The sequence below is a fragment of the Streptomyces sp. H27-H5 genome (genome assembly GCF_026627505.1).
GTDB lineage: Bacteria > Actinomycetota > Actinomycetes > Streptomycetales > Streptomycetaceae > Streptomyces.
The window spans coordinates 1-55602 of record NZ_JAPNLK010000053.1 but is presented as its reverse complement, the minus strand read 5'-3'; the positions used below and the strand labels follow the sequence as shown (position 1 = coordinate 55602).

Here is a 55602-nt window from a genome sequence, read left to right as displayed (position 1 = left end):
AGTTCGGTGAGGAGGCGGGAGGGCTGGTCGCCGTCCTCGGCGGGGGCCTTGACGGCGGTGACGACGAGGCGTTCGCGGGCGCGGGTCGCGGCCACGTAGAACAGCCGTCGTTCCTCGGCGAGGAGGGCGCCGGGGGTGAGCGGTTCGGCGAGGCCGTCGCGGCCGATCCGGTCGGCTTCCAGGAGGGAGCCGCGCCGGCGCAGGTCGGGCCAGAGCCCCTCCTGGACGCCGGCGACGACGACGAGACCCCATTCGAGGCCCTTCGACCGGTGGGCGGTCATCAGTCGGACGGCGTCGCGGCGGGTCGCGCGGGTGGTGAGGGTGTCGGCGGCGATGTCCTCGGCTTCGAGCTGTTCGAGGAAGTTGAGGGCGCCGCGGCCACCGGTGCGGTCCTCGGCGCGGGCGGCGGTGTCGAAGAGCGCGCAGACGGCGTCGAGGTCCCGGTCGGCGTTGCGGCCGCCGGCGCCGCCGCGACGGGCGCCGCGCTCCAGGCGCTGCGGCCAGGGGGTGCCGTCCCACAGGGTCCACAGGGCCTCTTCGGCGGTGCCGCCGCCCTGGAGCAGTTCGCGCGTCTTGCGCAGGAGCAGGCCGAGGCGCTGCGCGCCGCGGGCGTGGGCGGGGTCGTGGGCGACGAGCCGCTCGGGTTCGGCGAGGGCGCGGGCCAGCAGGACGTCGGAGGGCGCGGGCACCTTGACGCCCGCGGCCCGTTCCTCGTCGCGCAGGGCGCGGCCGAGGCGGCGCAGGTCTGCGGCGTCCATCCCGCCGAGCGGGGAGCCGAGCAGGGCGATGGCGGCCTCGACCCCGACCCATCCGTGGTCGGCGGTGTCGGCCTCGTCCCGGGCCCGGTCCCCGGGGGGCGCGGAGGTGGGGTCGCCCGGCGCGGGGTGGTCCGGCGCGGGGTGGTCCGTGTCGGCGTCGGCGCCAGCGTCCGCTTCGGCTCGGGCTTCGGCGTCGGCGCCGGCGTCGGCCTCGGACGGTTCCTCGGGGCGCTCGGCGTCGGGGCCCGCACCGTCCGGGTCGGCGGGGTCCGCGTCCGCCGGCGGGCGGGCGGCGGCCGTGGCGGTGATGCGCAGGGCCGTGAGCAGGGGGGCGACGGCGGGTTCGTGGCGCAGGGGGGTGTCCGTGCCGTCCGTCTCGGCGGGCACGCCGGCCGAGACGAGGGCGCGGCGCATCGCGGGGAGGGTACGGCCGCCCGCGCGGACCAGCACCGCCATGTCCTGCCACGGCACGCCGTCCTCCAGGTGGGCCCGGCGCAGGATGTCCGCGATGTTGTCCAGTTCCGCCCCGGCGGTGGGGTACGTGTACACCTCCACCCGGCCGCCCTCCCGCGTGGCGCGCAGGTCGCGGTGGGCGCGTACCGCCGCCGAGGGCAGCCGCGGGACGGGCATCCGGGTGGTGAGGAGGCGGGTCGCGGCGAGCAGCGCCGAGGAGGAGCGCCGGCCGACCGTGAGGGCCCGGACCCGTGCGCCGGGGAAGGAGGTCTCGAAGTCCAGGATGTTGTTGATGTCGGCGCCGCGGAACGCGTAGATCGACTGGTCCGGGTCGCCGAAGGCGATCAGTGTGCCGCCGGGTCCGGACAGGGCGCGCAGCAGTCGCAGCTGGGAGGCGTCCGTGTCCTGGTACTCGTCGACGAGGATCACGTCGTGGGACGAGGCCAGGGACGGGGTGCGTTCGGCCAGCAGGACGGCGCGGTGGAGCAGTTCCGCGTAGTCGAGGGTGCCCTGCATGTCGAGGACGTCCAGGTACTCGGAGAGGAACGCGGCGGCCGCCTTCCAGTCCGGGCGGCCGATGCGGTCGGCGAAGTCGGACAGGGCCCCGGGGCCCAGGCCCAGTTCGCGGGCGCGGGCCAGGACGGCGCGGACCTCGTCGGCGAACCCGCGCGTGGTCAGGGCGGCGCGCAGGTCGTCGGGCCAGCGGATGGAGCGGATCCGGCGCTGGCCCTCCAGCAGGGTGCGGACCATGACGTCCTGCTCCGGCCCGGACAGCAGCCGCAGCGGGTCGGCGAACAGGTCGGTGTCCTGGTGGGCGCGGACCAGGCCGTAGCAGTAGGAGTGGAAGGTGGTGGCCTGCGGAGCCCGCGCGCCGCCCAGGCGCAGGGCGGCCCGGTCGCGGAGTTCGACGGCGGCCTTGCGGCTGAAGGTGAGGATCAGGATGCGGGAGGGGTCCGTGCCGGCCTCGACCCGGGCGGCGGCCGCCTCGATCAGGGTGGTGGTCTTCCCGGTGCCGGGTCCGGCCAGGACCAGCAGTGGTCCGGTGGTGTGGTCAACCACCGCCCGTTGCGCTGCGTCCAAGACAGGGGGAGCCACCCGTTCCGGCCCGGTGCGCACCAGGCGGTACGCGTCAGGAGTCCGCGTACGCCGCTCCGAGCGGTCGGAAGGAGAGGTGATCACGTGGTGTGCCGGTCCTGGTGGGTCTTCCGTCACTGCGGTTGCTGCGACGACTGCGGTTGCCTCGGTGGCCTCGCCGACCGCGTTCCCGACCGTCGTGCCGGGCGTCGCTTCGGTGGCGACTGCGGCGAGGGCGGCGGCGACGGCCGAAGGGGCCACGCTACGCCACCCGCGCCGGCTCCCGCAGTCTCCCCGGGCGGCTCCCGGCGTCGCCTCGGGGGGTCCTCGTGTCGTCCCCCGTACGAGCCTTCGACCGCCCGCCCCGGCTCCGCATGCCCGAAGCTGTCAGATGTGACCCTCGTCGCCTTCGCCCGGCCCCTGCCGCCCGTCCCAGCGTGCCCGGCGCATCGCCAGCCGGGGCTCGCCGCCGGCCGTGTCGCGCAGGGGAGTGCCCTCGGCGCGGTAGTGCTCCAGGGCTCGGTGCTCGCTCCCGGGCAGGGGTCGGCCGTCGGCCCTGACCACGCGCCACCAGGGCACGGCTCCCCCGTACAGGGCCATGACACGCCCGACTTGGCGTGGTCCGCCCGTGCCGATCCACTCCGCGACGTCGCCGTACGTCATCACCCGGCCGGGCGGAATCCGCTCGGCCGCCTCCAGCACCCGCTCCGCGTACTCGGGAAGCTCTTCGCTCATTCGGAACATGGTGCCGCACGTCACCGACACCACGACGGAAGGTTTCCTTCCGCACCGGCGCGCACCCTGCTGCCCCGCACGGCAGCCGGTCCGTGCCACCATCTTGCGGGCGGTGACTGGTGATACGTGATCAAGAAGAGACGGATGTGACGGCGAAGGAGCAGGGTGTGAGCCCTCCGGACGGCGCGACGGCGGATGACGGCGCGCGCCCAGACGCGCACCCGGACGCGCCCCGCGAAATGCCCGACGACAGGTCCGACGTGCCGAACGAGAAGTCCGGCGGCAAGGCCGACGACCGGCCCGCCGACGGTCCCGGGGATCCCTCCCGCGACCCTGCGGACGACCACTCGGACGAGGGTCCCCGCGACGAGCGGGACGCGCGCCGTCGTGGCGCCCGTCACGGCCTCGACCCCGACCACGGGCGGGTGGACGACTTCGACCACCCGGAGCGGCCGCACGGTCACGCCCCCACCGCCGCCGACCATGTCGAGGTGGACGAACCGCTGCTCGCGGCCCGCGTGCACCGCCCGTCCGACCTGGTGCGCCTGCTGGTCGGCATCCTCGGCATCGCCGTGGTCCTCGCCATCGCCGCCTTCGCCCACGGCACCACCGCGGGCCTCGAAGAGGACATCAGCAACGGCACCGGCCAGGCACCCGACCTGTTGATCAAGGTCGCGGGTCTGGTGTCGAGCATCGCGGTGCTCCTGGTGCCCGTCGCCTTCGCGATCGAGCGGCTCATCAAACGCGACGGCCTGCGCATCGCCGACGGCGTCCTCGCGGCCGTCCTCGCGCACGGCGTCACGCTCGCCACCGACCTGTGGGTCTCCCAGGCCGCCTCCGCCACCATCCAGGACTCCCTGACCCTGCCGACGGGTACCGCCGGCGCCCTGACCGACCCGGTGCACGGCTACCTCGCGCCGGTCATCGCCTACATGACGGCCGTCGGCATGACGCGCCGGCCGCGCTGGCGGGTCGCCCTGTGGGTGGTGCTGCTGCTCGACGCCTTCGCCATGCTGGTCAGCGGGTACACCACTCCCCTCTCGATCATCCTGACCGTCCTCATCGGCTGGACCGTCGCCTACGGGACCCTGTACGCCGTCGGTTCCCCGAACGTCCGCCCCACCGGGCAGAACCTCCTCGCCGGTCTGCGCCGGGTCGGCTTCCAGCCGGTGAGCGCGATGCGCGCCGAGGCGCCGGACGGTCCGGAGGCCTCCGAGGTGAGCGACCGGGGCCGTCGGTACCACGTGACGCTGGAGAAGGGGCCGCCCCTCGACGTCACGGTCGTCGACCGCGAGCAGCAGGCGCAGGGCTTCTTCTATCGGGTCTGGCGCCGGCTCACGCTGCGCGGCATCACCACCCGGCGCAGCCTCCAGTCGCTGCGTCAGGCACTGGAGCAGGAGGCCCTCCTCGCGTACGCCGCCATCGCGGCCGGGGCGAACGCGCCCAAGTTGATCGCGACCTCCGAGCTGGGTCCGGACGCCGTGATGCTCGTGTACGAGCACCTGGGCGGCCGCACGCTCGACTCCCTGGACGACGGGGAGATCACCGACGAGCTGACGCGCAACGCGTGGGAGCAGGTCAGGGCCCTCCAGTCGCGGCGCATCGCGCACCGGCGGCTCACCGGTGACGCCCTCGTGGTGGATCGTTCCGGCAAGGTCATCCTCACGGACCTGCGCGGCGGCGAGATCGCGGCCGGTGACCTGGTGCTGCGCATGGACGTCGCCCAGCTGCTGACCACCCTCGGCCTGCGGGTCGGCGCGGAGCGGTCGGTGGCCTCGGCGGTGTCCGTGCTCGGTCCCGACGTGGTCGCGGACTGTCTGCCGCTGCTCCAGCCGATCGCGCTGAGCCGCTCCACCCGGGCGACGCTGCGCAAGCTCGCCCGCGAGCGGGCCGACCGGGAACGGGAGGCCGTACTGGAGTCCTCGCGGGCCGCGAAGGCGGCGCGCGAGGCGAACGCCTCGGCTCCCGCCGAGGCCACGGCCGCCGACCGCAAGGCCGAGAAGCGGGCCCTGGACGACGCGCTCGACGAGGCCCGCGAGGAGGATCTGCTGAGCCAGATCCGCCGACAGGTGCTGCTGCTGCGCCCCCAGGCCCCGGTGGAGCCGGCCCGCCTGGAGCGCATCAGGCCGCGCACCCTCGTGTCGTTCATCGCGGGTGCCTTCGGCGCGTACTTCCTGCTGACGCAGCTGGCCCACGTGGACTTCGGGACGATCATCGCGGAGGCCCAGTGGGGCTGGGTGGGGGCGGCGCTGGCCTTCTCCGCCCTGAGTTACCTCGCGGCGGCGATGAGCCTGTTGGGCTTCGTGCCGGAGCGGGTCTCCTTCCTGCGGACGGTGCTGGCGCAGGTCGCCGGGTCCTTCGTGAAGCTCGTCGCCCCGGCGGCGGTGGGCGGTGTCGCCCTGAACACGCGGTTCCTCCAGCGGTCGGGCATCCGGCCGGGACTCGCGGTGGCGAGCGTGGGCGCGTCCCAACTGTTCGGGCTCGCGAGCCACGTCCTGCTGCTGCTGTCCTTCGGCTATCTGACCGGGACCGAGAAGACCACGGAGATGACCCCGTCCCGGACGGTCATCGCGGGTCTGCTGACGGTGGCGGTGCTGGTGCTGGTGGTGACGGCGGTCCCGTTCATGCGGAAGTTCGTGGCGACCCGGCTGCGGGCGCTGTTCGCGGGCGTGGTGCCGCGCATGCTGGACGTGCTCCAGCGGCCGAAGAAGCTGGTGACGGGCATCGGCGGCATGCTGCTGCTGACGGGCTGCTTCGTGATGTGTCTGGACGCCTCGATCCGGGCGTTCGGCGGCGGCCAGGCCATCAGCTACGCCAGCATCGCGGTCGTGTTCCTCGCGGGCAACGCGCTCGGTTCGGCGGCGCCGACCCCGGGCGGCATCGGGGCGGTGGAGACCACCCTGACGCTGGGTCTGATCGCGGCGGGGCTGGATCGCGAGATCGCCTTCTCGTCGGTGCTGCTGTTCCGGCTGATGACGTTCTGGCTGCCGGTGCTGCCGGGGTGGATCTCGTTCAACTTCCTGACCCGCAAGGAAGCGATCTAGCCGCGCGGGGTCCCCGGGGGCCGGTAGGGCTCAGAAGACGAGCAGCAGCGTGAGCAGCAGGGCCGCGGAGCCGGCGATCTCGACGGCGCCGACCACCGGGACCTTCACGCCGCGCCCCGGCAGCGCGACGGCGCGGGCCAGGTAGCCCGCGAAGGGCAGGGCCAACCAGGGTGACAACAAGGTCGCCGCGACGAGGGCCACCGCGTGGTGGGCGGCCGACGCGCGGCGGTACCCGGCGGAGCGGCGCTCCCGGATCATCGTCTTGACGTAGGGGACCGTGCCCCAGAAGTAGAGCAGGCAGGCAGCCGCGGGCGCCCACGGCAGCCCGGCCCCGCCGGGACCACCGCCGCCAGGCCGTTGGGGAGCGCCCGCTCCCGGTTCACGCGGGCGTACAGGGTGTTCACCGCGACGAAAGGGCCGCAGGCCGCGGCCGCGAGCAGCAGCCAGGGGTGCCGGACCGCGAGCGGGATCCCGAGGACCAGGAACACCGCGGCGAAGACCAGCCCCGGGCGGACGTGGCGTCGGGCCGCCGCCGGTCGGCGCGAGGCGCGCCGCAGCCGGAGCCACTGCTGGCCGTGGCAGAGCGCGACGTACCCGGCCGACGTCACGGACGACGGCGTGCTGACGATGGAGGCGGACGCCGTGGTGCTCGCGCTCCCCGCCTTCGCGGCGGCGGAACTGCTGCGCCCGCACTCGCCCTTGGCCGAGGCGGAACTCGCGGCCGTCCCGTACGCCTCGACGGCCGTCATCACCATGGCGTTCTCCCGCGCCCGGGCGAACCTGTTGCCCGAGGGCAACGGTTTCCTGGTCCCGCCGACGGACGGCCACACCCTGAAGGCCGTCTCGTTCCTCTCCAACAAGTGGTCCTGGCTGCGCGAGGCCTCCCCCGAGGCGAGGGCGTGGGCGTCGCGGCCTGCGTGGCCACGGGTCGCGCGGCGGCGAAGCGGCTCCTGAGCGGCGCCTGACCTGCGTCCGAGCGGCCCGGACGCACCGCCGGCCGGCACCCCCGGCGGCCGGGAACGGCGGCGCTCGGGCGCCCCACCCGGATGGCTCATCGCACGCGCGGACCGGCCCGTTCACCCACAGGATGGGTGCATGCCGAGAAACGCCCTGCGGGTCACCGCTGCCGCCGCCCTCGCCGCCGCGCTGGTCAGCACCAGCGCCTGTTCCGACGACGGGAGCAAGGACAAGAAGACCGGGGGCGGCAGTGCCTCGGGCGCCACGTCCCTGAAGTGGGGTGACTGCGATCCCCCCACCGCCGCCGAGGGCGGCGGGCAGGCTCCGGGCAAGGACTGGCAGTGCGCCACGCTCGACGTGCCCCTCGACTACGCCAAGCCTGAAGGAGAAACGATTCCTCTGGCGCTGATCCGGGCCAAGGCCCGCGATCAGGACAAGCGGATCGGTTCCCTCGTCTTCAACTTCGGCGGTCCCGGCGGATCGGGCATCACCACCCTCCCCGGCGCCGCCAAGGAGTACGACGGCCTGCGGCAGCGGTACGACCTGGTCAGCTTCGACCCCCGCGGGGTGGGCCGCAGCGCGCCCGTCCGATGCGAGAACGACAAGCAGCTGGACGCGTACTACGCCTCCGACTCCAGCCCGACCACGCCGGAGCAGCAGAAGGTCTTCCTCGACAACATCAAGAAGTACCAGCAGGCCTGCTCGACCAAGTCCGGCAAGCTGCTCCCCCACGTCGGCACCGAGAACGCCGCCCGCGACCTCGACCGCGTCCGCCAGGCCCTCGGCGACGAGAAGCTGAACTACTTCGGCATCTCCTACGGCACCGAACTCGGCGGGGTCTACGCCCACCTCTTCCCGAAGAACGTAGGCCGGGCCGTCTTCGACGCCGTGGTCGACCCGACCAAGACCTCCGAGGAAGGCTCCCTGGGCCAGGCGAAGGGCTTCCAACTCGCCCTCGACAACTGGGCCCAGGACTGCGTGGATCGCGGCGACGCCTGCCGGCTCCAGGGCAACAGCGTCAAGGAGATCGAGGACAACATCGTCAAACTGCAGAAGCAGTTGGCGGCCAAACCCATCCCCGGCATCGGCGACCGCGAACTCACCGAGTCCGCCGCGACCAACGGCATCGCCCAGTCCCTGTACTCGACGGAACTGTGGCCGCTGCTCGAACAGGGCCTGGACGAGGCCGAGGGCGGCCAGGGGCAACTGCTGATGGCGCTGTCCGACGCGCTCAACGGCCGGGACCAGCAGGGCCGGTACAGCAACATCGGCGCCGCGAACACGGCGATCAACTGCGCCGACTCCAAGGAGCGTTACTCGCTCGCGCAGACCAAGGCCAAGCTCGGGGAGTTCCGCGCGGCCTCGCCCGTCTTCGGGGACTTCCTCGGCTGGGCCCTGATGAGCTGCACCGGCTGGCCGGTGGCCGGCGCCTGGGACACCCCGGACGTCTCCGCTCCGGGGGCCGCCCCGATCGTGGTGATCGGCAACACCGGTGACCCGGCCACCCCGTACGAGGGCGCGCGCAAGATGGTCGAGCGGCTCGGCCCGGGCGTCGGCGTGGAGCTGACGTACAAGGGGCAGGGCCACGGCGCGTACAACAGCGGCGACCCGTGCGTGCAGAAGGCGGTGGACACCTACCTGCTGGACGGGAAGGTGCCGGCCAGTGGCACCGTCTGCACCCGGAGCGAGTCGGCCACGCCGACTCAGCAACAGTCGGTGGCGCCCGAGGGCACCTGAGTCCGGTACGGCCGGTCAGCTGTCAACCTCACAGGGCCCCCACCGCGCTCGCGGTGGGGGCCCTGTGAGGTGGTTCGTTCGGCAGGGACCTAGTAGACCGGCTTGTCGGGCTCGATCTGGTGCACCCAGCCGATGACGCCGCCGCCGACGTGGACCGCGTCGGAGAAGCCCGCCGACTTCAGGACCGCGAGGACTTCCGCACTGCGGACACCCGTCTTGCAGTGCAAGACGATGCGCTTGTCCTGCGGCAGGTCCTGGAGGGCGGTGCCCATCAGGAACTCGCCCTTGGGGATCAGCTTCGCGCCGGGGATCGACACGATCTCGTACTCGTTGATCTCGCGGACGTCGATGATCTCGATGGGCTCGTCGTTGTCGATCCACTCCTTGAGCTGCTTGGGAGTGATCGTCGAACCCGCGGCGGCCTCCTGGGCCTCCTCCGACACGACGCCGCAGAAGGCCTCGTAGTCGATGAGTTCCTTGACGGTCGCGTTGGGACCGCAGACCGCGCAGTCGGGGTCCTTGCGGACCTTGACCTGGCGGTACTGCATCTCCAGGGCGTCGTAGATCATCAGACGGCCGACCAGCGACTCGCCGACACCCGTGAGGACCTTGATGGCCTCGGTGACCTGGATGGACCCGATCGACGCGCACAGCACGCCCAGCACGCCGCCCTCGGCGCAGCTCGGGACCATGCCCGGCGGCGGCGGCTCCGGGTACAGGCAGCGGTAGCACGGCCCGTGCTCGGACCAGAAGACCGAGGCCTGACCGTCGAAGCGGTAGATCGAACCCCACACGTACGGCTTGTTCAGCAGCACGCAGGCGTCGTTGACCAGGTAGCGCGTGGCGAAGTTGTCCGTGCCGTCGACGATGAGGTCGTACTGGCTGAAGATCTCCATCACGTTCTCGGCTTCGAGCCGCTCTTCGTGAAGGACCACGTTGACGTACGGGTTGATGCCCAGCACGCTGTCGCGGGCCGACTCGGCCTTGGACCGGCCGATGTCCGCCTGGCTGTGGATGATCTGGCGCTGGAGGTTCGACTCGTCGACCTCGTCGAACTCCACGATGCCCAGGGTGCCCACGCCGGCCGCGGCCAGGTACATGAGGGCGGGAGAGCCGAGGCCGCCGGCGCCCACCGCGAGCACCTTGGCGTTCTTCAGGCGCTTCTGCCCGTCCATCCCGACGTCCGGGATGATCAGGTGGCGGGAGTACCGACGGACCTCGTCAACGGTGAGCTCGGCAGCCGGCTCAACCAGGGGTGGCAGCGACACGGGGACTCCAGGGTCATCCCCGCAGCCGCGGGGAGCATCAAAGGTTTGTTCTGTTCCGTAACACTGCCACGCCCGACTTCATTCCGAGACACTCGTCCCGATCCGCGAGACGATTTCGTCCCAGTACCCGGGCATCGAGGCCCAGGGGTCCCGCGCCGGAGTGCTGCGCCGGTCCGTGAACCAGACCGTGCCGGCGCCCTGCCACCGGGCGATGCGCACGGCCTCGTCCAGGTGGGTGCGCGGAACCCCGTGCACCAGGTGGCAGAAGAGTTCCGGCGGGTACTCGGCCGTCCACTCCGCCACCTGCGACCAGCGGTAGTCGGCCCAGGTCCCGGCGAAGGTGACCAGCTGATCTGCGGCTTCGGCGAAGCCGGCGTACGGGTGCGTGCCGTGTCCGAGCACGACGCGCAGTCCGTCGCCGAGCCCGCGCAGGGTGTCCACGACCCGGCGGACGCCCTCCAGGTCCGCCTTGTCGCAGGGGGTGTCGGCGAGGTAGAAACCGCCCACCCCGTACCAGTCCCGGAAGCGGTGGGCGTCGGAGATCAGCTCCCCGAACGCGCGCGTTCCGTCTCGCATCGCGAGATGGCCGACGACGGTGCCGCCCGCGTCGCGGAGCTTCGCGGTGGCTTCCGTGCAGTGCGGGTCGGGGCGCCCGCCCGGGCCGTCCGAGACGTTGAGGACGGCCCAGTGCAGGGGGGTGCCGGGCCGGGTCAGCTCGGCCCATTCCACCGGGGCGAGCAGCGGGTGCGCGTACCCGGGGATCCCGAGGCCCATCCGGCCCGCGCCGGTGGCCGCGGACGTCGCCTCCGACGTGGTCAGATGCGGCACGCCGCCTCCATCCAGATGTCGGCCAGGGACTCCTCCAGGTTGATCCGGGGACGCCAGCCGAGCCGGTCGCGGGCGGTGCGCACGTCGGCCTGCTGCCAGGCGCCGCAGCCGTCCGGGTACGGGGCCTGGGGGGCCGACGCGGCCAGTTGCTCGGCCGTCGCCTCGGAGCGCGGCGAACCGATGGCCGCGAGGCCCGGCGGCCGGCCCGGGTGGGCGTGCGGCTGTTGCGGCAGGTCGAGTTCGTGGAGGGCGCCGCCGTACCCCGCGACCCGGGCGAGCACGCCGGCCGCCTCGCGCAGGCGGACCGCGCGACCGGTGCCGATGTTCACGACGCCCTGCGCGGCGGACAGCGAGGCCGCGTGGACGGCGCGCGCGACGTCGCGGACGTCCACGAAGTCCCGCTGCACCCCGAGTCCGCTGAGCTTGAGCTCGCCGTCGCCGGACTGCATGGCGCGCCGCATGGCCTCGGCGAGCCGGCCGAGCGGGGAGCCGGCCGGGGTGCCGGGTCCGACGGGCGAGAAGATCCGCAGCACGACGGCGTCCAGCCCGGAGCCGAGCACCAGCTCGGTCGCGGCCAGCTTGCTGACGCCGTACGGTCCGCCGGGTCTCGGGACGGCGTCCTCGGCCGTGGACGATCCGGGCTGGCTGGGCCCGTACTCGGCGGCGCAGCCGAGCTGGACGAGCCGGGCCCCGCAGCCGCTGCGGCGCAGCGACTCGCAGATGGTGGCGACGGCGACGGTGTTGTGCCGGGTGAGTTCCCGGGCGCCGCCGCGGGTGGCGCCCGCGCAGTTGATGACGACGCCCGGGTGGACGGCGTCGAGGAAGCGGGTGAGCGCTCCGGGGCTGCCGGTGGCGAGGTCGAAGCGGACGTCCGCGTCGTCTCCGCGGCCGAGCGCGGTGAGCTGGACGGCGGGGTCGGCGAGCAGTCGGTCCGCGACGTAGCGGCCGAGGTATCCGTTGGCTCCGATCAGCAGCACCCTCATCGCGCGGCCCCTTGGTTGTTCGGCTGGCCGGTCATCCTGTTTCTCCTTGGGTGGTGGGGTCGACATGGGGGTACAACGCTTCGGCGTCGGCTCCGAAGGGCTCAGGGACGCGCGTGTGCGGAGGCACGGGTCAGCGCGCGGAAGGCGTGGACGAGGAGTCCCGCCGCGGCGGCGCACTGCACCGCCGGGATCGGGACGAGGGCGAGGGCGAGGGCCCCCGCCACGGGCACGCGGTGTGCGCCGTGCCCGAGCAGCAGCCGGGTGAGGAAGAGCAGCACCGCGAGCGGCAGGGCCGCCGCGAGGGGTGTGCCGGCGAGCGCGGCCGCCCCCGTGGCGGCCGCGACGAAGGCGGTGACGGCCGCGGCCAGCAGGGGCCGGATCCCGTCGGCGAAGTCCTCCAGGGCCCGGCTCCCGGCGAGCCTGCGTCGGGCCCGTGCGGCGAAGCCGGCCCCGATCAGGTACCCGGGGGCGGCGGCGACCGCGAGGGCGACGCCGAGGGCCGGGCCGTGCCGGTGGACGGCCCAGCCGACGGCGGCTGCCGCGAGCAGGTGGATCAGGCCGGGGAACCGCCCCCCGACGGTCCGCCCGGGCCACACCAGCACGGCGACGGCGGCCACCGCGGAGAGCGGTCCGGCCCAGGGGATCCCGGCGGCGGTCGTGCCGAGCGCCAGGGCCCCGGGGAGCAAGGAGTATCCGAAGCCGCGCAGTACGACCGGGGAGCCGGCGACGGCGTCGGGCGGGGTGGGCGGGGCGTCCCCGCGGGGGGTCCGCGCGTACAGTTCCTCGGCGAGCGAGAAGACGTCCCGGTGGCGGAAGCGGGCGGCGGTGCGGTCGGTGATGCCGTGGGCCTCCAGCCCGGCGGCGATCTCCAGCGGGTCGACGGCGCGTTCGCACAGGGCGCGGTGCCGGTGCAGGAGTGCCTTCACCGGGTCGCCGGCGGGTCTGCGCCGCGGCGCGACCGGGGTGACGTGCTCGACGCTGGTGCCGGTCATACCGCTGCCTCCGTGTTCGGAGCGGGAGCCGACCCCGCGTTCGGCAGGGCGGGCCCGGGGCCGGCCGCGGCCCCTGCGGCCGGCTCGGGTACCGACGCCCAGGTGGGTGTGGTCCAGTGCCCGGGGACGCGCGCCTCGGGCGGTCGGGAGAAGGGGACCTCCCCGTCGGGCCGGGCGGAGCCCCGGGCGAGGAGCCGCAGGTAGCTCTCCCGGAAGGCCTCGACGTTCTGTTCGACGGTGAACAGCTCCAGGGCGCGGGCCCGGGCGGCGGAGCCGAGCCGTTGGGCCCGCTCGGGGTCCCGCAGCAGCGACAGGCAGGCGTCGGCGAGCGCGCGCGGGTTGCGGGGCGGTACGACGAGGCCGGTTCCGCCGATGACCTCGCAAACGGCGCCGACGTCGGTGGAGACGGTGGCCCGGCCGCAGAACATCGCCTCGGCGAGGGTGATGGGGAAGCCCTCGATGACCGAGGACAGCACGACGACCCGGCCGGTGCCGTACGCCTCGGCGGAGGAGGGGGCGTCGGGTCCGCCGATCTCCTCGAAGGTGACGGGGTTCTCGCCGACCGCGTGGGCGTCGGCCGCCTCGTCGGGGAAGAGCTGCGCCGCGAGCGAGCGGCAGTCGGCGAGGTAGTCCGGGGCCACGGCGGTGGCGAAGATCCGCAGCCGGGTCCCCGGCGCGGCCTTGCGCACCTCCGCGAAGGCGTGCAGGAGGGCGATCAGGTCCTTGGCGGGCTCTATCCGGCCGACCCACACCAGCGTGTCCGGGTCCCCGCACCCGGGGTCCTCCCCGACGGTGGCGAATCGGTCCGCCTCCATCCCGGGGTAGACGGTGCGCATCCGTTCCCGGACGGCCCCGCAGCGTTCCTGCCAGCGGCGGGCGTGGGCGTTGCCGGGGGTCAGGAGGTCGGCCCGGGCGTAGATCTCGGCGGCGAGCCGGGTGTGGAAGGCGGCCAGGAGGGCCCGTACGGCGGGGCGTTCCTCCTCGGAGTGGTCGAGGTAGTGCGCCCGGAGCTGGACCCCGTACTCGGTGACCAGGAGCGGCACTCCGAAGAAGCGTTTGGCCAGCAGTCCGGGGATCGCCGCCACGCCGCCCGCCGTCGCGTGGCAGACGTCGACCTGTCCGAGGTCCTCGTACCAGTCGAGGGACAACGGCCGCAGCGCGCGCTCCAGTTCGTCCACGAACTCCAGCAGGTCCCGTACCTGGGCGCTCCGCACGGTGCGGCTCGCGCCCGGCGCCCGGCAGGCGGACTCCACCGCCCGCACCGCGGTCTCGGACCGCAGGGCGGCGTACATCCCGCCCTGTTCCCGGGCCAGTTCGGCCAGTCCGTACAGGCCGGCGGCGAAGGGTTCGGCCTCGCCGGCGCAGATGCCGCGGACCAGGTCCTTGAAGCAGTCGGCGAACCGTCGCCGCTCACGCCGGGAGTGTGTCCGCCCGTCGTCGCCGGGGGCCCACAGCGGGGCGGTCCGCACCCGTGTGACCTGGCGCGGGAGGGGCACCTTGCCGCGCTCCTCCTGCTCGGCGCTGCGACTCAGCGCGTACAGCTCGAACTCGTGCTGCGGCAGCCCGCGCACGAGCCGGTCGCACCACAGCCTGGCCTCTCCCGTCGCATACGGATAACCACCTTCCGTGAGCAGTCCGATCCGCACGAGTGGCACCCCCGTTCTCCCGTCGCGAGCGGCCTCCGTCGGTCCGGGGACCCGCTGCGGAAGAAACTCAAGCGGATATGCGGATGGCGCGACGGACGGTTGTCCGTCGCGCCACCGGAAGGGGTGAAGAGTCGTAACTTTCCCGTACGGTTCGCGTTCGAGCACGCTAGAAAGGGCCTGCGGCCCTTTTGCCGCAGGCCGCGGGGCACGGGCGCCGCGGCCCCGGCACGATCCGGAAGAGACGGCTCAGGCGTAGGCCTCCTGTCGCGAGGAGCGGCGGTCGCCGGCCCGCTCCGGGTCCAGGGCCGGGACGGCCGCGAGCAGCCGGCGGGTGTACGGGTCGCGCGGCCGGTCGTAGACCTCGTCGACCGGGCCCTCCTCGACGATCCGCCCGGCCCGCATCACCGCCACCCGGTCGCTCACCTGCCGGACCACCGCCAGGTCGTGGGCGATGAAGACGAGCGCGATGCCGAGTTCCCGTTGGAGTTCCGCCAGCAGGGCGGTGACCTGCGCCTGGGTGGTGACGTCGAGGGCGGAGACGGGTTCGTCGCAGACGATCAGGCGGGGCCGGGGGGCCAGGGCGCGGGCGATGCCGACGCGCTGGCGTTGGCCGCCGCTGAACTCGTGCGGGTAGCGGTCGTGGTGGGCGGCCTCCAGCCCGACGCGTTCCAGCAGTTCCGCGACCCGGGCCCGGATCGCGGACTCGTCGCGCTCGCCGGCCGCGCGCAGCGGGTCCGCGATGGACTCGCCGATCGCGCGGCGCGGGTTGAGCGAGGACACCGGGTCCTGGAAGACCATCTGGACGCCGTGCGGGATGCCGTCGCGCGCGGCCGCGCCGGTCGCGGTCGCGTCGCCGGTGTGCCGTACCTCGCCCGTGCTCGGTTCCAGGAGCCCGACGAGCATCCGGCCCAGGGTGCTCTTGCCGCTGCCGCTCTCCCCGACGATGCCGAGCGTCTCGCCGGCGCGCACGACCAGCGAGACGCCGTCGACGGCGGTGACGGCGTGCTTGCCCCGGCCGAACTCCCTGCGCAGGGCGAAGGCCTCGACGACGGGGGCCGGCTCGTCGGGTGCGGGCCGCAGCCGCGACGGGCGCGGTGCGTCGAGGCGGGGGACGGCGTCGAGGAGGTCGCGGGTGTACGGGTCGGCGGGCTCGGCCAGTACCCGACCGACGGGCCCGCGTTCCACGGCCCGGCCGTCGCGCATGACGAGCAGTTCGTCGACGTTCTCGGCGGCCACGCCCACGTCGTGGGTGACGAGCAGCAGGCCCAGGCCCCGTTCCTCGCGCAGTCCGTGGAGCAGGTCGAGGATCTGCGCCTGGACGGTGACGTCGAGGGCGGTGGTGGGTTCGTCGGCGATCAGCAGCCTCGGTTCGCAGGCCAGGGCCATGGCGATGAGGGCGCGCTGGCGCATGCCGCCGCTGAACTCGTGCGGTCGGGCGCGGGAGCGGCGCACGGCGTCGGGGATGCCGACGCGGTCCAGCACCTCCACGGCGCGGGCCCGGGCCGTCCGACGGGAGACGTCGGCGTGGACCCGGTACACCTCGGCGATCTGGTCGCCGATGGCGTAGTACGGGTCGAGGGAGCTCAGCGGGTCCTGGAAGACCATGGCGGCCGTGCCCCCGCGCAGGGCGCGCAGCTGCGGCGCGCCGGCGCCGGCCAGGTCGGTGCCGGCGACCCGGACGGTGCCGGTCACTCGGGTCCCGGTCCCGTGGTGCAGGCCCAACAGGGCGGCGGCCACGGTGGACTTGCCGCTGCCGGACTCGCCGACGATGCCCAGGGCGCCGCCCGCGTCCAGGGTCAGCGAGACCCCGTCCACGGCCCGGAGCCACTCCCCCGGCGCGCCGACCGGGAAGTCGACCACGAGGTCGCGTACCTCCACCAGTGGTTCGCTCATGTCAGGGCCACCCTTCGGTCCGCGACGGCGTACAGCAGGTCGGCGACGGCGCCCGCGACCACGACGGCGGTGCCGATGGCCAGGGTGACGCCCACGACCACGGGCAGGTCCACCACCCGGACCCCGTCGATCAGGGTCTTGCCGAGTCCGGGGATGCCGAACAGCGACTCGGTCAGCACCGCGCCGCCGATCATCGTCCCGAAGTCCACGGCGCTCAGCGCGATCACCGGGGCGACCGCGCCGCGCAGGGCGTGGCGGGTGACGATCCGGCGTTCGCCCACGCCGTAGGCGCGGAAGGTGCGGATGTGGTCCTCGGCGAGTGTTTCCAGGGTGGCGCTGCGCGTCACCCTGGCGTACTTGGCGCTCTCGAAGAAGCCGAGGGTGACCCAGGGCAGCAGCAGGTTCCAGGCCCACTGTTCGGGGTCCTCGTCGAAGGGCACGTAGGTGGGGAACGGCAGCCAGCGCAGGTAGGCGCAGACGACCATGAGCACCAGCAGTCCGAGGATGAAGACGGGCGTCCCGGTGCCGGCGAGGGTGAGGACGGTCAGCACCCGCTCGGTGATCCCGCCGCGCCGCAGGGCGGACAGCAGGCCGGTGCCGACGCCGATGACGAGCCAGATCACGAGCGCGCCGAGCGCCAGCGACACGGTGGCGGGGAGCCGGTCCAGCAGCAGTTCGGTGACCTGCCGGTCGTTCTGGTACGAGAATCCGAGGCAGGGCGCGTCGCAGTGCAGGGTCAGTCCGGCGCCGGCGGAGTAGTCCCGGCCGGCCACGAGGCCCTGGAGGAAGTGCAGGTACTGCTCGATCACCGAGTCGTCGAGCCCGAGCTGTGAGCGGACCTGGGCGATCTGCGTCGGGTCGCAGCGCTCCCCGCAGGCGAGGCGGGCGGGGTCGCCGGGTGCGACGTAGAAGAGGAGGTAGACGGCGATGGACAGGGTGAGCAGCACGAGGAGTGCGCCGCCGGTCCGTTGGAGGACGAAGCGGGTCATGCCTTCCGCTCCTTTCGGCCGGCGCGGGTGCCGACCCGCAGCCGTGAGGCCTCTCGGGGGTCGAGGGCCGTGCGGACGGCGTCACCGAGGACGGTGAAGGCGAGCACGGTGACGAACAGCATCCCGGCGGGCAGCAGGACGTACGTCGGGTCGGCGCGGAACCAGGTCTGGGCGCCGGAGAGCATCTGCCCCCAGGACGGGGTGGGCGGCTTCACGCCGACGCCGAGGAAGGACAGCGAGGCCTCGACCACCATGTTGGTCGGCACGTTGATCGCGGCGAGGGTGATCACGGGCGCGGCCAGCGAGGGCAGCAGTTCGCGGCGGGCGATCCGCAGGGTGCCGTTGCCGGACAGTCGGGCGGCGGCGACGAAGTCCAGCTCGCGCAGGGCCAGGGTCTGGGCGCGCACCATGCGGGCGGTGCCGCCCCAGCCGAGCAGTCCGATGACGAGGATCAGCAGCAGGGGCCGGGGGAAGTCCGGCGGGACCACGGCGGTCAGCGCGACGCCGAGCACCAGCATGGGCAGGGCGATCATGACGTCGGTGGTCCGGCCGATCAGGGTGGCGACGGCGCGGTTGCCGAGGGCGGCGGTCAGTCCGGCCGCGATGCCGACGGTGACCTGGACGGCGGTGGCCCCGAGGGCGACGAGGAGCGAGATCCGGGCTCCGTGCAGGAGCCGGGTGAACAGGTCCCGGCCGGTGCCGGGTTCGACCCCGAGCCAGTGGTCGGCGGAGATCCCGCCGAGGGAACCGAGGGGGACACCGCCGCGCGCCGAGTCGACGAGGTCGTCGTGGTAGGCGTTGGGGTCCTGGCCGGCGAGCTGGGCGAGCAGGGGTGCGGCGAGGGCGAGCAGGACGAGGAGGGTCAGGACGGCGGCGGACGCGACGGCGGAGGGCCGTGTGCGCAGTCGCCGCCAGACCTGCCGCGCGGCGCCCGCGCCCGGGGCGAGTGCCCCGGGCGCGGGCGCCGACCGGTCGGCGAGGAGCGTCACTTGACCGATACCTGCGAGATGTCGAGGACGCCGGTCCAGTCGCTGATGACGACGTTCTTGACGTCCTTGCCGACGAGCCGCTTGTAGACGGGGTGGAAGAGGGGCACGTCCAGGGCCTGCTCGCCGATCTTCCGGTCGAGGGCGCCCCAGCGCTTGCCGGCGGCCTCCAGGTCGGTCAGCTTGGCGATCTCGTCGATCTCGGTGTTCACGGCGGGGTCGTCGAGCTGCGCGTGGTTGTAGTTGGAGCCGTTGGTGACGATCTGTCGGCCGTCGAAGATCGGCGCGAGGAAGGGTGCGCCGGAGGGCCAGTCGGCGCCCCAGCGGGAGATGAAGAAGCCGGGGGTGTTCTTGGCGTCCCAGCGCTTCTCGTTGAAGGCGTTGTTCTCCAGGCCCTCCAGCTTGACCCGGATCCCGGCGGCGGCGAGCGCCTGCTGTACGGCGGTGGCGACCTCGGGGCTGGTCTGCCGGTTCTGCTGGGTGGAGTGGGTCAGCGTGACGTCGACGCCGTCGGGGAAGCCGGCTTCCTTCAGCAGTTCCCTGGCCTTGGCCGGGTCGCCGGTCTTGCCCGCGGGGAAGTGGTCGTACTTGGTGAAGCCGAAGGCCTGCTGCTCGGGGAGGAAGGTGGTCGCCGGTTCGGCGAGCGCGGAGCCGCCCGCCGCGTTGATCACGCTGGTGCGGTTGATCGCGTACGAGATGGCCTGGCGGACCTTCGGGTTGTCGAAGGGGGCCACCTTGGGGTTGAAGGCCAGGTAGTTGATGTAGCCGAAGTGGCCGGTGCCGACCCGGGCGGCGAGCTCCTTGTTGTCGCCGATCTGGGCGAGTTCGGCGGGCCCGAGGTTGGTGTCGGTGGTGACGGCGGCGGCGTCGGCGCCGGAGCTGGTGGTCAGGCGCTGGTTGATGACGGCGGCGTCGAGGCCGGAGCGGACGTCGATCTTGTCCGGGTAGGCCTTGCGCTCCTCGTCGGTCTTCTCGTCCCAGTGCGGGTTGCGGTCCAGGACGAGGTGTTCGCCGTCGTTGTCGTTCTTGACGACCTTGTACGGGCCGGAGGAGACCGGGTGCTGCTCGTACGCGGCCCCGGTGTCCTTGGCCTTGGGAACCGGCGCGAACTGGGTCTGGGTGGCGAGGAAGGGGAACTCCCCCTCGGGCTTGCGCAGCTTGAAGGTGATCGTCTTCGCGTCGGGCACGACGATGGAGTCGAGGCCCTTGCCGCCGTCCTTGTAGGGGCCCTGGTACGCCTCGCCGCCGACCAGCCAGTCCCGCAGGTAGGGGGCGCCGCCGGACAGCTCGGCGGCGAAGGACCGCTCGATGCCGTACTTGATGTCGGCGGTGGTGATCGGGGTGCCGTCCTCGTACTTCAGCCCGTCCTTGAGGGTGTACGTCCACTCGGTGGCGTCCGCGTTCGGCTTGCCGAGGTCGGTGGCCAGGTCGGGCACGACCTTGGCGCCGGCCGCGCCGTCCTCGCGGTTGCGGGTGGTGAGGGTCCGGAACACCAGCGAAGGAACGTTTCCGCCGCCGGAGGTGTAGAGCCGCGCCGGGTCGAAGTCGCTCTGGGGGTCGGCGTTGAGGACGGTGAGGGTGCCGCCCTTGGCGGGGGCGCCGCCGGTGGCGCCGGCCTTGTCGCCGGAGCCGGCCCGGTCCGCCGCGTCCTTGGGCCCGCAGGCGGCGGCGCCCCCGGCCAGTACGAGGCTGACGGCGACCGCGGCCACGCGGCGCGATGTGTGGGACTGACGGAGCATGGGAGAAGGGACCTCTCGGCGTGATGCGAATCGGGGAGGAATGCCACGCGAGGGGCAGCCGCCGAGATCACACCGGTGGACGTCCCGACAGCGGGAGGTCCCGGCGCGAGTGATCGCGCCGTACCGGGGTCATGTCGAAAAAGGGGCCGCGCCTGCGGGCGGATGCACCCGGGCGCGGCGAAGAACGGTGAAGGGCGTCGCGCGCTCAGGCAGGCGTCAGCGACAGAAGATGTCGGCCACGCTGTGCGCGGCCACACCGAGGAGCGCCAGCTCTATGGCGGCGCTCGCGGCGGTGGTGTGGCGGTGCGACATGCGGAGAACAATTACCGACCATCGGACAGCTTGTCAACGCCGGAAATCAACTCCCGGGAAAGACCCACGGGTTGGGCTTGCACTGGATGTTGTCGATGTCGAGCGACTTGGTCTGCTGCTGCATGATCGGCGCGAGCTCGCCGGGCGTCCGGCAGTTCGCGTGCCCGTGACCGAGCCGGTGCCCGACCTCGTGGTTGATGAGCATCTGCCGGTACGCGAACATCTGGTTCGCGCCGTAGGTGGGCGAGCCCTGCGCCCAGCGGAAGGCGTTGATCATGACGCGCTCGGTGGAGGCGGAGTCGCAGGACACGTTGTCGACCGTGGTGTCCAGACCCGACTTCGCGCACCACACGCCGGTGGTGCCCGGACTGGCCAGGGTGATCACGAAGTCCGACTCGCCGCCCGGCACCCGCTCGAAGGTCATCGCGCCGTTGTGGCCCCAGCTCCGCGGGTCGTTGAGGGTGCGGTGCACCGCCTCCGCGAAGAGCTGGGCGTCCAGCCCCAGCTTCTGCTCCACGTCCACCCGGTAGCGCACGAGCCTGCCCTTGCCCGGCGCCTTGGCCACGCCCGGCACGGTGTCGAAGGCGCCCGGGCCGGCCAGCTTCGCGTCGATGGGAAGTTGCAGCGCCATCTTCTGGTCGTACGTCAGCTCCACCGGCGCCGGCGCCGGCGCGTCGGGCTTGAGGCGGTCGTCCGAGCGGGAGGCCGGCGACTGCCCCGGCACAGCGCGACCCTGGCTGTCCTCGGGGCCCGCCTTCGTCTTCCGCTCCGCCTCGCCCTCGGCGATCACCTGCGTGGCCACCACGACGGCCAGCACGGCCGTGACGGCCGCCGCGGCCACCCCGGTGTAGGCGCGGACCTTCCTGGCGCGACCGGTGGCCGGCTTCCCGGGGGCGTCGCCGCCCGCGCCGGGGGAGGCCTCGGGCGTCCGGGGCCCGGGGATCAGGCCCTGTGCGCCGGTGGCGACGCGGGCCTCGCCGGGATCGGCGGCCGGCGGCGCGGCGGCCGGCGCCAGGGTGATCTTCGGGAAGCCGACGGCGGGAGTGCCGAAGGCCGGGGTGTCGGTGTCCCGGGCCGGCGGGGCGGCCGCCCGGGCCCGCGGGACGCCGGGCCGGTCCGCGAACACCGAGCCGGTGGCGGTGAAGGCGCTCGCGCCCCACGCGCCACCGGACTCGCGCTGCTCGGGATGCCCGGCGGGCCGCGCCTGCGGGGCGGGGGACGCGAACCCCTGGTGCGCGACGGTGGGTTCGGGTGCCCGACCGGCCGGACCGGCACCGGCCCGCGGGACGTACGGCGGCGGTGTACGGCGGGGCGCGGGCGCCTCGTACTGCCCGAAGACCCCCGGCTCGTCGAGGAGCGCCGGGTCCTCGAAGGGCCCGGAGTCCCCGAAGACCCCGGGCGGATCGAACGCCTCGAAGGGCGTGGGCTCCGCGGGCGGCCCGGGCCGCTCCGGGGCGGAGTCCTTGCGACTATGTCGTCCCACGCGCCTCAGCCTCTACCATCTTCTTCGCCGTGTGTCGGTTCTTGTGCGTCTCGCAACAACTCCCGGAAAGCGGCCGCGACCACCTCGGGATACTCCATCATCGCCACGTGACCCGCCTCCGGCAGACACACCAGCCGCGAACCCCGGAAGGCCGCGGCCGCCTTGCGCGCCATTCGGTACGAGACCAACTGGTCCCGGCCACCGTAGACCAACAGCGTGGGCGCGAGCACGCGTTGGGCCTGTCGCCACAACCCGTGCTGCCCGCCGAGGGTGTACGCGTCGACGATCCCGCGCGACGAACGGGTCATCGCCTCCCAGAAGTACGGGAGCGCCATGCGGCGCGCCATCTCCTCGACGGCCGCCTCGAAACCCTCCGGTGTCACCCGTGAGGGGTCGCCGTAACAGAGGCCCGTCACCCCCCGGGTGCGCTGTTCGGCGGTCAACCCCCTGGTGAGGCGCAGCAGCAGGGGCGCCATGCCCGGCATGGCCAGCAGGGCGGTCGGCACCGCCGAGCGCTGCACGCGCAGTTCGGGCAGCGCGGGCGAGACGAGCGTCAGGCTGCGCACCAGGTCGGGGCGGGCGGCCGCGACCCGGGTGGAGACGGCTCCGCCGAGCGAGTTGCCGAACAGGTGCACCGGTCCGCGGCCGGCCGCGTCGAGGTGTCGGACGACGGCGCGGGCGAAGCCGTTGATCGAGTAGTCGCGGTCGGCGGGTGGCGGGGACCAGCCGAAGCCGGGCAGGTCGACGGCCTCGCCGTCGACCTCGTCGGCCAGACGCTCCATCAGCGCCGACCAGTTCTGCGAGGATCCGCCGAGCCCGTGCACGAACAGCGCGGGCGGCAGCCCCTCCTTCGAGGAGGGCCGGAATCGCACGTTCAGCTCCAGGCCGGGGAACCGTTCCGTGCGCAGACGCTCTCCCTCGGCCACCCGGACGCCTCCCACCTGGGAGGACGCCTCGACGGTGGACCGCACACCCGGCAGCTCGGTCGAAGACATGGGGCAATGTTACGAGACGATCACGCTCGCCCCCTTGTGCCGGCGGTCACAGGACCACCTGGCGTCGCGGTCGCGATCCTCCTAGGCTCGTAGTACGAGCGAAGGCGAGGGGAGCGCGATGACTGTCGACCCAGCCGAACCGGACACCTTCCGGGAGCGGCTCCGGGAGGACCTCGACCCGGAGACGCCCGAGGCGGATGCCGCGGAGCAGCACATCGAACTCCAGCCCCTCGAAGACGACCCGATCACGGGGGCCGACCTCGACGAGGCGACCGACGGGGACGCCGCCGAGCAGGCCCGCGTGGTCCCCCTCGACGAGGACGACTACCGCTGACCGCCGCGGAAAGGCGCTGACCAGCGGGTCAGGGTGGTCCGTACCGCGAGAAAACTCGGCTTGAACCCACCAGATCCGGTTACCGAAAAGTACGATGGCGGCGCGGCGCAGAGCGCACTGTGTTCTTAGAGAAAGTGGGAGGCGGCGTGACAGCCATCGAGCAGACGGAGGCAGCGCGTCCCCGGGGCACGCGACTGCCGCGCCGAGCCCGGCGCAACCAGCTCCTGGGCGCGGCCCAGGAGGTTTTCGTCGCGCAGGGTTACCACGCCGCGGCGATGGACGACATCGCGGAGCGCGCCGGGGTCAGCAAGCCGGTGCTCTACCAGCACTTCCCCGGGAAGCTCGACCTTTACCTCGCGCTGTTGGACCAGCACTGCGAGTCCCTGTTGTCCGCGGTCCGCACGGCGCTCGCCTCGACCACGGACAACAAGCTGCGCGTGGCCGCGACGATGGACGCCTACTTCGCGTACGTCCAGGACGAGGGCGGCGCCTTCCGCCTGGTCTTCGAGTCGGACCTGACGAACGAGCCCGCCGTGCGCGAGCGCGTCGACCGGGTGTCGCTCCAGTGCGCGGAGGCCATCTCGGAGGTCATCGCGGAGGACACCGGCCTGTCCAAGGACGAGTCGATGCTGCTGGCCGTGGGCCTGGGCGGCGTCTCGCAGGTCGTGGCCCGGTACTGGCTGTCGAGCGAGAGCCCGGTGGCCCGGGACACTGCGGTCGGCCTGCTGACCTCGCTCGCCTGGCGCGGTATCGCGGGCTTCCCGCTCCACGGCACGGAGGGCTGACCCGCGCCTCCGGGGCGGCCGGCGGCTGTTCGCTGCCAGCGTGTCCGCCTCGGGCCGATCGCGTCCCCTCTCCGGGCTAATGTGGACCGGGTACGGCGCGGCTGATCGCGCGAACCGGATCGTCGGAGGGACAAAGCCGTGGAGGTCAAGATCGGCGTGCAGCACGCACCCCGGGAGATCGTGCTGGAGAGCGACCTGAGCGCGGAGGAGCTGGAGGGCGTCGTGGCCGCCGCCCTGACCGGTACTGCGCCGCTGCTGAGCCTCACCGACATCAAGGGCCGCAAGGTCCTGGTGCCGTCCGACCGCCTGGCGTACGTGGACCTGGGTGAGCCGAGTGCGCGCAAGGTCGGCTTCGGAGCGCTCTGAGGCACGGAGAACTGAGCCTCCCTCAAAGGAGGAAAACGACCCGGCGGTTGATTCCGCCGGGTCGTTTCTCTTTGTTCCGCTTCGGGTAGGAGCGCAGTACTGCAACCCGAATACGCCCCGACGTACGGAAAGGGACCTCATGCTGCTGATGGAAGCGCTCGGCTCCGCTCTGTTGGGCCTCGCCCTGTCCGGGGCCGCCGTGCGCAGATTCGCGAAGCGGCTGCCGTCCCCGAGGGTGGTCCTGGTGAGCGGTGTCGTGGGAGCGCTGTTCGGCGCCTACCTCACGCACATGTCGCTCGGGCCGGGTCACAACACCCTGGTGGCGACGCTGATCGGCGGGATCCTGGTGTCGGCGGTCGTGCTCTCGCTCCTGCTGCGCCCCGCCTCGGGCTCCGGCCGGACGCACCGACGCCCTCCGTTTTCGCTCCCCTCCCGGGGCTGAACGGGACCGTCCACCGCCCCCGCCCGACCCCTGACACGAAGTGGCCCCGGCACGGAATCCTTCCGTGCCGGGGCCGCCCCATGACCGCGTGGGGCTCGATGCCCGCGAGGGGCTCAGGCCGCGGGGGGTCAGGCCGCGAGGCCGAGGGCCGCCATCCGCCTGGTGTGCGCCTTGGTGATCCGGGTGAACATCTCGCCCACGGCCGCCAGGTCGAATCCGGCCGCCATCCCGTCGACGCCGCCGACCAGCATCGTGGAGAGCGCGTCGCGTTCCGCGACCACGCGCTGGGCCTGCGAGAGCGCCTCGCCCATCAGGCGACGGGCCCACAGGGCGAGCCGGCCGCCGCAGCGGGGGTCGGCCTCGATCGCCGCGCGCACCTTCTCGACGGCGAAGCCGCCGTGGCCCGTGTCGTCGAGCACGCCGACGACGAGGGCGCGGGTGTCGGTGTCGAGGTGGGTGGCGACCTCGCGGTAGAAGTCACTGGCGATGGAGTCGCCGACGTACGCCTTGACCAGGCCTTCCAGCCAGTCGGAGGGGGCGGTCTGGCGGTGGAAGTCGTCCACGCCCTTCGCGAAGGGCTCCATCGCCGCGGTGGGGTCGACGTCGATCGCCGCGAGCCGGTCGCGCAGCCGCTCGAAGTGGTGGAACTCGGCGGAGGCCATCTTCGCCAGCTCGGCCTTGTCGCCGAGGGTGGGCGCGAGCTTCGCGTCCTCGGCGAGGCGCTCGAACGCGGCGAGCTCTCCGTACGCCAGCGCGCCGAGGAGGTCCTCGACGGCGGCCCGGTACTGCGGCGAGGCGGAGGCCGTCGTCCAGTCCTGGGCGGCGATTCCGAGCGCCTCGACGGGCGTGCTGTCGTCGGCGGGAGATGCGTTTTCTACGGTCGACATGCTCCGCACAATAGCCCGCTCAATGCCCGGTCAAGGCACGACCTATGGCCATCGACACTCCGCTTAAACGCGACTACCAGGTGAATTCACCCAACACACCTGCGCGAATCCGGGGTACAGTGGTAATGCGCCTGCCGAATCTCGGCGGGCCGTCCGAATGAGGATGCCCGGTCGGTGGCCCGATCGGCTCCAACCCGACCGCCCTCGGTGTGGTGTGTGCGTTCATGCGTACCGCCTGCACGAGGGGCCCCCTCAGCGGCAGAAGCGCTTGAGCGAAGGCTAGTGGTCCCGCGCAGCTTTGTACGTACGTCGTAGTACTGCAAGCCCGGCACGGTACGACCCCCATCGCCGCCTCGCGCCGCGTCTCACAGAAGAGGCAGCACCCTGACTACGTTCCGAGACCTCGGGATCCTCCCCGAGACGGCCGAGGCCCTTGAGGCCGTCGGCATCGTGTCCCCCTTCCCGATCCAGGAGATGACCCTCCCCGTCGCCCTTTCCGGCACGGACGTCATCGGCCAGGCGAAGACCGGTACCGGCAAGACGCTCGGTTTCGGCCTCCCGCTGCTGGAGCGGGTCGTCGTCCCCGCGGACGTCGAGGCCGGCCGGGCGACGCCCGCGCAGCTCACCGACGCCCCCCAGGCCCTCGTGGTGGTTCCGACTCGCGAGCTGTGCACCCAGGTCACCAACGACCTCTTGACCGCGGGCAAGGTCCGCAACGTGCGCGTCCTCGCCATATACGGCGGCCGCGCGTACGAGCCCCAGGTCGAGGCGCTCAAGAAGGGCGTCGACGTGATCGTCGGCACCCCGGGCCGCCTGCTGGACCTGGCCGGACAGAAGAAGCTCGACCTCTCCCACGTCAAGGCCCTCGTCCTCGACGAGGCCGACGAGATGCTCGACCTCGGCTTCCTGCCCGACGTCGAGAGGATCATCAACTACCTGCCGCCGAAGCGTCAGACCATGCTGTTCTCGGCGACCATGCCGGGCGCGGTCATCGGACTGGCCCGCCGGTACATGACGCAGCCGACGCACATCCGCGCCACCTCCCCCGAGGGCGAGGGCTTGACCGTCGCCAACATCAAGCAGCACGTCTTCCGTGCGCACAACATGGACAAGCCGGAGCTCGTCTCCCGCATCCTGCAGGCCGAGGGCCGCGGCCTGGCCATGATCTTCTGCCGTACGAAGCGCACGGCGGCCGACATCGCCGAGCAGCTGGAGAAGCGCGGATTCGCGTCCGGCGCCGTCCACGGCGACCTGGGCCAGGGTGCGCGCGAGCAGGCCCTGCGCGCGTTCCGCAACGGCAAGGTCGACGTGCTGGTGTGCACGGACGTCGCCGCGCGCGGCATCGACGTCGAGGGTGTGACGCACGTCATCAACTACCAGGCGCCGGAGGACGAGAAGACCTTCCTGCACCGTGTGGGCCGCACCGGCCGCGCGGGCAACAAGGGCATCGCCGTCACGCTGGTCGACTGGGACGACATCCCGCGCTGGCAGCTGATCAACAAGGCGCTGGAGCTGGACTTCCACGACCCGGTCGAGACGTACTCCACGTCTCCGCACCTGTTCGAGGAGATGAACATCCCGGCCGGAACCGAGGGCACCCTGCCGCGTGCCGAGCGCGTGCGGGCCGGCCTGAAGGCCGAGAACCTCGAAGACCTGGGCGAGACCGGCGGCCGCGGTGGCCGTGGCGGTCGCGGCGCTGCCGCCGCCGCCCCGGTGGCCGAGGAGCGTCCCGCCCGGACCCGTACCCCGCGTCAGCGGCGTCGGACCCGCGGTGGCAGCGAGCAGGCCGCCGAGGCCGTGTCCGTGGCCGCCGCGGTGACCGCCGTGACCCCGGTCGCCGTGACCCCGGTCGCCGAGGCGCCCGAGGCGCCGGCCGTCGAGGAGTCGCGCAGGCCGCGCCGTCGTCGGACCCGTGCGTCGGCCCCGGCCGCCGTGGTCGAGTCCGCTGCGGTGGCCGCCCCGGTCGTCGAGGCGCCGGCCCCGGAGCCCGACTTCCAGATGGCTCCGCTCGTGGAGCCCCCGGTCAAGGCGCGCCGTACCCGGCCGCGCAAGGTCGCGGCGGCCCCGGTCGCCGAGGCCGTGGCGATCGCCTCCCAGGCCGCCGCCGTCGAGGCTCCGGTGGTCGTGGCCACCGCGGTCGAGGAGGCCCCGGTCAAGGTGCGCCGGACCCGCACTCGCAAGGTGGCGGAGCCCGCTCCGGTCGCCGAGGTCGCCACCGAGGCCGAGGAGGCCCCGGTGAAGCCGAAGCGCACCCGTGCCCGCAAGGCCACCGCGGTCGCCCCGGAGGCCTCGGCGACCGTGGTCGACGCCGAGGAGGCGCCGGTCAAGCCGAAGCGCACGCGTACCCGCAAGGCCGTGGCGCAGACCCCCGAGGCCTGAGCCACCCGCCGTACGAGGACGGCCCCGACCCCCTTCGAGGGGGTCGGGGCCGTCCTCGTGTCCGGGCGTACGGGCCGGTAACCTCGGGCCCATGAGCAAGCCACCGCGCCTCACCCTTCCGCCCGCGGCCCGTGCGTACCGCCTGAGGACCGCGCGCGGCGCGTTCGCCGTGCACGAGGCGGGTGAGCCGCTGCGCGGCACCGCCCTGCTGGTTCCCGGGTACACGGGGAGCAAGGAGGACTTCATCGGGCTGCTGGAGCCGCTGGCCGGCGCCGGCTTCCGGGTGGTCGCGGTCGACGGGCGCGGTCAGCACGAAAGCCCCGGCCCGCGCGAGGAGTCCGCGTACGCGCTGGAGGAACTGGCCGGGGACGTGCTCGCCCAGGCGGCGGCCGTGTCCGGCGACGACGGGGACGCGGTCCACCTGGTGGGTCATTCGCTGGGCGGTCTGATCGCCCGGGCCGCCGTGCTGCGCGACCACGCCCCCTTCGCCTCCCTGACCTTGATGAGCAGCGGTCCGGCGGCGATCTCGCCGGCCCAGCAGGAGCGTACGAAGTTGCTGGTGGCGGCTCTGGAGTCGCTGCGGGGGGTGACTCCCGCGGAGTGCATGTCGGTCGTGTGGGCGGCGATGCGGGCCCAGGATCCGGTGGACGCCCCGGCCGATTCCCCCGAGCTGACGGAGTTTCTGCGCCGGCGGTGGGTGGCGACCGAGCCGGAGCAGCTGATCGCCGCCGGTCGGGTGCTGATCTCGGAGCCGGACCGGGTGGCCGAGCTGGCGGCGGTGCCGCTGCGCATGCTGGTGCTGTCGGGTGTCGTGGACGACGCGTGGCCGGTGCCGCTGATGGACGCCATGGCGGAACGGATGGGTGCGTCCCGGGTGATCGTGAAGGGCGCGGAACACTCCCCCAACGCCGAGAATCCGCAGGTCACGGCCGATGCGCTGGCCGACTTCTGGAGCGCGGACACGCCCTGATAGTTAGCCAGTGAAAAAATTTCTTTAGCGTAGGGAATGTTTGCCGCTTACACTTCGTTAACCCTGTGCAAGGAGAACACCGACGAAGGGAGAAGCCCGTGCGCTTCGAGATTCTGCGCCTGGACGATGTCGACGGATCCGCCGTGGACAGCACCGTCGTGGACGCGGCCTCCGTCAACCGGATCGTGCAGCAGGCCGCGTCTGTCGGCCAGCGCATTCTGATCCGACCGGCCGAGACGGCGACCTCCTGACCCACCTGACGCGAGCCGCCTGACGGCCGCCGCGTGCATGGACACCGATGCCCCGCACCGATCCGGTGCGGGGCATTCGCATGTGTGTCGCCGGGGCCGGCCGCCGTGGTGTCGGGGCCTCGTCCGCGCGGATGGGATCAGGAGGTGTGCACGACCTGGAGGACGCCGTTGATGATCTGCTGGACCGCGATGGCGGAGAGCATCATGCCGGCGAGCCGCGTCACCAGGACGACGCCGCCGTCCTTGATGACCCGGATGATCACCAGCGAGTAGCGCATGGTGATCCACAGGACGACGTGCATGGCGATGATCGCCGCCCAGACGGAGACCTGACCGCTGACGCCGTCCGCCTTCTGCACGGCGAGGATGACCGACACGATCGCGCCCGGCCCGGCCAGCAGGGGCATGCCGAGCGGGACGAGGGCGACGTTCACGTCCTTGGTCTGCTTGGGCTCGTCGGTCTTGCCGGTGAGCAGGTCCAGGGCGATGAGCAGGAGCAGCAGACCACCGGCGATCATCAGCGCCGGCACGGACACGTGCAGGTAGTCCAGGATCTGCTGGCCGCAGAGACCGAAGACGGCGATGACGCCGAAGGCCACGCAGACGGCCTGCCAGGCCATGCGGCGCTGCACCTTCGCGGGCCGCCCGGAGGTCAGGGCGAGGAAGATCGGCGTGATCCCGGGGGGGTCCATAATCACAAAAAGGGTGAGAAAAAGGGATCCGAAGACGGCGAAATCAAACACAGTGAGGCCTTGCAGGAGAGAGGGGTGAAGCGAAGAGAGGGCGGGGCGGGCGAGGAACGGGTCCTCGTTACGCGAGCGGTCCGCCGGCGCCGGGCACGGGGAACGCCCCGGTGGAACGGCGCGTGATCTCGCCGTAGATCTCGGGGTCGGTGGTGTACTCGCCGAGGCGACAGGACTTGCGGGTGCCGTGGTAGTCGCTGGACCCGGTGGTCAGCAGGCCCAGGTCCGCGGCCAGTGCGCGCAGCCGGGCCCGGGTGTCCGCGTCGTGGTCCATGTGGTCCACCTCGATGCCGTCCAGCCCGGCGGCCGCCAGGGCCTCGATCGCGGCCTCGGGGACGACCTGCCCGCGCTTGACCGCGGCGGGGTGCGCGAAGACGGTGACCCCGCCGGCCGCCTTGACGAGGCGGACGGCGTCGAAGGGGTCGAGTTCGTGCTTGCCGGCGTAGGCGCGGCCGCCATCGGCGAGCCAGTCCGCGGTGAACGCGTCGGACACGGTGGGCACGACGCCCAGGTCCACCATGGCGGTGGCGATGTGCGGACGGCCCACGGAGCCGTCGCCCGCGATGCGGGCGACCTGCTCCCAGGTGATGTCCACGCCGAGGTCCCGCAGCTTGCCGATCATGGCCTGCGCGCGGGGGGTGCGGTCGTCGCGGACCAGCTCCCGCTCACGGGCGAACCCGGGCTCCTCGGGATCGAAGAGGTACGCGAGCATGTGCATGCCGACGCCGTCGAGACGGCAGCTGAGTTCGGCCCCGGTGACGAGCGTGAGGCCGGCCGGCACGTGGGCGATGGCCTCGGCGTATCCCCCGACGGTGTCGTGGTCGGTCAGCGCGACCACGTCGAGCCCGGCGACGGCCGCGTTGCGGACCAGTTCGGCGGGGGTGTCGGTGCCGTCGGATGCCGTGGAGTGGGCGTGCAGGTCGATGCGCACAGCCGTGCTCCATGGTTCTCGTACGGGCGGGGGGACACTCCAGAATACCCAGCCCCGCGGGCCCCACGGCCCCACCGCACGGCGGGGGCGGTCAGGACGGGCCGAGGATCCGGGGGCTCAGGGCGCCGCAGGGAAGGAGTTCGACCTCGGCGCCCGCGTCGCGCAGATCCGTCAGGACCAGCTCGTCGTACATCAGCAGCCCCGACTGTTCGGGCCAGACGATCGCCCACAGCCACAACCCGCGCGCCTCGCCGGCGAAGACGGCCCGGTCGTCCGGGGCGCCGGTGACGTGCCACAGCGGTGTCGGCCGGCCGGCGGCGACGACCTTGGCGTGCGGCGGACCGGAGACGTCCATGTAGGGGCCCGGGTCGGGCGCGTCGATCCCCGCGTACCGGGCGCCGAGTCCGACGCCCAGCTCCTCGGCGATCAGCAGCAGCTCGCCGATGCCACCCAGGGGCCCGGGGCCCGAGCAGGCCACGGCGGTGGCCCGGCCCCCGCTGCGGTCGTCACCGGCGGCCGCGACCCCGGTGAACAGCCATCCGACCGGCAGCGGCCAGGGCATCCAGACCGGCACCTGCGCCCGGTGGACGACCACGCCCAGGCCCTCGACGCTCGGCGGGATGACGGGCTGCAAGGGATGGACGGCGCCGTGTACCGCGCACTGCCAGGAGTCGGCGAAAAGACCGGGTGCGCGGACCCGGCCACCGCACTTCGGGCAACTCGGTTCGCCCCTCATAGGAAGCACGCTCCTCCCCGCCCGGCGCCCCGTCAAGACGCGATCACCCGTCCGGATCCCATCCGTACCCGCTACCGGCGGCGCTCAGTCCAGTGCGACGGCGCTACGCAGAGGGTCCCGCAGATCCGTGCCGCGCGCGAGCCAGCGCTCCTGGAGCGCCGCGGCGCCGTGCACCCGCTTCCAGGCGGCCTCGTTCGCCGTCATCGGGAGGAGGGGGAGGAAGTGCACGGGGTCCATGGGCTCGTCCAGTTCCAGGTCGGGCACCAGCCCGCCCGGTTCCGCGACGAGCACCGAGGTGAACGGTGCCCCCTCCCAGAGCGGTTCGCCCACGTCGAGCGAGGCCCCCGGGGCGACGATCAGGCCCTCGACGACGGGGGACGCGCCGAGCACGGCGAGCGGTCGCAGCAGCCGGTCGGTGGGGGCGAGGCCCCCTCGGACGGTCAGCACCAGCTCGGCGCGCGGACCGCGCACCGGGTCGGCGACCACGGCGGTGGGGTCGGTCATCGGGTGGGCGGACATGCCGAGGGTCGCGTACCGCAGGAGGTCGCCCTCGGCGAAACGGAGGACCTCGATGCGATCGGTGCCCAGGAAGGTGACGGCGGCGCGGGCGTCGGGTTCACCGAACGCGGTCCGCAGCCGGGCCTCCACAAGAGCCAGAATTTCTGCCATGGAGCGAGCATAGAACTCGTATCCCCCGGGTAAAGGGCGGGTCTTGACCATCCGTCGGCTGATAGTGTTGACAGCTGGTTCGGCCCGCATGCAGAAGCATTGTTTCAAGGGCCGGACGACAGGACGTCCCCCACGGGGGACCGGCCGGAGGAGGTGGGGCTGCAATGGATCGAAGTCGATCGTGCAGTACCAATCGCTCTTCCACTGTCAGGCCGGGCGCACACCGCCCCCTGTGATCTTCCGATCAGTAGAAGAGCGACGGCAGAACTCAGTCCTCTCCGTCCTCCTCCTTCCGCCTGCCGGGGCCTGCCCGCCCGCTCGCAGCCGCGGAGGGTCTCCCACCCGTACGGTCCGCAGCCGTGCGCGCGAAGGAGCCTGCCATGTCGATGCTGCCTTACCTCCGTGCCGCCGTCCGTCCGGCCCTGCGCCGGTCCACCTCCGCGCAAGCCGGCTACGACACCACCCGTGACCCGTCCGCGAGCAGCGCGGTCGTCGACTGCGCCGTGTACCGCGACGGCCGGCGCGCACCCGGACCCGGATGCCTGACGCCCCGTGAGGCGATCCGTCGGGTCCGCGAGGACGGCGGGTTCGCCTGGATCGGCCTGCACGAGCCGACCGAGTCCGAGTTCGCGGGGATCGCCGCCATCTTCGGACTGCACCCGCTCGCCGTGGAGGACGCGGTGCACGCGCACCAGCGGCCGAAGCTGGAGCGCTACGACGACACCCTCTTCACCGTCTTCAAGACGATCCACTATGTCGACCACGCCCAACTGACCTCGACCAGCGAGGTGGTGGAGACGGGCGAGGTGATGTGCTTCACCGGCCCCGACTTCGTCATCACCGTCCGGCACGGCGGCCAGGGCTCCCTCAAGGGCCTGCGGCACCGCCTCCAGGACGATCCCGAGCTGCTGGCCCGGGGACCTTCCGCCGTGCTGCACTCCATCGCCGACCACGTCGTCGACGGGTACATCGCGGTCGCGGCGGCCGTCCAGGACGACATCGACGAGGTGGAGAGCGAGGTCTTCGCCGCGCCCGCCAAGGGCGCCACGCGCGGCGGCGACGCCGGCCGCATCTACCAGCTCAAGCGCGAGGTGCTGGAGTTCAAGCGGGCGGTCGCCCCGCTGCTGCGACCCATGGAGCTGTTGAGCGAGCGCCCGATGCGGCTGGTGGACCCGGACATCCAGAAGTACTTCCGCGACGTCGCGGACCACCTGGCGCGGGTGCACGAGCAGGTCGTGGGCTTCGACGAACTGCTGAACTCGATCCTCCAGGCCAACCTCGCGCAGGCGACCGTCGCCCAGAACGAGGACATGCGCAAGATCACCTCCTGGGCGGCGATCATCGCCGTGCCCACGATGATCTGCGGGGTGTACGGGATGAACTTCGCCCACATGCCGGAGCTCCAGTGGAAGTACGGCTACCCGATGGTGATGGTGACCATCGTCGGGACCTGCCTCACCATCCACCGGGCCCTCAGGCGCCACGGCTGGCTGTAGGGGATGTCCTGTCGATCGGGCCCGGATCCGAGGAGCCCGGCCCGACCGACAGGACACCGCCCTGCGAACCGACCGCGGCCGGCTACGCTGTCCCCATGACTCTCAGCACGTTCGATCTGGCCCTCGTCGAGGAGGCCGGCAAGAAGTCCGGACTGATCTGGGTCCGCGGCTCCGGGGCCGATCGAGCCCTGTGGCACGCCTGGGTGGACGGCGCCGCGCACGTGCTCGGCGACGGACCCGGGGAGCAGCCGTTCCCCGGGCTCGCGGACGGCTCGACGGCCGAGGTCACCGTACGCAGCAAGGACAAGGGCGGCCGGCTCGTCGCCTGGACGGCGACCGTGCGCGAACTCCCGCCGCGCGGCGAGGAGTGGCAGGCCGCCGTGGCCGAGCTGAAGGGCAAGCGGCTGAACGCCCCCGACTCCGAGCTGATGACGGAGCGGTGGGCGCGGGAGTGCCGGCTGCTGCGCCTGGAGCCCGAGGCCGTACGGGACGCGCTGCCGGCCGGGTCGCTGTCCGCGGCCCCGCTGCCCTCGCCCGCGACGACCCGCCGGGCCATCCCGGCGGGGCTGCCGAAGCTGCTGCTGAAGCGGCGCAAGGCCGCGCGCTGAACCTCGGGCCGTGACCACACGCCGAAGGTGAGCCGAGGGTCCGCGGCCGGTCAGCCGCCGGGGTTCGAGCCCTGGCCCGAGCTGCCGCTCGGGCTCGGCTTGACGCCGCCCTGGTTCCTGGTCGTGGGCAACTGGGACCCGTAGTCGACGGTCTGGTCCTTCGCGGGGGGATCCAGCGGGAAGGTCTGGCCCCAGTCCGCGAGCTCCACCCGGCCGGCGCCGCCCGCGCGCTCCATGAGCAGCGGGTAGGGGGTGCCGTCGAGGGACACCGAGAGGCGACCGCCCTTGCCTCCGTCGGCCAGGAGCGGCACCACGCGCGCCTGCCCGACCTTGCTGTACGGGCTCTTGGTGAGCTTGCCGTCGAGGCCGAGCAGCCCGTCGAGGAGGACGCCCATGTCCGTGAAGCCGCGGAACTGCTTGTAGGTGGGGTCGCTCTCGGGCACCTTCACGAACTTGTCGCCGAGCTTGCCGGCCGAGTCGGACTCGCCCCAGAAGGCGGCACTGGCCTTCAGGTAGAGCTGCTCCCCGACGCGCAGCAGCTGGAAGGTGTCCTCCTGGGACTTCACCTCGCCGGTGCCGCCGTCGGACTTCAGGCGCATGTCGAGCGTGAAGGACTTGCCGCCGCTGACCAGGGTGCCGGACAAATGCACCGAGGAGGCGGCGGTCGCCGCCGTCCGCGCCTGCGCCTCGATCTTGTCGGCGGAGAGCTTGCCGACCCCGTTGGTGCCCTTGTCGGGATCCTCGCCGCTGCCGCCGCCGCAGCCCGTTGCGGAGACGGCGAGGCCCGCGCACAGGACGCCGGCGACGGCGGCCCGGCGCAGCCGTGCGACAGGGAGGTTGGCGGTCACGGGCGGGTGCCTCTCGGTGGTTCCTCTGGGGGCGACAGGCAGCGTACCCGCCCACCCCTCGCGGCCCGCGCCCGCGTCCCGAGAGGGGTGCGGGGGCCCCGCGGGGCGGCCCCCCGCACGGCTCGGACGGCTGCGCCACCCCCGGCCGGGCGGCCCCACCAGGACGCTTTCCGGCGGCACGGGCTAGCCTGAGGCTCGGCACGACTCTTGATCGACGGTTGGTTCACGCTCTAGGAGGCGCTCGGATGGCTGCAGGCGCCCCGCGGATCTTCGTCTCGCATCTGTCGGGTGTGCCCGTCTTCGATCCCAACGGCGATCAGGTCGGCCGCGTCCGCGACATCGTCGCCATGCTGCGCGTCGGCGGTCGCCCGCCGCGGCTGCTGGGCCTGGTCGTCGAGGTGGTCAGCCGGCGGCGCATCTTCCTGCCGATGACCCGGGTGACGGGCGTGGAGTCCGGGCAGGTCATCACCACCGGTGTCGTCAACATGCGGCGCTTCGAGCAGCGCCCCACCGAGCGGCTGGTCCTCGGCGAGCTCCTCGACCGGCGCGTGCGGCTGACCGCGACCGGCGAGGAGGTCACCGTCCTGGACGTGGCCGTCCAGCAGTTGCCCGCCCGCCGGGACTGGGAGATCGACCGGATCTTCGTGCGCAAGGGCAAGGCGGGCGCGCTGCGCCGGCGCGGCGAGACCCTCACGGTGGAGTGGTCCGCGGTGAGCGGGTTCTCGTTGGAGGAGCACGGGCAGGGCGCCGAGAGCCTGGTGGCGACCTTCGAGCAGATGCGACCGGCCGACCTGGCGAACGTGCTGCACCACCTGACGCCGAAGCGCCGCGCCGAGGTCGCCAGCGCCCTCGACGACGACCGGCTCGCGGACGTCATGGAGGAGCTGCCCGAGGACGACCAGGTGGAGATCCTCGGCAAGCTGAAGGAGGAGCGCGCGGCCGACGTCCTGGAGGCGATGGACCCCGACGACGCGGCCGACCTGCTGTCCGAGCTGCCCGAGGACGACAAGGAACGGCTGCTGACGCTGATGCAGCCGGACGACGCCGCGGACGTGCGCCGTCTGATGTCGTACGAGGAGCGCACGGCGGGCGGTCTGATGACCACGGAGCCGATCGTGCTGCGCCCGGACGCCACGGTCGCCGACGCGCTGGCCCGGGTACGGCAGTCGGACCTGTCGCCGGCGCTGGCGGCGCAGGTGTACGTGTGCCGGCCACCGGACGAGACGCCGACGGGCAAGTACCTGGGGACGGTGCACTTCCAGCGGCTGCTGCGCGATCCCCCGTTCACCCTGGTCAGCTCGATCGTGGACACCGACCTGCCGCCGCTGCGGCCGGACGCCTCGCTGCCGGTGGTGACCAGCTACCTGGCCGCCTACAACATGGTCGCGGTGCCCGTGGTCGACGAGAGCGGCTCGCTGCTGGGCGCGGTGACCGTCGACGACGTGCTCGACCACCTGCTGCCGGACGACTGGCGGGAGACGGACTTCCATTCCGAGGAGGCCGTGAGTGGCCACTGAGCGGGGGCGTGGCGATCGGGGCCGCGGCGCCGGTGCCCCGCGCGGCGATGCCGCGCGCAAGCAGCGGCGGGAGCGGCGCGACCATGCCCGCGAGGGCCTGTCGGACCGGCTGGAGGAGGCCGCGGAGCGGCTGCGGGCCGACCGACCGGAACGTTCCGCCGACCGGTCCAAGGGGAGCGCCCCGTCCGGGTCGAGCGCGCTGACGCGTTCGCGCGTCCGTCTGGACCAGCCGCGGGCGGCGCGCCGCCGACTGTTGCCCGAGTACGACCCGGAGGCCTTCGGGCGGCTGTCGGAGAAGGTGGCGCGGTTCCTGGGCACGGGCCGGTTCATCGTCTGGATGACGATCGTCATCATCGCCTGGGTGCTGTGGAACATCTTCGCGCCCGCGCACCTGCGGTGGGACGAGTACCCGTTCATCTTCCTGACGCTGATGCTGTCGCTCCAGGCCTCGTACGCGGCCCCGTTGATCCTGCTCGCCCAGAACCGGCAGGACGACCGGGACCGGGTCAACCTGGGGCAGGACCGCAAGCAGAACGAGCGGTCCATCGCCGACACCGAGTACCTGACGCGGGAGATCGCCTCGCTGCGCATGGGCCTGGGCGAGGTCGCCACGCGCGACTGGATCAGGTCGGAGTTCCAGGACCTGATCAAGGAGATGGACGAACGGCGGCTGTTGGCCCCCGAACGTGACGAAGGCGACCGCTGACGGGCTTACCGGCGGCGTGCCGGCGAGCCGTACCATCGGGTCATGGCTACCGACACAAGCTCCGCCGACGCCGCCGTGCCCGAGCAGGACGCGATCCTGGACGCGCTGGCGACGGTGAACGACCCCGAGATCCACCGGCCGATCACCGAGCTCGGCATGGTCAAATCGGTGGAGATCGGCGACGGCGGCGCGGTCGCCGTCACCGTCTACCTGACGGTGTCGGGCTGCCCCATGCGCGAGACCATCACCAAGAACGTCACCGAGGCCGTCGAACGCGTCCCGGGCGTCACCTCCGTCGCCGTCACCCTCGACGTGATGAGCGACGAGCAGCGCAAGGACCTGGCGAACACCCTGCGCGGCGGCACCGCCGAGCGCGAGGTGCCCTTCGCCAAGCCGGGCTCGCTGACCCGTGTGTACGCGGTCGCGTCCGGCAAGGGCGGCGTCGGCAAGTCCTCGGTGACGGTGAACCTCGCCGCGGCGATGGCGGCGGACGGCCTGAAGGTCGGCGTGGTCGACGCGGACATCTACGGCCACAGCGTGCCGCGCATGCTCGGCGTGGCCGGGCGCCCCACCCAGGTCGAGAACATGATCATGCCGCCCTCCGCGCACGGCGTGAAGGTGATCTCCATCGGCATGTTCACCCCGGGCAACGCGCCGGTGGTCTGGCGCGGTCCGATGCTGCACCGCGCGCTCCAGCAGTTCCTGGCGGACGTGTTCTGGGGTGACCTGGACGTCCTGCTGCTCGACCTGCCGCCGGGCACCGGCGACATCGCGATCTCGGTGGCCCAGCTGGTGCCGAACGCCGAGATCCTCGTGGTGACCACCCCGCAGCAGGCCGCCGCCGAGGTGGCCGAGCGGGCCGGTTCGATCGCCGTGCAGACCCACCAGAAGATCGTCGGTGTCGTCGAGAACATGTCGGGCCTGCCGTGCCCGCACTGCGACGAGATGGTGGACGTCTTCGGCTCGGGCGGTGGGCAGAAGGTCGCCGACGGGCTGACGAAGACGGTCGGCGCCTCGGTGCCGGTACTGGGCTCGATCCCGATCGACGTCCGGCTGCGCGAGGGCGGCGACGACGGCACGCCCGTCGTCCTGTCCGACCCCGACTCCCCCGCCGGCGCGGCCCTGCGCGCCATCGCCGGCAAGCTCGGCGGGCGGGCCCGCGGCCTCTCGGGCATGTCGCTGGGGATCACCCCGCGCAACAAGTTCTAGGCCTCCCCCGTTTTCTCGCGTTCGCTCCCTGCGTCGCCGTCGTGGCGGCGCGGCCGCCCGGTGGCTACCGGTAGGCGTCCAGGTCCCCGATCACCGAGAAGCCGAGCCCGTACGCGCTCATGCCGCGCCCGTACGCGCCCAGGTGCACCCCGCCCCGGGAGCCGGCGAGCACCCAGCCGAACTCCGACTCGCGGTAGTGGAACGGCGTCGGCTCCCCGTCCACCGGCAGGGACAGCGTCGACCAGTCCTCGCCGTCGAGGTCGTCCGCGAGTTCCCAGGCCGCCTCGGTCTGCTGGTCGAGCCAGTCGTCGCGCAGGCTGTGGTCCATCTGGCCGGGCCAGCTGTAGGCCAGCAGGCCCGAGCCGGCCAGCCAGGCGGCCGAGGAGACCGAGGTGGCCTCCAGGACGCCGGTTCCGTCGGCGCTGCGGCGGAGCGGGTTGCTGGCGACGGTGATCACCACCGCGAAGCGTTCCTTCTCGCCGGTGGCGATCTCCCCGCGCACGGACGGCTCGTCACCGTGGCCGGTGGAACCGTGCTCCACGGTCCCGTCCGCGGCGGTGCCGACCTGCATCAGCCAGCGGGGGCCGGTGAAGGCCCCGTCCAGGCCGTACCAGGGGAAGTCTGCCCGCAGGTACCCCTCCGCCGCCCGACGGGCCGCAGGGGCGGGGCCGGCGCCCTCCTGGGCGGCCGCGGGGCTCTGTTGCGGGTCCTGCCGTGCCTGCGGGTCGTCCGCGGGCACCTCGGCGGGGATTTCGGCAGGCTGTGTGCCTACCCGGCTACTGCTCGTCGTCTCCATCTGGGCGGCCTCTCGTTCCCTGGGGTCCGGAACGGCCCTCCCCCTCGACTCGCTGGGGGGACCCCCTCCCTCGGGCGTCCTGCGTCCGGACGGACAGATGGAGGATAGCCATCCGACTCCGGATCGCAGGGCAGGCGGCGGCTCAGGTGGCGTCGGCGTCGAAGGGAGTGCGCTGCTCGGGGGACGGGGCGGCGGGCTTCTTCAGCAGGTCGGGTCCGGTGCTCGCGGCGGGCGCGGCGGCGGCCGCGGACGGGGTCGCGGGCGCGGCGGGCTCCTTGCCGTTCACGGCGTCGGTGACGTCGTTGAGCTCCTTGCGGAGGTCGAAACTGCTGCGGATGTCCTTGAGGTCCTCGTTCTCCGTCAGCTGCTTGCGGATGAACGTCTTGGGATTGAGGTCCTCGAACTCGAAGTCCTTGAACTCCGGACCCAGTTCGGAGCGGATGTCCTGTTTGGCACTGTCCGAGAACGACCGGATCTTGCGGATCACCCCGGTCACGTCCTGGATCATCTTCGGCAGTTTGTCCGGGCCGAACACGAGAATGGCCAGCACGACGATCGTGACCAGTTCGAGTGCGCCTATGTCGTTGAACACCTTGCCGCTCCTCGGCTCTCTTCACGTCGGGCCAGGACAACGGTACCCGGCGATGCCTCGGGACCCATACGCCCGTACCGCACGGGTACCACTTTCGTCGCCGTCCGGCGCCGGGGGGGCGTCGGGCGCGCTCCCGGTGTCACGAGCCGGCTCCCGGTGTCACGAGCCGTCGGCCGAACCCAGCACCACGTCCAGCGTGCGCTCCCTGCCGTCGCGCAGCACGGTCAGGTTCAGCGAATCCCCCGGCCGGTGGGCCCGGATCTTGATGATCAGCTCGTCCCCGCCGTGCACCCGCTGCCCGTCCACCTTGGTGATCACGTCGCCCGCCTTGATCCCGGCGCGGGCTCCCGGCCCGTCGGCGACGACCGAGGGCTTGCCGTCCCCGGCCTTGGTCCCGACACGGGCTCCGTCGCCCTTGTACTGCATGTCGAGGGTGACTCCGATGACCGGATGGGTGGCGTGCCCGGTGCTGATGAGTTCCTCCGCGACCCGCTTGCCCTGGTTCACGGGGATGGCGAAGCCGAGGCCGATGCTGCCGCTCTGGCGGTCGTCCTCGTCGCCGTCCGCGCTCTTGTCGGCGCCCCGGATGGCGCTGTTGATGCCGATGACGTGGGCGCGGGCGTCCAGGAGCGGGCCGCCGGAGTTGCCGGGGTTGATGGGTGCGTCGGTCTGGAGGGCGTCGACGTAGCTGATGTCGCTGCCGTCGCCCTTGTCGCCCCCCGCGGTGATGGGGCGGCCGGTGGCGCTGATGATGCCCGCGGTGACGGTGTTGGAGAGGTCGAAGGGGGCTCCGATGGCCACCACCGGGTCGCCGACCTTGACGTTCTCGGAGTTCCCGAGGGCCAGGGGCCGCAGGCCCCGCACCCCGTCGACCTTGACCACGGCCAGGTCGTAGCCGCCGTCCCGGCCGACGAGTTGGGCGGGCACGCTCTCCCCGGTACTGAAGGTGACCGTTATGTCCTTGGCGTCCGCGACGACGTGGTTGTTGGTGAGGATGTGTCCCTGCGGGTCGAGCACGAAGCCCGTGCCCGTGCCGCTGCCCCCGCCGCCGCTGACGTGGAGGGTGACCACACCGGGCAGCGCCGAGGCGGCGATCCCGGCGACGCTGTCGGGGGCCCGCCCCTTGGAGTCGACGGCGGCCTGCGGGAGTTCGAGGCGGATGCTGCTGCGGCGCTCCGCGAGGACGCCCAGGTAGCCGCCGACGCCGCCGGCGAGGAGGGCGACGCCGACCGCGAGGGCCACCACCTGCCACATCCGGAACCCGCGCGGCTCCGGACCCCGGTCCACCACGTGCAGCGGCCGGGCGGCCCAGGGGTCGTACCGCGGCGCGGCTTCGGGGCCCGCGTCGGGATCGGCCTCGCCGAAGGGATCGACCTCGGGACCGGCCTCGGCACCGATCACGGTCGCGGTGTCCGGGTCCGGAGCGGCTTTCGCGTACGGAGCGGCGGTCGCGTCCGCAGCGGCGTCATGATCGGGAGCGGCGTCCGGGTGGGGCAGGGCCCCGTGTTCCGGGTCCGAGCGCTGCGGGGGCACCTCCGCCGGACGCGCCTTCGCAGGGCCGTCGGGCCGGCTCCACCACTGTGGCGCCCGCGACGCATCGGTCTGCTGGCTGTCGGACATGCGCGCTCCCCGCGTACCTGTCGCACCGCCGGGCGGCGCATCTGCCGCCGATTCAACCAGGTCCGGCCATCGGGGGGAGCCCCGCCCCCGAACCCGCGACGCGAACGACGGGGCACGGGGCGGGGGTCGTCACCGGGACAGCGAGACCGCCGGGCGGGCCGACACGGTGGGGCCGGGCGAGGTCAGCGTGGGCAGGCCGCCGGGGCTGGGCAGCCGGTCACGGACCACGGCGTCGGTCAACGGCGCGTACGGCCCGGGCCGGGTGGCGGGCGCGTCTCCCCGGGCGTTCGGCTCGACGGCGTCCAGCGGCAGCGACCCGCCGAGCGCGATCGCGGCCAACGACACGGCTCCCGCGGCGACGAACGCGAAGCGACGTCTGGGTCGCCCCATCTCATGGATCCGGAAACCCTCGCGCGAAGGCGCCGGTGCGGCGTACCCGAAGGAGGACAACGGGTCGGCGCCCGGCGGGCCGGAGGGCGGCGGCGGGCCGTCGGGATTGCCACCCGGCAGGCCTTGGAGGCGGGCCAGCAGTCCCGCGGACAGCGGCGGGGGCGCGCTCTCCACGAACATGCTCTTCACCCGACGCTGCGCGTCGGCCTCGGCCTTGCACTTGGGGCAGGTGGCCAGGTGGGCGAGCACCCGCTCGCGCACGTCATGGCTCAACTCGCCGTCCACGAGGGCGGCGAGACGGTCGCCCAGATGTAGTTCGGCGGGGGACGGTCGGGCTCCGGTCACTCGGCTCCGCCCTCTCCCCCGGCACCCGGCGCACCCACCGCCACCCCGGCCAGCGCGCGCTGCTCCGCACGGGCCTCGGGAGACCGGTGCTTGAGCGCCTTGCGCAGGTGGGAGCGGCCGCGGTGGATGCGGCTGCGCACGGTGCCGAGCTTCACGCCGAGCGTGGCGGCGATCTCCTCGTACGACAGGCCCTCGATGTCACACAGCACCACGGCCGCGCGGAACTCGGGGGCGAGGGTGTCCAGCGCCTGCTGCACGTCCGCGTCGAAGTGCGTGTCGTGCAGCACCTGCTGGGGGGACGGCTCACGGCTGGGCAGCCGCTCGGCGGCGTCATCACCGAGCGCGTCGAAGCGGATCCGCTGCTTGCGGCGCACCATGTCCAGGAAGAGGTTCGTCGTGATGCGGTGCAGCCAGCCCTCGAACGTGCCGGGCGTGTACGTGGACAGCGAGCGGAAGACGCGGACGAAGACTTCCTGCGTCAGATCCTCGGCGTCGTGCTGGTTGCCCGTCAGGCGGTAGGCGAGACGGTAGACCCGCGCACTGTGCGTGCTGACGATCTCCTCCCACGAGGGAGGGGTCCACGCCTGCGAGCCCGCATCGGCGGCAAAGGTCGCGGTGGTAGCGGATGCGGCGGTGTGGAAGCGGTCAGCAATGTCGGTCACGGATTTCGGCTCGCCGGCCGACCAGAAGAGGCGTCTGAGCACGCCCCCACGATCCACAGGCGCAGCCGCACCTCCCCTGTCGGCTCTGGTGGTGTCCAGTGGAGTCCCTACCATAGCCACCCCTCCCGTCAGCTCCGGATAAAGATCTTTGCAGTAACTTTGCACGGGTCGCGGGCCTTCCGACGCCCCCGCTCGCCGTCTCGTCCACGGGTGTTCGCCGACCTCCGACGTCCGTCCCGCGCACACCTCTTTCAACGCCCGGTCCCATCTGCGGGTTCCCGACGTCAACGGATACAGTCACCGTTGCGCCAACTATGGGGACAGGAGAGGGTCATTAGCGGCAACCGGCAGACGAGCTGGGCGTTCGCCGACGCGTTTGTCGCCGAGGACGACGCTCTGCGATGGGCCCGCGACCGGTCCAGGGAGGCGGGACTGCGTTCGGTCTCCCCCGGAACCGGGGCAGCGCTGCGTCTGCTGGCCGCCACCGCGGACGCCAAGGCGGTCGCCGAGATCGGCACCGGCACCGGCGTCTCCGGCATCCACCTCCTCCACGGGATGCGCCCCGACGGGGTGCTGACCACCGTGGATCCCGAGGCCGACCGACAGGCCTTCGCCCGCCAGGCGTTCCGCGCCGCCGGCTTCGCGGGCAACCGGGCCCGCTTCATCCCCGGCCGCGCGCTGGACGTACTGCCGCGGCTCGCCGACGGCGGGTACGACCTGGTCTTCTGCGACGGGGACCCCTCCGAGTCCCTGGACTACCTCGCGGAATCGTTGCGGCTGCTGCGGCCCGGCGGGCTGGTGTGCTTCGAGGGGGTCTTCTCGGACGGCCGCACGGTCGACTCCGCGGCCCAGCCCGTGGAGGTGCTCCGGGTCCGCGAACTGCTGCGCACCGTCCGTGAGAGCCCCGCCCTGGAGGCCGCGCTGCTCCCCGTGGGCGACGGCCTGCTGTGCTCGGTCCGACGCTGATCCGCCGCGCCCGGTCGCCGCGGGGAACGACGCCGCCGCGGGGGAACGGATGTCGCCGCGCGCCCCGGGCACGGCGCGCGCCCCCGGACCGGTGTCGGCGCGACCTCGCGACCACGCCCCGGGAACAACACTGCCCCGGCCGCGTGACGCGGCCGGGGCAGTGCAGAGAATGCATGGTGAAAGTACTGCCGACCGGTTAGCCGACGACCTTCTTCAGGGCGTCACCCAGGGCGTCCGCTTCGTCCGGAGTCAGCTCGACGACGAGCCGACCGCCGCCCTCGAGCGGTACGCGCATGACGATGCCCCGCCCCTCCTTGGTGACCTCGAGCGGGCCGTCGCCCGTCCGCGGCTTCATGGCCGCCATGCTCGTTCCCCTTCCTGAAACCAGCTCATCGTCAGCCGACGGCCCCATTCAGGCGCCTAATACCCGGCATCGAACACATTGCTTCCCGGCCATTATCCCGCATGTCAGGACCCGATGACCAACATCGGTCGGGAACGCTTCTGCAACGCGCTTGACCAAAACCACTCATTTCGGGGACCCGCCTGCGATACTTCGCCGCTGCCCCGGCAAGAGCCGTCGGCTTTATTGACGCACATCACATGCCCGGCCGGGTTCGGGTCCGCCATGCTGGCCCTTGCACCGACCGATACCGGCCGGTAGCCAAACCCGCGACGAAGGGGGACCCCCGCCATGGCCGACAGCGTGCTCTACGAAGTGACCGACGGACTCGCGACCATCACGATCAACCGGCCCGACGCGATGAACGCCATGAACACCGAGACCAAGGTCGCCCTGCGCGACGCGGTCGAGGAGGCCGGCTCGGACACGGCGGTACGGGCGGTCCTGCTGACCGCGGCCGGCGACCGGGCCTTCTGCGTCGGTCAGGACCTCAAGGAGCACATCGGGAACCTGGCCGCCGACCGCGAGACCGGTTCGTCGCTGACGATGAGCACGGTCGCGGAGCACTACAACCCCATCGTGCGGGCGCTCACGCGGATGCCGAAGCCGGTGGTCGCGGGCGTCAACGGTGTCGCCGCCGGGGCCGGCTTCGGTTTCGCGCTGGCGGCCGACTTCCGGGTGGTGGCCGACACGGCGTCGTTCAACACCTCGTTCGCGGGGGTCGCGCTGACCGCCGACTCGGGCGTGTCCTGGACCCTGCCGCGCCTGATCGGCGCCTCGCGCGCCTGTGACCTGCTGCTCTTCCCGCGGTCCGTGAAGGCGAAGGAGGCGTTCGAGCTGGGCATCGCGAACCGCCTGGTGCCGTCCGAGTCGCTGGCCGCCGAGGCCGAGTCCGTGGCCCGCGCCCTCGCGGCGGGTCCCACGGTGGCCTACGCGGCCCTCAAGGAGTCCCTGGCGTACGGGGCCTCCCACGGCCTCTCCGAGGCCCTCACCCGCGAGGACGAGCTCCAGACGCGTGCCGGGGCGTCCGAGGACCACGGGATCGCGGTGCGGGCGTTCCTGGCGAAGGAGACCCCGAAGTACCTGGGTCGCTGATCGGCCGACCGGCGGTCGGCCGATCAGGCACGCACCGCGCCCCGGCCGCCGGCGCGTCGGCGCGTCGGCGGCCGGGGTGCGGTCAGGGTCCGTCGCGGGAGACGCAGTCGGCGAGGTGGTCGTTGACCAGACCGCAGGCCTGCATCAGGGCGTAGGCGGTGGTCGGGCCGACGAAGCGGATGCCGGCCTTCTTGAGTTCCTTCGCGAGGGCCGTGGACTCGTCGGTGATCGCCGGGACGTCGGCGACGGTCCTCGGCGCCCGACCCGGCCGCTTCGGGGCGTGGGACCAGATCAGCTCGTCCAGCCGCCCTTCCTTCCAGCCCGCCAGGACCCGCGCGTTCGCCAGCGTGGCCTCGATCTTCAGCCGGTTGCGGATGATGCCCTCGTCCAGCAGCAACCGTGCCGCGTCGCTCTCGTCGAACCGTGCCACGGCCGCGATCTCGAAGTCCGCGAACGCCTTCCGGAAGCCCTCGCGCCGCCGCAGGATCGTGATCCAGGACAGGCCCGACTGGAACGCCTCCAGGCACAGCCGCTCGTACAGCGCGTCGTCCCCGTGGACCGGGCGGCCCCATTCCGTGTCGTGGTAGTCGAGGTAGTCCTCGGTGGACACGGCCCACGGACAGCGCGGGTCGCCGTCGGGGCCGATGACCGCGGAGCCCGTCATCGGCCGTCCTTGCCGAGGTCCACCCGGCCCGCCTCGGCGGGGGGCGCGGCGTCCTCGGGCGCGGCCGCGAGCCGCGCCGTGAGTTCCGCGATCCGCGCGTCGCGCTCCGCCAGCTCGGCTCCCAGCCGGTCCAGTACGTCGTCGACCTCGGCCATCCGGTAGCCGCGCGGGGCGACGGGCAGGCGGAGCGCGTCGATGTCCGTCCGGGCGACGGGGCGGGCCTCGGGCAGCCCGTCGGCCACCCGGTCCGGCTCGGCCTCGGGCAGGACCGCCTCGGCACCTCCACCGACGACCGCGAGGGTGACCGCGGCGACGACCACGACCAGCGCGATCAGCAAGAACCAGAACACGATCATCTCCCTGAGAGGCTTCCGGGCACCAGGTTAAGGTCACAGACGAGGCGAGAGGGTCGCCGAAGGAGGAAAGAGCGGGATGCTGCGACTGGGCAGGCGCGAGTTCGACACCGACGAGCCGGTGATCATGGCCATCGTGAACCGGACTCCGGACTCCTTCTACGACCAGGGCGCGACGTTCCGCGACGAGCCCGCGTTGGACCGGGTCGAGCAGGCGGTCGCCGAGGGCGCCGCGATCATCGACATCGGTGGGGTCAAGGCCGGGCCGGGCGAGCACGTGGACGCGGTCGAGGAGGCCCGCCGCACCGTCGGGTTCGTGTCCGAGGTGCGGCGACGCCACCCGGACGTGGTGATCAGCGTGGACACCTGGCGGCACGAGGTCGGCGAGGCCGTGTGCGAGGCCGGCGCCGATCTGCTGAACGACGCGTGGGGCGGGGTGGACCCCCGGCTGGCGGAGGTCGCCGCCCGGTACGACGTCGGCATCGTCTGCACCCACGCCGGCGGGGTCGAGCCGCGCACCCGCCCGCACCGGACCTCGTACGAGGACGTGATGGCGGACATCCTGCGCGTCACGGTGGGGCTGGCCGAACGGGCGGCCTCGCTGGGCGTCCGGCGGGACGCGATCATGATCGATCCGGGTCACGACTTCGGGAAGAACACCCGCCACTCGCTGGAGGCCACCCGGCGCCTGGCGGAGATGACCGACACCGGCTGGCCGGTGCTGGTCTCCCTGTCCAACAAGGACTTCGTGGGCGAGACCCTCGACAAGCCGGTCAAGGAGCGCCTGCTGGGCACCCTGGCCACGACGGCCGTCTCGGCCTGGCTGGGCGCGCAGGTCTACCGGGTCCACGAGGTCGCGGAGACACGGCAGGTCCTGGACATGGTGCGCTCGATCCAGGGGCTGCGGCCCCCGGCGGTCGCCCGCCGGGGACTCGCGTAGCGCGTCGACGGACCTACTTGCCGACTTCCTTGGTCACCAGCGCGATCGCCTCGTCCACGTCGTCGGTGACGTGGAAGAGGTACAGGTCGCGCTCGGAGGCCTTGCCCTGCGCGATCACCGTGTTCTTCAGCCAGTCGATCAGCCCGCTCCAGTACTCCGTGCCGAACAGCACGATCGGGAAGCGGGTGATCTTCTGCGTCTGGACCAGGGTCAGCGCCTCGAACATCTCGTCCAGCGTGCCGAGTCCGCCCGGCAGGACCACGAAGCCCTGGCTGTACTTCACGAACATCGTCTTGCGGACGAAGAAGTAACGGAAGTTCAGGCCCAGGTCGACGTGTTGGTTCAGGCCCTGTTCGAAGGGCAGCTCGATGCCCAGGCCGACCGAGATGCCGTTGGCCTCGCGGGCGCCCTTGTTGGCCGCCTCCATGGCGCCGGGGCCGCCGCCCGTGATGACGGCGAAGCCGGCGTCGACGAGCGCGTGCCCGATCCGTACGCCGGCCTCGTACTCCGGCGAGTCCACCGGAGTACGGGCCGATCCGAACACGCTGATCGCCGGCGGCAACTCCGCCAGCGTGCCGAAGCCCTCGATGAACTCCGACTGGATGCGCAGGACCCGCCAGGGATCGGTGTGCACCCATTCGGAGGGTCCGGCCGAGTCCAGCAGCCGCTGGTCCGTCGTACTGCCCGCCTGGACCTGACTCCGCCTGCGCAGCACCGGGCCGAGCTGCTGCTCCTCGGGCCGACGACGAGCGTTCCCGCCGGGATTGCCGGGGTTGCCCATGATGTGCTCCCTCCTGCTGATCGTTGGATCAGGGTAGGCGCACAAAGGTGACGAGAAGCGGAATTCAGGAGGTCAGCCAGGCACGGAGTCGTTCCTCGCAGTGCAGGATCGCCTTCGTCTCGACCCGCTCGTCGACCTTGTGGGCCAGCAGCGCGTCGCCCGGACCGTAGTTGACCGCGGGGACGCCGAGGGCGCTGAAGCGGGATACGTCCGTCCAGCCGAACTTGGGCATGGCCCGGCCGCCGACGGCCTCCATGAACGCCGCGGCCGCCGGGTGGGCGAGGCCGGGCAGGGCGCCGCCGGAGGAGTCGTCGACCACGAACTCGGTGACGTCACAGTGCGCGAAGACCTCCTTGACGTGGGCCAGGGCCTCCGCCTCGTCCCGATCGGGGGCGTAGCGGAAGTTGACCGTCACCGTGCAGGAGTCCGGGATGACGTTGTTGGCGACGCCGCCCTCGATGCGGACCGCGTTGAGGCCCTCGTGGTACTCCAGCCCGTCGATGACGGGCTTGCGCGGTTCGTACGCGGCCAGGGTGGCAAGGATCGGGCCCGCGCCGTGGATGGCGTTGGAGCCCATCCAACTGCGCGCCGAGTGGGCGCGTTCGCCGCTGGTGCGCAGCAGGACCCGCAGGGTGCCCTGGCAGCCGCCCTCGACCTCGGCGTTGGAGGGTTCGAGCAGGACCGCGAAGTCGCCGACGAGCCAGTCGGGGTGGGCCTCGGCGACCTTGCCCAGGCCGTTGAGGTCGGCGGCGACCTCCTCCTGGTCGTAGAAGACGAAGGTGAGGTCCCGGTTCGGCTCGGGCACGGTGGCCGCGATGCGCAGTTGCACGGCGACGCCGGACTTCATGTCGGTGGTGCCGCAGCCCCACAGGACGTCGTTCTCGTCCAGTCGGGACGGGACGTTGTCGGCGATCGGCACGGTGTCGAGGTGCCCGGCGAGCACGACGCGTTCGCCGCGACCGAGGTGGGTGCGGGCGACGACGTTGTTGCCGAAGCGGTCGACGGTGAGGTGCGGGAGGCCGCGCAGCGCGTGTTCCACGAGGTCGGCGAGTACCTTCTCGTCGCCGCTCACGGAAGGGATGTCGACGAGCCGGGCGGTCAGCTCGGCAGCGTCCAGGGTGAGGTCCAGCTCGGATGGGGACATGGAACCGACCCTAACGCCCGGGTCGCCGCGGGGCCCGGTCCGTCCGTCGGGTGGACGCGTCCCGAAGGGCTCCCCGAGGGCCCGCCTCGAAGCCCGTTCCGAAGTCGGGGGACTCGTCAGGGGAGCCCGTCACCCGCCTCAAGTACGGTGGGCCGCGTGTCCCGCACCGATCACCCCCGTCCGCGTCGCCGTCGGCCTTGGCCCAAGGTCGCCGGCCTGCTCGTGCTGCTCGCGCTCGGCGGCTACCTCGTCGTCCAGTACGAGTCGACCGGCGGTGACGGTCCCCCGTACTGCACGGCCCGGACCTCGGGGGCGGGCGGCGACGACGGCTCGGGCCAGTCCTACGAGTTGTCCCCGGAGCAGGCGGCGAACGCGTCGACGATAGCCGCCGTCGGCATCGCGAAGGGGCTTCCGGAGCGGGCGGTGACGATCGCGCTGGCGACCGCGATGCAGGAGTCGGCGCTGCGCAATCTGGACCACGGCGACCGGGACTCGCTCGGGCTGTTCCAGCAGCGGCCCTCGCAGGGCTGGGGCACCGCGGCGCAGATCATGGACCCGGTGTACTCGGCGGGCATCTTCTACGACCGGCTCGCCGAGGTGAAGGGGTACTCGCGGCTCCCCCTGACGGTGGCCGCGCAGAAGGTACAGCTCAGTGGTTTCCCGCAGGCGTACGCGAAGCACGAGCCGGACGCGGTCGTGCTGACCGCGGCGTTCGGCGGCGAGGGCTCGGTGGACTGCGGCGGTCCCGCTCCCACCGCGCCGGGCGATCCGGAGCGGGTGCGGACGGAGCTGACGCGGATCTTCGGCAAGCAGATGCGGCTCGACGCCCGCGCCGAGCCGGCGACCGCCGGGGAATCCGGTCCGGTCGGGCAGAGCGAGGTCGCGGTCGCGCCGACGCGCGGCACCGACGAGGCCGAGCGGCGGCGCAACCGGCTGGTGGCGCAGTGGGCGGTGGCGCACGCGCGCGACATGGGCATCGCGCGGGTGTCGTACGCCCCGGGGAGCTGGGTCGCGGGCGAGTCCGACGGCCGGTGGCGGGCGAAGGGCGGGACGGGGGCCGGGGGCGTGGCCGGCGATGCGCCCGCCGCGGGCTCCGACGGGGTGCGGATCTTCCTGGCGCGCTGAGGAGGTCCGTCGAACGCCACGACGCGAGGCCGGTCGAAGGCGGCGCGACCGGGGGCTCGTTCACCGGCTCGTTCACGGCCTCGATCAGGGGCTCGTTCGGGCGTGCGGGACGTCCCTCGTACGGGGGTGACCGGTTCGGGGGACCTCGGGGGGTCCGGTCGGACGGAACGCCTGGTGGGCGCGTGTCCGGTGCGCTTTTCCCGGAAGCCGATTAAACGATGCGTTACTGATCCTTTACCCGACGCGTCCGCAACTTCGCCCGCCCCATGAGCGGTTGTACACGGCGTACTCAGCCGCTACCGCTTAGGAGCAACATGTCCCTCCCCCTGACCCGTCGGATCGCCCGTGCCGCGCTGCTCCTCGCAGCCGGCGCAGCTCCCGTGGTCGGTGCGGCCGGCGCGGCCAGCGCCGCGGGCCTGGAGTCCGTGCCGCAACTGGGCGCGCTCACCGCGCCGGACGCCGCCGCCGGCGCGGGCGACACCGCCGCGACGGCCACGGACGCCGTGACGAAGGCCGCCCCGGCCGAACTCACCGGCGCGGCCGGCCCGCTGCTGGCCGGCCTGCCGACCTCGGGCCTGCCGACCTCGGGGCTGCCGACCGACGCGCTGCCCACCTCCGGGCTGCCCTCGGCCGAGACCCTCCCGCTGGGCGGCCTGCCGCTGGCCGGCGGTCTGGGCGGCTGACCACCGCGCGGACGAGAACACCGAGGGGCCGGGAGCACGAACTCCCGGCCCCTCGGGCTGTCCGCGGTGCCCCGCGGGCCGCTCCCGGCTCAGCCGAGGCGCTTGACCGCGGCCTCGACCCGCTCGTCGGTGGCGGTGACGGCGACGCGGACGAAGTTCGCGCCCGCCTCCCCGTAGAAGTCGCCCGGGGCGACCAGGATGCCCAGCTCGGCGAGGTGGGCCACGGTCTGCCAGCAGGGCTCGTCGCGGGTCGCCCACAGGTACAGGCCGGCCTCGCTGTGCTCGATGCGGAAGCCGTGCGCCTCCAGCGCGGTGCGCAGCGCGTCGCGGCGGGCCGCGTAGCGGGCGCGCTGCGCGGCGACGTGGGCGTCGTCGCCGAGGGCCGCGACCACGGCGTTCTGTACGGGGGCGGCGGTCATCATGCCGCCGTGCTTGCGGATCTCCAGCAGCTCGCCCAGCACCGCGGCGTCACCGGCGATGAAGGCGGCCCGGTACCCGGCGAGGTTGGACCGCTTGGAGAGCGAGTGGACGGCCACGATGCCCTCGTACGAGCCGCCGCACACGTCGTCGTGGAGGACCGAGACGGGGTCGGTGTCCCAGCCCAGTTCCAGGTAGCACTCGTCGCTGAACAGCAGGACGCCGTGCTCGCGCGCCCAGGCCACGATCCGGATCAGGTCTTCCTTGGGGATGACCTTGCCGGTGGGGTTGGACGGGGAGTTGAGCCACAGCAGCTTCACGCCGGCCGGGTCGAGTTCGGTCGGGTCGTCGTACACGACGGCCTCGGCGCCGCACAGGCGCGCGCCGACCTCGTACGTCGGGTAGGCGAGCCGGGGGTAGGCCACCTTGTCGCCCGTGCCGAGGCCCAGTTGGGTCGGCAGCCAGGCCACCAGTTCCTTGGAGCCGACCACCGGCAGCACGTTGCGGTGTCCGGCGGCGCTCGCGCCGAGGCGTCCGCGCAGCCATCCGGTGATCGCGTCGCGCAGGGCGACCGTGCCCCACACCGTCGGGTAGCCCGGGGAGTCCGCGGCCTCGATCAGGGCGCGCCGGATGACCTCGGGGACCGGGTCGACGGGCGTGCCGACCGACAGGTCGACGATCCCGTCCGCGTGGGCGACCGCCGTCGCCTTGTACGGCTCCAGCTTGTCCCAGGGGAAGGCGGGAAGACGGTCGGATACTGCGGCCACGGTGGTCTCTGCTTTCTGCTGGTACGGGGCGCCGCGTGCGGCCGGAACGACTCGGTCCCGTCGCGGCGGGCAGCCGAACGGGACCGAGGATGTACGCGCCTTGCCTGGACCGGCGTCGTCAGTGCGACGCGTTGATGTCCGCGGGCAGGGCGGCGACGAAGGGGTGATCGCGCTCGATCAGGCCCAGCTTCGAGGCACCACCGGGCGAACCGAGCTCGTCGAAGAACTCGACGTTCGCCTTGTAGTAGTCCTTCCACTCCTCCGGAGTGTCGTCCTCGTAGAAGATGGCCTCGACCGGGCAGACCGGCTCACACGCACCACAGTCGACGCACTCGTCCGGGTGGATGTACAAGGACCGCTGGCCCTCGTAGATGCAGTCGACGGGGCACTCTTCGATGCATGCCTTGTCCTTGACGTCGACACAAGGCTCCGCGATGACGTAGGTCACGCTCTCGTTCCTCCTCGGTAGGGCTTTCCATATCGCGCGGGAGCGCGGCGTCGTCGATGCCCGCACCTAGTATCTCCGTTCCCGGGCACGATCCGAACAGGAGGGGCGGACAGAGCTGTGGAAATCACTGCCGGTGGGCTGCTGGAGATCCGTATCACCGCTGCTGACGTGGGTAAACGAGTCTCTGTACGACGGGTGGAGGACGGGCGGAGCGGCTCCCCCTCGTTCACGGACACCATCGGGGTTCTCACATCCTGGAACGACGGTGTGCTCACGATCACACGCAAGGACGGCACGACCGTCCGCATCGCGGAATCCTCGCTGGTGGCGGGCAAGACGGTGCCCGCCGCGCCGGCCCGCCGCAGGGGTCCCGCGGCCTCCTTCGAGGAGCTCGCGCGGGTGACGGCGCGGGCCTGGCAGCCGCTGGAGAGCGAGCCGCTCGGCGCGTGGACGCTGCGTGCGGCCGGGGGCTTCACCCGGCGGGCCAACTCGGTGCTTCCGCTCGGTGACCCGGGGATACCCGTCCCGGAAGCACTCGCGCGGGTGACGTCCTGGTACGCGGAGCGCGGACTTCCGGCGTATGTGCAGGCCGCGACGGGCGCGGCGGGGACCCAGGAGCTGCTGTGCGCGGAGCTGGAGCGGCTGGGGTGGGTCAACGAGGTCTCGGCGCAGGTGCGGATCGGGGCGCTCGCGCCGATCGCGGACGTGGACGCGGACGTGTCGGACGTACGGCTGCTGCGCGCCCCGGACGAGCGGTGGCTGTCCCGCTACGGGAAGGTCCGCGACCCCGACCTGGCGCGCCGGATGCTGGTCGAGGGGCCCTCGGTGTGGTTCGCCGTGCTGGGCGGCGGCCGGGCGATCGGGCGGATGGTGGTGGACGGGCGCTGGGCCGGTTTCGGCGCGGTGGACGTCGATCCTGAGCACCGGCGGCAGGGCCTGGCCACGGCCGTGATGGCGGCGCTGTCCCGGCGGGCCCTGGAGGAGGGCGCCTCGGCGGCCTGGCTCCAGGTGGAGGCGGAGAACCCGGGCGCGCGGGCCCTGTACGACGGCCTGGGCTTCGCGACGCACCACGCCTACCACCACTTCCGGGCGGCGGCGTGAGTTCCGCGTCGCGGGCCCGGTTCGCGGAGGAGGCCCGCTCGGAGCGGCCGGACCTGGCCCTGCTGTGCCTGCTGCTGGCGGCGGAGGCCGACCCCGACCTCGACGAGCGCGGCATCGACTGGGCGCAGATCGAGCTCGACAGGCTGGCGGGCATGCTGCCGTACGGCCTGCGCGGCGGGCGGGCGTGGGCCTCGGCCGTGACGGAGCTGCTGGGTGGCCGGCTGGGCTTCCACGGCACGCCGGCGGACTACGAACGGTTGTCGTCCTCCCTGCTGCACCAGGTGCTGCGGCGCCGCCGGGGCCTGCCGATCCTGCTGTCGGTGGTCTGGCTGGAGGTGGCGCGGCGGGCGGGCGCGCCGGTGTACGGGCTGGGCCTGCCGGGGCACTTCGTGGTGGGTTTCGGCGACCCGGAGGAGGGGGTCGTCGTGGACCCGTTCGCGGGGGGCGCCTCGCTGGGCGCCGGTCCCGCGGAGTCGGCCGCAGAGCCCAGGACTCCGGCGCGCACGTTGGACGTCGTGCTGCGGATCCTGAACAACATCCGGGCGTGGGCCTCGACCCGGCCGGAGCACTCGGCGGTCGCGCTGTGGGCGCTGGACCTGTCGCTGCTGCTGCCGTCGCACCCGGCGTCGCTGCGCTACGAGCGGGGGCGGTTGCTGGTGGAGCGGGGCGAGTTCGTGACGGGGGCGGTGGAGCTGGAGGCGTACGCGGAGGTGGTGGACGCGGTGGACGTGGGGGCGGCGGCCCGGATCCGCGCGGAGGCCGTGTCGGCCCGGGCCCTCCTGAACTGAGGACCGGACCGGGGCCGATCAGAGCCAGCCCTTCTCGCGGGCCGTGCGGATGGCTTCGGCGCGGTTGCGGGCGGCGAGCTTCTGGATCGCCGTCGAGAGGTAGTTCCGCACGGTGCCCGGGGACAGGTGCAGGCGTTCGGCCAGTTCCGCGTTGGTCGCGCCGCGTTCCGCCGCCCGCAGGACCTCCCGCTCCCGGTCCGTCAGCGGGTTCGCGCCCTCCGCGAGGGCCGCCGCCGCCAGGGTGGGGTCGATGACGCGCTCCCCCGCCAGGACCCGGCGTACCGCGTCCGCCAACTGCGCGGCCGGCGCGTCCTTGACGAGGAACGCGGAGGCTCCCGCCTCCATCGCGCCGCGCAGGTAGCCGGGGCGGCCGAAGGTGGTGAGGACGACGATGCGCAGCCCGGGCAGGGCCGCCCGCAGTGCGGCCGCGGCCTCGATGCCCGTCATGCCGGGCATCTCGATGTCCAGCAGGGCGACGTTCACGTCGTGGGCGCGGGCCGCGGCCACCACCTCGTCGCCGCGCGCGACCTGGACGAGGACTTCGATGTCGGGTTCGAGGCCGAGCAACGCGGCCAACGCCTCCCGGACCATGGACTGGTCCTCGGCGAGGAGGATCCTGATGGGCCGTGAGGTCATGGGGTCGATCCTAGTAGGGCTTGGTCAGGTCGGCTGTGATTGAGCGTGTCCTTCTGGTTCGGTGTTGCGTTGAGTGAGCGTGACTCCGGACGAAATTGCGGCTGTACGTGGCGAGTTGGAGGACTTCGCGGCGGAGG

56 protein-coding genes and 1 pseudogene (1 of these 57 only partly in view) are annotated in these 55602 nt (G+C 72.8%); 22 read left to right on the top strand and 35 right to left on the bottom strand.

Features of this window, described 5'->3' with window-relative positions; genetic code table 11:
* Positions 1-2387, bottom strand: the 5' portion of a protein-coding gene (locus OTB19_RS25365) for an ATP-dependent helicase (protein ID WP_420716905.1). Its footprint begins 1063 nt before the window's first position; only the first 2387 of its 3450 coding nucleotides appear in the window; its start codon is at positions 2385-2387; its stop codon lies off the left edge, out of view.
* 285 nt (positions 2388-2672) lie between these two features.
* Positions 2673-3020 carry an MGMT family protein gene (locus tag OTB19_RS25360; protein WP_324289507.1) on the bottom strand — a complete coding sequence of 116 codons (348 nt, stop codon included), beginning with the start codon at positions 3018-3020 and terminating at the stop codon, positions 2673-2675.
* A 119-nt stretch (positions 3021-3139) separates the two neighbouring features.
* Between OTB19_RS25360 and OTB19_RS25355 the strand changes: the two genes are divergently transcribed.
* On the top strand, positions 3140-6064 hold the full coding sequence (locus OTB19_RS25355) for a lysylphosphatidylglycerol synthase transmembrane domain-containing protein (RefSeq protein WP_267800711.1): 2925 nt from the start codon (positions 3140-3142) through the stop codon (positions 6062-6064).
* A 30-nt stretch (positions 6065-6094) separates the two neighbouring features.
* On the opposite strand, the gene OTB19_RS25350 is transcribed toward OTB19_RS25355, so the two are convergent.
* Complete coding sequence (locus OTB19_RS25350; protein ID WP_267800710.1) at positions 6095-6322, bottom strand: hypothetical protein; 228 nt, start codon at positions 6320-6322, stop codon at positions 6095-6097.
* On the bottom strand, positions 6319-6672 hold the full coding sequence (locus OTB19_RS25345; protein ID WP_267800708.1) for a YwiC-like family protein: 354 nt from the start codon (positions 6670-6672) through the stop codon (positions 6319-6321). Before OTB19_RS25345 ends, OTB19_RS25350 begins: the two co-directional genes overlap by 4 nt.
* Before the next feature lie 10 nt (positions 6673-6682).
* Between OTB19_RS25345 and OTB19_RS25340 the strand changes: the two genes are divergently transcribed.
* Positions 6683-7018: a hypothetical protein gene (locus tag OTB19_RS25340; RefSeq protein WP_267800707.1), complete on the top strand. Its 336-nt coding sequence runs from the start codon at positions 6683-6685 to the stop codon at positions 7016-7018.
* A gap of 141 nt (positions 7019-7159) precedes the next feature.
* Positions 7160-8758 carry an alpha/beta hydrolase gene (locus tag OTB19_RS25335; protein ID WP_267800706.1) on the top strand — a complete coding sequence of 533 codons (1599 nt, stop codon included), beginning with the start codon at positions 7160-7162 and terminating at the stop codon, positions 8756-8758.
* A gap of 89 nt (positions 8759-8847) precedes the next feature.
* Here OTB19_RS25335 and moeZ read toward each other — a convergent pair whose 3' ends face one another.
* The 12 genes from moeZ to OTB19_RS25280 all read right to left on the bottom strand — a co-directional run bounded on the left by moeZ (position 8848) and on the right by OTB19_RS25280 (position 22872).
* Positions 8848-10026: an adenylyltransferase/sulfurtransferase MoeZ gene (moeZ, locus tag OTB19_RS25330; RefSeq protein ID WP_053680427.1), complete on the bottom strand. Its 1179-nt coding sequence runs from the start codon at positions 10024-10026 to the stop codon at positions 8848-8850.
* A 78-nt stretch (positions 10027-10104) separates the two neighbouring features.
* Positions 10105-10854 carry a spherulation-specific family 4 protein gene (locus tag OTB19_RS25325; protein WP_267800705.1) on the bottom strand — a complete coding sequence of 250 codons (750 nt, stop codon included), beginning with the start codon at positions 10852-10854 and terminating at the stop codon, positions 10105-10107.
* Positions 10842-11837, bottom strand: a complete 996-nt coding sequence (locus tag OTB19_RS25320) for an NAD-dependent epimerase/dehydratase family protein (RefSeq protein WP_053680430.1) — start codon at positions 11835-11837, stop codon at positions 10842-10844. Before OTB19_RS25320 ends, OTB19_RS25325 begins: the two co-directional genes overlap by 13 nt.
* A 101-nt stretch (positions 11838-11938) precedes the next feature.
* The gene (locus OTB19_RS25315) at positions 11939-12829 is read right to left on the bottom strand and encodes a hypothetical protein (RefSeq protein ID WP_267800703.1); all 891 of its coding nucleotides are present in this window, start codon (positions 12827-12829) and stop codon (positions 11939-11941) included.
* Positions 12826-14475 carry a DUF3492 domain-containing protein gene (locus tag OTB19_RS25310; RefSeq protein WP_267800725.1) on the bottom strand — a complete coding sequence of 550 codons (1650 nt, stop codon included), beginning with the start codon at positions 14473-14475 and terminating at the stop codon, positions 12826-12828. Before OTB19_RS25310 ends, OTB19_RS25315 begins: the two co-directional genes overlap by 4 nt.
* Before the next feature lie 246 nt (positions 14476-14721).
* Entirely contained in the window at positions 14722-16368 is a 1647-nt protein-coding gene (locus tag OTB19_RS25305) for a dipeptide ABC transporter ATP-binding protein (RefSeq protein ID WP_267800701.1), read from the bottom strand.
* The gene (locus OTB19_RS25300) at positions 16365-17357 is read right to left on the bottom strand and encodes an ABC transporter permease (protein ID WP_267800700.1); all 993 of its coding nucleotides are present in this window, start codon (positions 17355-17357) and stop codon (positions 16365-16367) included. Before OTB19_RS25300 ends, OTB19_RS25305 begins: the two co-directional genes overlap by 4 nt.
* Positions 17354-18346, bottom strand: coding sequence for an ABC transporter permease (locus OTB19_RS25295; RefSeq protein WP_267800699.1), 993 nt, complete (start codon positions 18344-18346; stop codon positions 17354-17356). Before OTB19_RS25295 ends, OTB19_RS25300 begins: the two co-directional genes overlap by 4 nt.
* Positions 18343-20082 carry an ABC transporter substrate-binding protein gene (locus tag OTB19_RS25290; RefSeq protein WP_267800698.1) on the bottom strand — a complete coding sequence of 580 codons (1740 nt, stop codon included), beginning with the start codon at positions 20080-20082 and terminating at the stop codon, positions 18343-18345. The genes OTB19_RS25295 and OTB19_RS25290 overlap by 4 nt, the downstream gene beginning before the upstream one ends.
* A gap of 216 nt (positions 20083-20298) precedes the next feature.
* Positions 20299-20394, bottom strand: a complete 96-nt coding sequence (locus OTB19_RS43410; RefSeq protein WP_323178900.1) for an Ms4533A family Cys-rich leader peptide — start codon at positions 20392-20394, stop codon at positions 20299-20301.
* 46 nt (positions 20395-20440) lie between these two features.
* A complete protein-coding gene (locus tag OTB19_RS25285; protein WP_267800697.1) occupies positions 20441-21877 on the bottom strand; it encodes a DUF3152 domain-containing protein in 1437 nt (478 codons plus the stop codon).
* Positions 21878-21882: 5 nt separating this feature from the next.
* Complete coding sequence (locus tag OTB19_RS25280) at positions 21883-22872, bottom strand: alpha/beta fold hydrolase (RefSeq protein ID WP_267800696.1); 990 nt, start codon at positions 22870-22872, stop codon at positions 21883-21885.
* 118 nt (positions 22873-22990) lie between these two features.
* On the opposite strand from OTB19_RS25280, the gene OTB19_RS25275 reads away from it, so the two are divergent.
* The 4 genes from OTB19_RS25275 (at position 22991) to OTB19_RS25260 (ending at position 24799) form a co-directional block, all read left to right on the top strand.
* Complete coding sequence (locus tag OTB19_RS25275; protein ID WP_267800694.1) at positions 22991-23206, top strand: hypothetical protein; 216 nt, start codon at positions 22991-22993, stop codon at positions 23204-23206.
* Positions 23207-23352: 146 nt separating this feature from the next.
* Positions 23353-23991, top strand: coding sequence for a TetR/AcrR family transcriptional regulator (locus OTB19_RS25270; protein ID WP_053680443.1), 639 nt, complete (start codon positions 23353-23355; stop codon positions 23989-23991).
* Positions 23992-24129: 138 nt separating this feature from the next.
* Complete coding sequence (locus OTB19_RS25265; RefSeq protein WP_267800693.1) at positions 24130-24357, top strand: DUF3107 domain-containing protein; 228 nt, start codon at positions 24130-24132, stop codon at positions 24355-24357.
* A 139-nt stretch (positions 24358-24496) separates the two neighbouring features.
* Positions 24497-24799 (top strand): hypothetical protein, encoded by a 303-nt coding sequence (locus OTB19_RS25260; protein ID WP_267800692.1) that lies wholly within the window; start codon positions 24497-24499, stop codon positions 24797-24799.
* Positions 24800-24927: 128 nt separating this feature from the next.
* Here the strand turns inward: OTB19_RS25260 and OTB19_RS25255 are convergent, their stop codons facing one another.
* Positions 24928-25686 carry a ferritin-like fold-containing protein gene (locus tag OTB19_RS25255; protein WP_267800691.1) on the bottom strand — a complete coding sequence of 253 codons (759 nt, stop codon included), beginning with the start codon at positions 25684-25686 and terminating at the stop codon, positions 24928-24930.
* Positions 25687-26136: 450 nt separating this feature from the next.
* On the opposite strand from OTB19_RS25255, the gene OTB19_RS25250 reads away from it, so the two are divergent.
* The 3 genes from OTB19_RS25250 to OTB19_RS25240 all read left to right on the top strand — a co-directional run bounded on the left by OTB19_RS25250 (position 26137) and on the right by OTB19_RS25240 (position 29286).
* On the top strand, positions 26137-28065 hold the full coding sequence (locus OTB19_RS25250) for a DEAD/DEAH box helicase (protein WP_420716903.1): 1929 nt from the start codon (positions 26137-26139) through the stop codon (positions 28063-28065).
* 91 nt (positions 28066-28156) lie between these two features.
* Positions 28157-29035, top strand: coding sequence for an alpha/beta fold hydrolase (locus OTB19_RS25245; RefSeq protein WP_267800690.1), 879 nt, complete (start codon positions 28157-28159; stop codon positions 29033-29035).
* Between the two features lie 98 nt (positions 29036-29133).
* Positions 29134-29286 carry a hypothetical protein gene (locus OTB19_RS25240; RefSeq protein WP_267800689.1) on the top strand — a complete coding sequence of 51 codons (153 nt, stop codon included), beginning with the start codon at positions 29134-29136 and terminating at the stop codon, positions 29284-29286.
* A gap of 137 nt (positions 29287-29423) precedes the next feature.
* On the opposite strand, the gene OTB19_RS25235 is transcribed toward OTB19_RS25240, so the two are convergent.
* From OTB19_RS25235 to OTB19_RS25220, 4 genes are all read right to left on the bottom strand, one after another.
* On the bottom strand, positions 29424-30029 hold the full coding sequence (locus tag OTB19_RS25235; protein ID WP_267800688.1) for a MarC family protein: 606 nt from the start codon (positions 30027-30029) through the stop codon (positions 29424-29426).
* Positions 30030-30096: 67 nt separating this feature from the next.
* Positions 30097-30960 (bottom strand): PHP domain-containing protein, encoded by an 864-nt coding sequence (locus tag OTB19_RS25230; RefSeq protein ID WP_267800687.1) that lies wholly within the window; start codon positions 30958-30960, stop codon positions 30097-30099.
* 91 nt (positions 30961-31051) lie between these two features.
* Positions 31052-31696 (bottom strand): DUF6758 family protein, encoded by a 645-nt coding sequence (locus tag OTB19_RS25225; RefSeq protein ID WP_267800686.1) that lies wholly within the window; start codon positions 31694-31696, stop codon positions 31052-31054.
* Between the two features lie 84 nt (positions 31697-31780).
* A complete protein-coding gene (locus OTB19_RS25220) occupies positions 31781-32365 on the bottom strand; it encodes a suppressor of fused domain protein (protein ID WP_267800685.1) in 585 nt (194 codons plus the stop codon).
* 380 nt (positions 32366-32745) lie between these two features.
* On the opposite strand from OTB19_RS25220, the gene OTB19_RS25215 reads away from it, so the two are divergent.
* Positions 32746-33861, top strand: a complete 1116-nt coding sequence (locus tag OTB19_RS25215) for a magnesium and cobalt transport protein CorA (protein WP_267800684.1) — start codon at positions 32746-32748, stop codon at positions 33859-33861.
* Between the two features lie 95 nt (positions 33862-33956).
* Positions 33957-34469, top strand: coding sequence for a hypothetical protein (locus OTB19_RS25210; protein ID WP_267800683.1), 513 nt, complete (start codon positions 33957-33959; stop codon positions 34467-34469).
* A gap of 50 nt (positions 34470-34519) precedes the next feature.
* On the opposite strand, the gene OTB19_RS25205 is transcribed toward OTB19_RS25210, so the two are convergent.
* Positions 34520-35317 (bottom strand): hypothetical protein, encoded by a 798-nt coding sequence (locus OTB19_RS25205; protein WP_267800682.1) that lies wholly within the window; start codon positions 35315-35317, stop codon positions 34520-34522.
* 245 nt (positions 35318-35562) lie between these two features.
* Between OTB19_RS25205 and OTB19_RS25200 the strand changes: the two genes are divergently transcribed.
* The 3 genes from OTB19_RS25200 to OTB19_RS25190 all read left to right on the top strand — a co-directional run bounded on the left by OTB19_RS25200 (position 35563) and on the right by OTB19_RS25190 (position 38749).
* Entirely contained in the window at positions 35563-36834 is a 1272-nt protein-coding gene (locus OTB19_RS25200) for a magnesium transporter MgtE N-terminal domain-containing protein (protein ID WP_267800681.1), read from the top strand.
* 199 nt (positions 36835-37033) lie between these two features.
* Positions 37034-37540, top strand: coding sequence for a DUF1003 domain-containing protein (locus OTB19_RS25195; protein WP_420716904.1), 507 nt, complete (start codon positions 37034-37036; stop codon positions 37538-37540).
* A gap of 42 nt (positions 37541-37582) precedes the next feature.
* Positions 37583-38749, top strand: coding sequence for an Mrp/NBP35 family ATP-binding protein (locus OTB19_RS25190; protein WP_267800680.1), 1167 nt, complete (start codon positions 37583-37585; stop codon positions 38747-38749).
* 64 nt (positions 38750-38813) lie between these two features.
* Here the strand turns inward: OTB19_RS25190 and OTB19_RS25185 are convergent, their stop codons facing one another.
* The 5 genes and pseudogenes from OTB19_RS25185 to sigE form a co-directional block, all read right to left on the bottom strand.
* Entirely contained in the window at positions 38814-39545 is a 732-nt protein-coding gene (locus OTB19_RS25185) for a hypothetical protein (RefSeq protein ID WP_267800679.1), read from the bottom strand.
* Positions 39546-39687: 142 nt separating this feature from the next.
* The gene (locus OTB19_RS25180; protein WP_267800678.1) at positions 39688-40137 is read right to left on the bottom strand and encodes a sec-independent translocase; all 450 of its coding nucleotides are present in this window, start codon (positions 40135-40137) and stop codon (positions 39688-39690) included.
* 159 nt (positions 40138-40296) lie between these two features.
* Positions 40297-41817, bottom strand: a complete 1521-nt coding sequence (locus OTB19_RS25175; protein WP_267800722.1) for a S1C family serine protease — start codon at positions 41815-41817, stop codon at positions 40297-40299.
* Positions 41818-42018: 201 nt separating this feature from the next.
* Positions 42019-42492: pseudogene (locus tag OTB19_RS25170) on the bottom strand (zf-HC2 domain-containing protein); the annotation flags it as partial.
* On the bottom strand, positions 42489-43268 hold the full coding sequence (gene sigE / locus OTB19_RS25165) for an RNA polymerase sigma factor SigE (protein ID WP_267800677.1): 780 nt from the start codon (positions 43266-43268) through the stop codon (positions 42489-42491). The gene sigE and the pseudogene OTB19_RS25170, both read right to left, overlap by 4 nt.
* Positions 43269-43457: 189 nt before the next feature.
* On the opposite strand from sigE, the gene OTB19_RS25160 reads away from it, so the two are divergent.
* The gene (locus tag OTB19_RS25160; protein ID WP_267800676.1) at positions 43458-44120 is read left to right on the top strand and encodes an O-methyltransferase; all 663 of its coding nucleotides are present in this window, start codon (positions 43458-43460) and stop codon (positions 44118-44120) included.
* 196 nt (positions 44121-44316) lie between these two features.
* Here OTB19_RS25160 and OTB19_RS25155 read toward each other — a convergent pair whose 3' ends face one another.
* Entirely contained in the window at positions 44317-44484 is a 168-nt protein-coding gene (locus OTB19_RS25155) for a DUF3117 domain-containing protein (RefSeq protein WP_003966491.1), read from the bottom strand.
* 330 nt (positions 44485-44814) lie between these two features.
* Here OTB19_RS25155 and OTB19_RS25150 point away from each other — a divergent pair, with 330 nt between their 5' ends.
* A complete protein-coding gene (locus tag OTB19_RS25150; protein WP_267800675.1) occupies positions 44815-45618 on the top strand; it encodes an enoyl-CoA hydratase/isomerase family protein in 804 nt (267 codons plus the stop codon).
* 82 nt (positions 45619-45700) lie between these two features.
* Here the strand turns inward: OTB19_RS25150 and OTB19_RS25145 are convergent, their stop codons facing one another.
* A complete protein-coding gene (locus OTB19_RS25145) occupies positions 45701-46282 on the bottom strand; it encodes a DNA-3-methyladenine glycosylase I (protein ID WP_267800674.1) in 582 nt (193 codons plus the stop codon).
* Complete coding sequence (locus OTB19_RS25140; protein WP_267800673.1) at positions 46279-46638, bottom strand: DivIVA domain-containing protein; 360 nt, start codon at positions 46636-46638, stop codon at positions 46279-46281. The genes OTB19_RS25145 and OTB19_RS25140 overlap by 4 nt, the downstream gene beginning before the upstream one ends.
* A gap of 76 nt (positions 46639-46714) precedes the next feature.
* Between OTB19_RS25140 and folP the strand changes: the two genes are divergently transcribed.
* Positions 46715-47575, top strand: a complete 861-nt coding sequence (folP, locus tag OTB19_RS25135; RefSeq protein WP_053680480.1) for a dihydropteroate synthase — start codon at positions 46715-46717, stop codon at positions 47573-47575.
* A 13-nt stretch (positions 47576-47588) separates the two neighbouring features.
* Here folP and OTB19_RS25130 read toward each other — a convergent pair whose 3' ends face one another.
* Both OTB19_RS25130 and dapE read right to left on the bottom strand, forming a co-directional pair.
* Positions 47589-48356, bottom strand: coding sequence for a TIGR00730 family Rossman fold protein (locus OTB19_RS25130; protein WP_267800672.1), 768 nt, complete (start codon positions 48354-48356; stop codon positions 47589-47591).
* A gap of 64 nt (positions 48357-48420) precedes the next feature.
* The gene (dapE, locus tag OTB19_RS25125; RefSeq protein WP_267800671.1) at positions 48421-49500 is read right to left on the bottom strand and encodes a succinyl-diaminopimelate desuccinylase; all 1080 of its coding nucleotides are present in this window, start codon (positions 49498-49500) and stop codon (positions 48421-48423) included.
* A gap of 156 nt (positions 49501-49656) precedes the next feature.
* On the opposite strand from dapE, the gene OTB19_RS25120 reads away from it, so the two are divergent.
* Positions 49657-50625 carry a hypothetical protein gene (locus OTB19_RS25120; RefSeq protein WP_267800670.1) on the top strand — a complete coding sequence of 323 codons (969 nt, stop codon included), beginning with the start codon at positions 49657-49659 and terminating at the stop codon, positions 50623-50625.
* A gap of 314 nt (positions 50626-50939) precedes the next feature.
* Complete coding sequence (locus OTB19_RS25115; protein WP_267800669.1) at positions 50940-51308, top strand: ATP-binding protein; 369 nt, start codon at positions 50940-50942, stop codon at positions 51306-51308.
* An 89-nt stretch (positions 51309-51397) separates the two neighbouring features.
* Here the strand turns inward: OTB19_RS25115 and dapC are convergent, their stop codons facing one another.
* Positions 51398-52492, bottom strand: coding sequence for a succinyldiaminopimelate transaminase (gene dapC, locus OTB19_RS25110; protein WP_267800668.1), 1095 nt, complete (start codon positions 52490-52492; stop codon positions 51398-51400).
* A gap of 118 nt (positions 52493-52610) precedes the next feature.
* Positions 52611-52940 carry a ferredoxin gene (gene fdxA / locus OTB19_RS25105; protein WP_267800667.1) on the bottom strand — a complete coding sequence of 110 codons (330 nt, stop codon included), beginning with the start codon at positions 52938-52940 and terminating at the stop codon, positions 52611-52613.
* A 117-nt stretch (positions 52941-53057) separates the two neighbouring features.
* Here fdxA and OTB19_RS25100 point away from each other — a divergent pair, with 117 nt between their 5' ends.
* Together OTB19_RS25100 and OTB19_RS25095 are read left to right on the top strand one after the other, a co-directional pair.
* Positions 53058-54041 carry a GNAT family N-acetyltransferase gene (locus OTB19_RS25100; protein WP_267800666.1) on the top strand — a complete coding sequence of 328 codons (984 nt, stop codon included), beginning with the start codon at positions 53058-53060 and terminating at the stop codon, positions 54039-54041.
* On the top strand, positions 54038-54829 hold the full coding sequence (locus OTB19_RS25095) for a transglutaminase-like domain-containing protein (RefSeq protein WP_267800665.1): 792 nt from the start codon (positions 54038-54040) through the stop codon (positions 54827-54829). Before OTB19_RS25100 ends, OTB19_RS25095 begins: the two co-directional genes overlap by 4 nt.
* Positions 54830-54847: 18 nt before the next feature.
* On the opposite strand, the gene OTB19_RS25090 is transcribed toward OTB19_RS25095, so the two are convergent.
* Positions 54848-55465, bottom strand: coding sequence for a response regulator (locus OTB19_RS25090; protein ID WP_267800664.1), 618 nt, complete (start codon positions 55463-55465; stop codon positions 54848-54850).
* Between the last annotated feature and the right edge of the window lie 137 nt (positions 55466-55602).

Bases quoted from the DNA above. Each gene is read 5' to 3' on its own strand.
- OTB19_RS25220 (WP_267800685.1), bottom strand. From the start codon at position 32,365: ATGGCAGAAATTCTGGCTCTTGTGGAGGCCCGGCTGCGGACCGCGTTC.
- OTB19_RS25360 (WP_324289507.1), bottom strand. From the start codon at position 3,020: ATGAGCGAAGAGCTTCCCGAGTACGCGGAGCGGGTGCTGGAGGCGGCC.
- OTB19_RS25090 (WP_267800664.1), bottom strand. From the start codon at position 55,465: ATGACCTCACGGCCCATCAGGATCCTCCTCGCCGAGGACCAGTCCATG.
- OTB19_RS25145 (WP_267800674.1), bottom strand. From the start codon at position 46,282: ATGACGGGCTCCGCGGTCATCGGCCCCGACGGCGACCCGCGCTGTCCG.
- OTB19_RS25200 (WP_267800681.1), top strand. From the start codon at position 35,563: ATGGCTGCAGGCGCCCCGCGGATCTTCGTCTCGCATCTGTCGGGTGTG.
- OTB19_RS25300 (WP_267800700.1), bottom strand. From the start codon at position 17,357: ATGACCCGCTTCGTCCTCCAACGGACCGGCGGCGCACTCCTCGTGCTG.
- OTB19_RS25115 (WP_267800669.1), top strand. From the start codon at position 50,940: ATGTCCCTCCCCCTGACCCGTCGGATCGCCCGTGCCGCGCTGCTCCTC.
- OTB19_RS25335 (WP_267800706.1), top strand. From the start codon at position 7,160: ATGCCGAGAAACGCCCTGCGGGTCACCGCTGCCGCCGCCCTCGCCGCC.
- OTB19_RS25215 (WP_267800684.1), top strand. From the start codon at position 32,746: ATGTCGATGCTGCCTTACCTCCGTGCCGCCGTCCGTCCGGCCCTGCGC.
- OTB19_RS25260 (WP_267800692.1), top strand. From the start codon at position 24,497: ATGCTGCTGATGGAAGCGCTCGGCTCCGCTCTGTTGGGCCTCGCCCTG.
- folP (WP_053680480.1), top strand. From the start codon at position 46,715: ATGCTGCGACTGGGCAGGCGCGAGTTCGACACCGACGAGCCGGTGATC.
- OTB19_RS25245 (WP_267800690.1), top strand. From the start codon at position 28,157: ATGAGCAAGCCACCGCGCCTCACCCTTCCGCCCGCGGCCCGTGCGTAC.
- OTB19_RS25225 (WP_267800686.1), bottom strand. From the start codon at position 31,696: ATGAGGGGCGAACCGAGTTGCCCGAAGTGCGGTGGCCGGGTCCGCGCA.
- OTB19_RS25290 (WP_267800698.1), bottom strand. From the start codon at position 20,082: ATGCTCCGTCAGTCCCACACATCGCGCCGCGTGGCCGCGGTCGCCGTC.
- dapE (WP_267800671.1), bottom strand. From the start codon at position 49,500: ATGTCCCCATCCGAGCTGGACCTCACCCTGGACGCTGCCGAGCTGACC.
- OTB19_RS25155 (WP_003966491.1), bottom strand. From the start codon at position 44,484: ATGGCGGCCATGAAGCCGCGGACGGGCGACGGCCCGCTCGAGGTCACC.
- OTB19_RS25185 (WP_267800679.1), bottom strand. From the start codon at position 39,545: ATGGAGACGACGAGCAGTAGCCGGGTAGGCACACAGCCTGCCGAAATC.
- sigE (WP_267800677.1), bottom strand. From the start codon at position 43,268: ATGGTAGGGACTCCACTGGACACCACCAGAGCCGACAGGGGAGGTGCG.
- OTB19_RS25255 (WP_267800691.1), bottom strand. From the start codon at position 25,686: ATGTCGACCGTAGAAAACGCATCTCCCGCCGACGACAGCACGCCCGTC.
- OTB19_RS25280 (WP_267800696.1), bottom strand. From the start codon at position 22,872: ATGTCTTCGACCGAGCTGCCGGGTGTGCGGTCCACCGTCGAGGCGTCC.
- OTB19_RS25150 (WP_267800675.1), top strand. From the start codon at position 44,815: ATGGCCGACAGCGTGCTCTACGAAGTGACCGACGGACTCGCGACCATC.
- OTB19_RS25275 (WP_267800694.1), top strand. From the start codon at position 22,991: ATGACTGTCGACCCAGCCGAACCGGACACCTTCCGGGAGCGGCTCCGG.
- OTB19_RS25305 (WP_267800701.1), bottom strand. From the start codon at position 16,368: ATGAGCGAACCACTGGTGGAGGTACGCGACCTCGTGGTCGACTTCCCG.
- OTB19_RS25350 (WP_267800710.1), bottom strand. From the start codon at position 6,322: ATGATCCGGGAGCGCCGCTCCGCCGGGTACCGCCGCGCGTCGGCCGCC.
- OTB19_RS25315 (WP_267800703.1), bottom strand. From the start codon at position 12,829: ATGACCGGCACCAGCGTCGAGCACGTCACCCCGGTCGCGCCGCGGCGC.
- OTB19_RS25190 (WP_267800680.1), top strand. From the start codon at position 37,583: ATGGCTACCGACACAAGCTCCGCCGACGCCGCCGTGCCCGAGCAGGAC.
- OTB19_RS25210 (WP_267800683.1), top strand. From the start codon at position 33,957: ATGACTCTCAGCACGTTCGATCTGGCCCTCGTCGAGGAGGCCGGCAAG.
- OTB19_RS25140 (WP_267800673.1), bottom strand. From the start codon at position 46,638: ATGATCGTGTTCTGGTTCTTGCTGATCGCGCTGGTCGTGGTCGTCGCC.
- OTB19_RS43410 (WP_323178900.1), bottom strand. From the start codon at position 20,394: ATGTCGCACCGCCACACCACCGCCGCGAGCGCCGCCATAGAGCTGGCG.
- OTB19_RS25320 (WP_053680430.1), bottom strand. From the start codon at position 11,837: ATGAGGGTGCTGCTGATCGGAGCCAACGGATACCTCGGCCGCTACGTC.
- OTB19_RS25130 (WP_267800672.1), bottom strand. From the start codon at position 48,356: ATGGGCAACCCCGGCAATCCCGGCGGGAACGCTCGTCGTCGGCCCGAG.